Origin of the sequence: Stutzerimonas nosocomialis (assembly GCF_005876855.1) — a bacterium.
GTDB classification, from domain to species: Bacteria; Pseudomonadota; Gammaproteobacteria; order Pseudomonadales; family Pseudomonadaceae; genus Stutzerimonas; species Stutzerimonas nosocomialis.
The window spans coordinates 56631-107156 of sequence record NZ_QLAE01000014.1 but is presented as its reverse complement, the minus strand read 5'-3'; the positions used below and the strand labels follow the sequence as shown (position 1 = coordinate 107156).

Annotated in this window: 44 protein-coding genes (1 of these 44 cut by a window edge); 24 read left to right on the top strand and 20 right to left on the bottom strand. The window is 65.8% G+C overall.

Going from position 1 to position 50526, the window contains the following annotated elements; genetic code table 11:
* Window positions 1-333 precede the first annotated feature (333 nt).
* Genes DN824_RS11120 through DN824_RS11100 form a run of 5 tightly spaced genes read left to right on the top strand, consistent with a single transcriptional unit; the run spans window position 334 to window position 5598 of the window.
* Window positions 334-1623 (top strand): zinc-dependent alcohol dehydrogenase, encoded by a 1290-nt coding sequence (locus DN824_RS11120; protein ID WP_138408464.1) that lies wholly within the window; start codon window positions 334-336, stop codon window positions 1621-1623.
* A 21-nt stretch (window positions 1624-1644) separates the two neighbouring features.
* The gene (locus DN824_RS11115; RefSeq protein ID WP_138408463.1) at window positions 1645-2559 is read left to right on the top strand and encodes a DUF72 domain-containing protein; all 915 of its coding nucleotides are present in this window, start codon (window positions 1645-1647) and stop codon (window positions 2557-2559) included.
* A gap of 47 nt (window positions 2560-2606) precedes the next feature.
* On the top strand, window positions 2607-3359 hold the full coding sequence (locus DN824_RS11110; RefSeq protein ID WP_138408474.1) for an endonuclease/exonuclease/phosphatase family protein: 753 nt from the start codon (window positions 2607-2609) through the stop codon (window positions 3357-3359).
* Window positions 3356-4609 (top strand): cardiolipin synthase ClsB, encoded by a 1254-nt coding sequence (gene clsB, locus DN824_RS11105; RefSeq protein ID WP_138408462.1) that lies wholly within the window; start codon window positions 3356-3358, stop codon window positions 4607-4609. The genes DN824_RS11110 and clsB overlap by 4 nt, the downstream gene beginning before the upstream one ends.
* Complete coding sequence (locus tag DN824_RS11100) at window positions 4606-5598, top strand: lysylphosphatidylglycerol synthase domain-containing protein (protein WP_138408461.1); 993 nt, start codon at window positions 4606-4608, stop codon at window positions 5596-5598. The genes clsB and DN824_RS11100 overlap by 4 nt, the downstream gene beginning before the upstream one ends.
* Before the next feature lie 355 nt (window positions 5599-5953).
* Here the strand turns inward: DN824_RS11100 and glgB are convergent, their stop codons facing one another.
* The 3 genes from glgB to DN824_RS11085 form a co-directional block, all read right to left on the bottom strand.
* On the bottom strand, window positions 5954-8170 hold the full coding sequence (glgB, locus tag DN824_RS11095) for a 1,4-alpha-glucan branching protein GlgB (protein WP_138408460.1): 2217 nt from the start codon (window positions 8168-8170) through the stop codon (window positions 5954-5956).
* Entirely contained in the window at window positions 8167-11499 is a 3333-nt protein-coding gene (gene treS, locus DN824_RS11090) for a maltose alpha-D-glucosyltransferase (protein ID WP_138408459.1), read from the bottom strand. The genes glgB and treS overlap by 4 nt, the downstream gene beginning before the upstream one ends.
* Before the next feature lie 156 nt (window positions 11500-11655).
* Window positions 11656-13668, bottom strand: a complete 2013-nt coding sequence (locus DN824_RS11085; protein WP_174236496.1) for an alpha-1,4-glucan--maltose-1-phosphate maltosyltransferase — start codon at window positions 13666-13668, stop codon at window positions 11656-11658.
* 292 nt (window positions 13669-13960) lie between these two features.
* Here DN824_RS11085 and DN824_RS22555 point away from each other — a divergent pair, with 292 nt between their 5' ends.
* Window positions 13961-14125: a hypothetical protein gene (locus DN824_RS22555; protein ID WP_174236495.1), complete on the top strand. Its 165-nt coding sequence runs from the start codon at window positions 13961-13963 to the stop codon at window positions 14123-14125.
* A gap of 193 nt (window positions 14126-14318) precedes the next feature.
* Here DN824_RS22555 and fdhE read toward each other — a convergent pair whose 3' ends face one another.
* From fdhE to DN824_RS11045, 8 genes are all read right to left on the bottom strand, one after another.
* Window positions 14319-15257, bottom strand: a complete 939-nt coding sequence (fdhE, locus tag DN824_RS11080) for a formate dehydrogenase accessory protein FdhE (RefSeq protein ID WP_241666691.1) — start codon at window positions 15255-15257, stop codon at window positions 14319-14321.
* Window positions 15254-15946: a formate dehydrogenase subunit gamma gene (locus DN824_RS11075; protein WP_138408458.1), complete on the bottom strand. Its 693-nt coding sequence runs from the start codon at window positions 15944-15946 to the stop codon at window positions 15254-15256. Before DN824_RS11075 ends, fdhE begins: the two co-directional genes overlap by 4 nt.
* Complete coding sequence (fdxH, locus tag DN824_RS11070; RefSeq protein ID WP_138408457.1) at window positions 15943-16878, bottom strand: formate dehydrogenase subunit beta; 936 nt, start codon at window positions 16876-16878, stop codon at window positions 15943-15945. Before fdxH ends, DN824_RS11075 begins: the two co-directional genes overlap by 4 nt.
* Entirely contained in the window at window positions 16878-19949 is a 3072-nt protein-coding gene (gene fdnG / locus DN824_RS11065) for a formate dehydrogenase-N subunit alpha (protein ID WP_174236497.1), read from the bottom strand. The genes fdxH and fdnG overlap by 1 nt, the downstream gene beginning before the upstream one ends.
* Before the next feature lie 127 nt (window positions 19950-20076).
* On the bottom strand, window positions 20077-20967 hold the full coding sequence (ligD, locus tag DN824_RS11060; RefSeq protein ID WP_241666692.1) for a non-homologous end-joining DNA ligase: 891 nt from the start codon (window positions 20965-20967) through the stop codon (window positions 20077-20079).
* Window positions 20968-21110: 143 nt separating this feature from the next.
* A complete protein-coding gene (ku, locus tag DN824_RS11055) occupies window positions 21111-22097 on the bottom strand; it encodes a non-homologous end joining protein Ku (RefSeq protein ID WP_138408454.1) in 987 nt (328 codons plus the stop codon).
* 11 nt (window positions 22098-22108) lie between these two features.
* The gene (locus DN824_RS11050; RefSeq protein ID WP_138408453.1) at window positions 22109-22966 is read right to left on the bottom strand and encodes an SDR family oxidoreductase; all 858 of its coding nucleotides are present in this window, start codon (window positions 22964-22966) and stop codon (window positions 22109-22111) included.
* A 104-nt stretch (window positions 22967-23070) separates the two neighbouring features.
* A complete protein-coding gene (locus tag DN824_RS11045) occupies window positions 23071-24087 on the bottom strand; it encodes a zinc-dependent alcohol dehydrogenase family protein (RefSeq protein ID WP_138408452.1) in 1017 nt (338 codons plus the stop codon).
* Window positions 24088-24397: 310 nt separating this feature from the next.
* Here DN824_RS11045 and DN824_RS11040 point away from each other — a divergent pair, with 310 nt between their 5' ends.
* From DN824_RS11040 to DN824_RS11000, 9 genes are all read left to right on the top strand, one after another.
* Window positions 24398-25315 carry a LysR substrate-binding domain-containing protein gene (locus tag DN824_RS11040; protein WP_138408451.1) on the top strand — a complete coding sequence of 306 codons (918 nt, stop codon included), beginning with the start codon at window positions 24398-24400 and terminating at the stop codon, window positions 25313-25315.
* Between the two features lie 209 nt (window positions 25316-25524).
* Complete coding sequence (mexE, locus tag DN824_RS11035; RefSeq protein WP_138408450.1) at window positions 25525-26766, top strand: multidrug efflux RND transporter periplasmic adaptor subunit MexE; 1242 nt, start codon at window positions 25525-25527, stop codon at window positions 26764-26766.
* A gap of 118 nt (window positions 26767-26884) precedes the next feature.
* Entirely contained in the window at window positions 26885-30058 is a 3174-nt protein-coding gene (locus DN824_RS11030) for an efflux RND transporter permease subunit (RefSeq protein WP_138408449.1), read from the top strand.
* Entirely contained in the window at window positions 30055-31443 is a 1389-nt protein-coding gene (locus tag DN824_RS11025) for an efflux transporter outer membrane subunit (RefSeq protein WP_138408448.1), read from the top strand. The genes DN824_RS11030 and DN824_RS11025 overlap by 4 nt, the downstream gene beginning before the upstream one ends.
* Before the next feature lie 155 nt (window positions 31444-31598).
* A complete protein-coding gene (locus DN824_RS11020; protein ID WP_138408447.1) occupies window positions 31599-31799 on the top strand; it encodes a DUF3079 domain-containing protein in 201 nt (66 codons plus the stop codon).
* A 116-nt stretch (window positions 31800-31915) separates the two neighbouring features.
* The gene (locus DN824_RS11015; protein ID WP_174236870.1) at window positions 31916-32446 is read left to right on the top strand and encodes an iron transporter; all 531 of its coding nucleotides are present in this window, start codon (window positions 31916-31918) and stop codon (window positions 32444-32446) included.
* A gap of 13 nt (window positions 32447-32459) precedes the next feature.
* Window positions 32460-32792, top strand: coding sequence for a cupredoxin domain-containing protein (locus DN824_RS11010; protein WP_138408445.1), 333 nt, complete (start codon window positions 32460-32462; stop codon window positions 32790-32792).
* Between the two features lie 49 nt (window positions 32793-32841).
* Window positions 32842-33699 (top strand): FTR1 family iron permease, encoded by an 858-nt coding sequence (locus DN824_RS11005; RefSeq protein ID WP_138408444.1) that lies wholly within the window; start codon window positions 32842-32844, stop codon window positions 33697-33699.
* Window positions 33696-35114 carry a 4Fe-4S binding protein gene (locus DN824_RS11000; protein ID WP_138408443.1) on the top strand — a complete coding sequence of 473 codons (1419 nt, stop codon included), beginning with the start codon at window positions 33696-33698 and terminating at the stop codon, window positions 35112-35114. Before DN824_RS11005 ends, DN824_RS11000 begins: the two co-directional genes overlap by 4 nt.
* 46 nt (window positions 35115-35160) lie before the next feature.
* On the opposite strand, the gene DN824_RS10995 is transcribed toward DN824_RS11000, so the two are convergent.
* From DN824_RS10995 to DN824_RS10985, 3 genes are read right to left on the bottom strand one after another with little or no spacing between them, the layout of a single operon-like run.
* On the bottom strand, window positions 35161-35856 hold the full coding sequence (locus DN824_RS10995; protein WP_138408442.1) for an anaerobic ribonucleoside-triphosphate reductase activating protein: 696 nt from the start codon (window positions 35854-35856) through the stop codon (window positions 35161-35163).
* 2 nt (window positions 35857-35858) lie between these two features.
* A complete protein-coding gene (nrdD, locus tag DN824_RS22815) occupies window positions 35859-36023 on the bottom strand; it encodes an anaerobic ribonucleoside-triphosphate reductase (RefSeq protein WP_138408441.1) in 165 nt (54 codons plus the stop codon).
* A 32-nt stretch (window positions 36024-36055) separates the two neighbouring features.
* Complete coding sequence (locus tag DN824_RS10985; protein WP_138408440.1) at window positions 36056-38062, bottom strand: ribonucleoside triphosphate reductase; 2007 nt, start codon at window positions 38060-38062, stop codon at window positions 36056-36058.
* A gap of 216 nt (window positions 38063-38278) precedes the next feature.
* Between DN824_RS10985 and DN824_RS10980 the strand changes: the two genes are divergently transcribed.
* Window positions 38279-38956: a Crp/Fnr family transcriptional regulator gene (locus tag DN824_RS10980; RefSeq protein ID WP_138408439.1), complete on the top strand. Its 678-nt coding sequence runs from the start codon at window positions 38279-38281 to the stop codon at window positions 38954-38956.
* Between the two features lie 63 nt (window positions 38957-39019).
* Window positions 39020-39418 (top strand): putative zinc-binding protein, encoded by a 399-nt coding sequence (locus tag DN824_RS10975; RefSeq protein WP_138408438.1) that lies wholly within the window; start codon window positions 39020-39022, stop codon window positions 39416-39418.
* A gap of 4 nt (window positions 39419-39422) precedes the next feature.
* Here the strand turns inward: DN824_RS10975 and ubiT are convergent, their stop codons facing one another.
* Genes ubiT through ubiU form a run of 3 tightly spaced genes read right to left on the bottom strand, consistent with a single transcriptional unit; the run spans window position 39423 to window position 41802 of the window.
* The gene (gene ubiT, locus DN824_RS10970) at window positions 39423-39899 is read right to left on the bottom strand and encodes a ubiquinone anaerobic biosynthesis accessory factor UbiT (RefSeq protein ID WP_138408437.1); all 477 of its coding nucleotides are present in this window, start codon (window positions 39897-39899) and stop codon (window positions 39423-39425) included.
* Window positions 39893-40783 (bottom strand): U32 family peptidase, encoded by an 891-nt coding sequence (locus DN824_RS10965; protein ID WP_138408436.1) that lies wholly within the window; start codon window positions 40781-40783, stop codon window positions 39893-39895. The genes ubiT and DN824_RS10965 overlap by 7 nt, the downstream gene beginning before the upstream one ends.
* Before the next feature lie 23 nt (window positions 40784-40806).
* On the bottom strand, window positions 40807-41802 hold the full coding sequence (gene ubiU, locus DN824_RS10960) for a ubiquinone anaerobic biosynthesis protein UbiU (protein ID WP_138408435.1): 996 nt from the start codon (window positions 41800-41802) through the stop codon (window positions 40807-40809).
* Window positions 41803-42107: 305 nt separating this feature from the next.
* Between ubiU and ytfE the strand changes: the two genes are divergently transcribed.
* The 4 genes from ytfE (at window position 42108) to DN824_RS10945 (ending at window position 43896) form a co-directional block, all read left to right on the top strand.
* The gene (gene ytfE / locus DN824_RS10955; RefSeq protein WP_138408471.1) at window positions 42108-42779 is read left to right on the top strand and encodes an iron-sulfur cluster repair protein YtfE; all 672 of its coding nucleotides are present in this window, start codon (window positions 42108-42110) and stop codon (window positions 42777-42779) included.
* Window positions 42780-42810: 31 nt separating this feature from the next.
* Window positions 42811-42942, top strand: coding sequence for a hypothetical protein (locus DN824_RS22810; RefSeq protein WP_282097003.1), 132 nt, complete (start codon window positions 42811-42813; stop codon window positions 42940-42942).
* A gap of 74 nt (window positions 42943-43016) precedes the next feature.
* Window positions 43017-43700, top strand: a complete 684-nt coding sequence (locus DN824_RS10950) for a Crp/Fnr family transcriptional regulator (RefSeq protein ID WP_138408434.1) — start codon at window positions 43017-43019, stop codon at window positions 43698-43700.
* Window positions 43701-43704: 4 nt separating this feature from the next.
* Window positions 43705-43896, top strand: a complete 192-nt coding sequence (locus tag DN824_RS10945; protein WP_138408433.1) for a DnrP protein — start codon at window positions 43705-43707, stop codon at window positions 43894-43896.
* 105 nt (window positions 43897-44001) lie between these two features.
* Here the strand turns inward: DN824_RS10945 and DN824_RS10940 are convergent, their stop codons facing one another.
* The 3 genes from DN824_RS10940 to DN824_RS10930 form a co-directional block, all read right to left on the bottom strand.
* Complete coding sequence (locus tag DN824_RS10940) at window positions 44002-45843, bottom strand: nitric oxide reductase activation protein NorD (RefSeq protein ID WP_138408432.1); 1842 nt, start codon at window positions 45841-45843, stop codon at window positions 44002-44004.
* A gap of 84 nt (window positions 45844-45927) precedes the next feature.
* Window positions 45928-47352, bottom strand: a complete 1425-nt coding sequence (locus tag DN824_RS10935; protein ID WP_138408431.1) for a cbb3-type cytochrome c oxidase subunit I — start codon at window positions 47350-47352, stop codon at window positions 45928-45930.
* 3 nt (window positions 47353-47355) lie between these two features.
* On the bottom strand, window positions 47356-47796 hold the full coding sequence (locus DN824_RS10930) for a c-type cytochrome (protein WP_138408430.1): 441 nt from the start codon (window positions 47794-47796) through the stop codon (window positions 47356-47358).
* A gap of 463 nt (window positions 47797-48259) precedes the next feature.
* Here DN824_RS10930 and DN824_RS10925 point away from each other — a divergent pair, with 463 nt between their 5' ends.
* The 3 genes from DN824_RS10925 to DN824_RS10915 all read left to right on the top strand — a co-directional run.
* Window positions 48260-49969 (top strand): nitrite reductase, encoded by a 1710-nt coding sequence (locus DN824_RS10925; protein WP_138408429.1) that lies wholly within the window; start codon window positions 48260-48262, stop codon window positions 49967-49969.
* Between the two features lie 193 nt (window positions 49970-50162).
* Complete coding sequence (locus tag DN824_RS10920; protein ID WP_138408428.1) at window positions 50163-50504, top strand: c-type cytochrome; 342 nt, start codon at window positions 50163-50165, stop codon at window positions 50502-50504.
* Window positions 50501-50526, top strand: the 5' end (the start) of a protein-coding gene (locus DN824_RS10915; protein WP_138408427.1) for a cytochrome D1 domain-containing protein. The gene runs 1153 nt beyond the window's last position; only the first 26 of its 1179 coding nucleotides appear in the window; it begins with the start codon at window positions 50501-50503; its stop codon lies off the right edge, out of view. The genes DN824_RS10920 and DN824_RS10915 overlap by 4 nt, the downstream gene beginning before the upstream one ends.

The window sequence follows — 50526 nt, the reverse complement described above, 5'->3', positions numbered from 1 at the left end:
TCTTGACCGCGAAGCGATCCGGAAAAGCTCGCCGCTTACCGGCCGGGCGCCAGTGACGTCCAGACAATGAGCTGGTCCAGCGCGATCCGCAACATACCAGGCTCGCCACAGAGCCGGCGCCACCGGCAAAAACTTCGCCCCTGGGTGAACCGCCAAAGCCGCCGTCAGTCGGAAACAGTAGGCATCTTCAGAGAATGCACGGCTCGAAGCAGCAGCCAGGCGCCCCCGTGAGGGCACGCGACCCTTGTCGGCTCGCTGGCACATTCGGCTCGCCGACACGGCGGCCGGACCACCCGAGACGGTGCCCTGTACCGCCAACTGATCGGAGAGACTATGAAAGCAGTTGTATTTCACGACGTAGGCGACATCCGTCTGGACGAGGTGCCGGAGCCGCGTATCGAAGCGCCCACCGACGCCATCGTGCGGATCACCGCATCGGCCATCTGCGGCACCGACCTGCACTTCGTCCGGGGCACCGTCAGCGAGATGAAGCCCGGCACCATCCTCGGCCATGAAGGCGTCGGCATCGTCGAGGAACTGGGCGAGGACGTACGCAACCTGGAGATCGGCGATCGCGTGGTGATCCCCTCCACCATCGCCTGTGGCAACTGTTCCTACTGCCGAGCCGGCTATTACGCCCAGTGCGACACCGCCAACCCCAACGGCAAGGCGGCCGGCACCTCGTTCTTCGGCGGCCCGGCGGCCACCGGCCCGTTCAATGGGCTGCAGGCGGAAAAGGCCCGCATTCCCTTCGCCAATATCGGGCTGGTGAAGCTGCCACCGGAGATAAGCGACGACCAGGCGATCCTGCTGTCGGACATTTTCCCCACCGGCTACTTCGGCGCCGACATGGCCGGCATCAAGGACGGCGACACCGTGGCCGTATTCGGCTGCGGCCCGGTCGGCCTGTTCGCCATCGCCAGCGCACGCCTGATGGGCGCCGGCCGCATCTTCGCGATCGACCAGTTCGACGACCGCCTGCGCATGGCGCGCAAGCAGGGCGCCGAGGTCATCGACTTCAACCGCGAGGACCCGGTCGAAGCGATCAAGCGGCTCACCGACGGCATCGGCGTGGACCGGGCGATCGACGCCGTGGGCGTCGATGCCGAGCATGGCCTGTGCGGGCACCGCAGCGAGGCCAAGCCCGTCAGCGACCAGCCCCAGGGCGCCGATGGCAGCTGGAAGCCCGGCGATGCGCCGGCGCAAGCCCTGGAATGGGCGGTGCAGAGCCTGGCCAAGGCCGGAACGCTGTCGATCATCGGCGTCTATCCGCCCGATGCCATGACCTTTCCGATCGGCATGGCGATGAACCGTAACCTGACCATCACCATGGGCAACTGCCATCACCGCAAGTACATCCCCAAGCTGATCGAGATGGTCATGGCCAAGCGCATCGACCCGGCCCAGATCCTCACCCAGGTCAAGCCGATGAACGACGTGATCGCGGCATTCAAGGCCTTCGACCGACGCGAGAACGGCTGGGTCAAGGTGGAGCTGCTTCCACAGTCGACCCGCTCGGACGATGCCGCGGACAGCGCGCGTGGCGAGGAGCGGCTCGACGACGCCATCGCCGATACCTTCCCGGCCAGCGACCCGACCACGATGCAGAACCCCAAGCGCTGATCGAAGAAGGAGCAGTCGGGCATGGCAGCCGTCCACGTCGGAATTTCAGGCTGGCGCTACACCCCGTGGCGCGGCGATTTCTATCCCAAGGGGCTGGTGCAGAAGAACGAGCTGCACTTCGCCTCCCGTGCGGTCAGCAGCATCGAAATCAACGGTTCGTTCTACTCACTGCAGAAACCGGAGCTCTATGCAAACTGGTATGCCGACACGCCGCAAGGCTTCGTATTCAGCGTCAAGGCGCCGCGTTACGTTACGCATATCCGCCGCCTCCAAGACGTCGAAAAACCCATCGCGAACTTCTTCGCGTCGGGCATTTTCAATCTGCGTGAAAAACTCGGCCCGATCCTCTGGCAGTTTCCGCCCTCCTTCAAATTCAACCCCGAAGTCTTCGAGGCATTCCTCAGGCTGCTGCCGGCCGACACCGAGGCGGCGCTCGAAGCGGCCCGTGGTTGCGACCCGCGGATGGAAGGCCGCAGTTGTCTGGAAATCGACCGCAAGCGACGAATGCGCCACGCCGTGGAAATCCGTCACGAGAGCTTCGTCGATCCGGCCTTCGTTGCCCTCCTGCGCCAATACAAGGTGGCGCTGGTGGTTGCCGACACGGCGGGGAAATGGCCTTACCGGGAGGACCTGACCAGCGACTTCGTCTACATCCGCCTGCATGGCGCCGAGCAGCTCTACACCAGCGGCTACACCCCCGAGGCGCTGGACGAATGGTGCCGTCGCATCAGCCTCTGGCGCGACGGCTCCCAGCCCGAAGACGCCCATCTGATCAGCCAGGTCGCGCCCTCCAGGCGCAAGTCCCGAGACGTGTACTGCTATTTCGACAACGACGTGAAAGTCCGGGCGCCCTATGACGCGCGAGGCCTGCTTCAGCGCCTCGGTCTGGATGCCGACCTGGAAACCACGCCAGGCCAGTTGCAAGGAGACAAGTAGTGACCCACCCCCACGCGCCACTGGACCCCACCCAACTCGACGCGCACATGGCCACCGCGGTCAATTCGATCCGACTGCTCACGGTCAACACCCACAAGGGCTTCACCGCCCTCAACCGCCGCTTCATCCTGCCGGAACTGCGCGAGGCGGTACGCAGCGTCAGCGCCGACGTGGTGTTCCTGCAGGAAGTGCTGGGCACCCACCAGAAGCACGCGGTGCGTTTCCACAACTGGCCGCAGACGCCGCAGTACGAGTTCCTCGCCGACAGCATCTGGACCGACTTCGCCTACGGCCGCAACGCGGTCTACCCGGACGGCGACCACGGCAACGCGGTGCTGTCGAAATTTCCCATCCTGCGCTACGAGAACCTCGACATCTCCATCAGCGGCCCGGAGCGCCGCGGGCTGTTGCACACGGTGCTGCAGGTGCCCGGTCACGAGGAATTCCACGCCATCTGCGTGCACCTGGGCCTTCGCGAAGCGCATCGCCAGCAACAGCTCAGGCTGCTCTGCGATCTGCTCGACGGCCTGCCCGAAGGCGCGCCGGTGGTGGTGGCCGGGGATTTCAACGACTGGCGCCTGCGGGCCGGCCAGGTCCTGGACCACTGCAACGGCCTCTACGAGGTGTTCCAGGTCGCCCATGGCTGCCTGGCCAAGACCTTCCCCGCGCGATGGCCCCTGCTGCGGCTCGACCGCATCTACGTGCGCAACGCCACGAGCCATTCGCCGAAAATTCTCGGCAACAAACCCTGGACTCATCTGTCCGATCATCTGCCCCTGGCGGTGGAGATACATCTATGAAATTTCACTGGAGAGACGGAAATCGTCTTCAGTTGCTGGAGAACGGCGAGGAATTCTTCCCCGCAGTGTTCGAGGCCATCGGACTGGCCCAAAAGGAAGTGTTGCTCGAAACCTTCATCCTCTTCGAAGACAAGATCGGCACCCACCTGCAGCAGGTGCTGATCGATGCGGCCAAGCGCGGCGTCAGCATCGACATCACGGTGGATGGCTACGGCTCGGCCGACCTGAGCGAGCCTTTCATCAAGTCGCTGACCGACGTGGGGATTCGCATCCACATGTTCGATCCGCGCAAGCGCCTGTTCGGCAAGCGGGTCAACGTGTTCCGCCGGCTGCACCGCAAGATCGTGGTGGTCGACGCCGAGGTCGCGTTCATCGGCGGGATCAACTTCTCCGCCGACCATGTCGGCGATTTCGGCCCCGGCGCCAAGCAGGACTACGCGGTGATGGTCGAGGGGCCGGTGGTCAACGACATCCACCGCTTCGCGCTGACCACCGTCGCCCCGCCGGAAGCCGGGCGCTGGTGGAACCGCCGCCGCGCCCCGTACAAGCACGACACCCGCGTCTCGCCATCGCGGGGCGACGCCCGCACGCTGTTCGTCACCCGCGACAACGAGGAACACCGCAACGACATCGAGGAGCACTACCTGCAGGCGATCCGCGATGCGCGCTCGCGGCTGGTGATCGCCAACGCCTACTTCTTCCCCGGCTACCGGGTGCTGCGGGAGATCCGCAACGCCGCGCGCCGGGGCGTGCGGGTGCGGCTGATCCTGCAGGGCGAGCCGGACATGCCGATCGCCAAGTTCGGCGCGCGCATGCTCTACAACTACCTGATGCGCGACGGCGTGGAGATCCACGAATACTGCCGGCGCCCGCTGCACGGCAAAGTGGCGCTGGCCGATTACGAATGGTCCACCGTAGGCTCGAGCAACCTCGACCCGCTGAGCCTGTCGCTGAATCTGGAGGCGAACCTGATCATCCGCGACCACACCTTCAACCGGCAGCTGCATGAAAAGCTCGACGTGCTGCTGCAGAACGACTGCCGCCGCATCCCGCTCGAACGCATCGTGCGCGGGTACTTCTGGCGCGCGCCGCTGGTGTTCATCATCTTCCACTTCCTGCGTCATTTCCCGGCGCTGGTGGGACTGATTCCCGCACACACGCCCAAGGTCGCCGTGTTCGGCGCCCCGCCACCCGAGGAAGGCGCCCTGCGGCCGACCCAGACGTCCCCTCTGCCGCGAGACAGCCAATGACCGCAGGCCATGCGCAGGACATACCCCAGAGCCGCTGGCGCCGCTGGTGGCCGATCATCAAGAAGATCGTCACCTATGTGTTCTTCGCCCTGGTCATCGGCCTGCTGGTGAGCCTGGCGCGCAACATCGACTGGCACGAGGTGTGGACCACCCTGCGCAACTACGATGCGCGCACCCTGCTGTTCGCCGGCGCCGCCGCGCTGGGCAGCTACGCGGTGTATTGCTGCTTCGACGTACTGGGCAAGCGCTACGCCCGGCACGAGCTGCCGGTCAGGCAGATCCTCCCGGTCACCTTCGTCTGCTATGCGTTCAACCTGAACCTCAGCGCCTGGGTCGGCGGCATCGCCCTGCGCTTCCGGCTCTACTCGCGGCTCGGCCTGAAGCCCGCGCAGATCACCCGGGTGTTCACCCTCAGCGTGCTGACCAACTGGCTGGGCTACATGTGGCTGGCCGGCGTCATCTTCGCCTTCGGCTGGATCACCCCGCCGGCGCAGTGGGAAATCGGCGCGACCGCCCTGCGCTTTCTCGGTGCGTCGCTGATCGGTGTCGCGGTGATCTACCTCGCCCTGTGCGGATTTTCCAAGCGGCGCTCCTGGACTCTGCGCGGCCATGAGATACAGCTGCCGTCGCTGCGCCTGGCGGTGGTGCAACTGGTGCTCGGCGCCGCCAACTGGTCGCTGATGGCCCTGGTGGTGTACTTCATGCTGTCGCAGCAGGTCAGCTATCCGCAGGTGCTGGGCATCCTGATGATCAGCAGCATCGCCGGCGTCATCGCTCACATCCCGGCCGGCCTGGGGGTGATCGAAGCCGTGTTCGTCGCCATGCTCGCCGACGAGATGAGCAAGGGCAGCGTCGTCGCGGCGCTGATCGGCTACCGCGTCATCTACTTCCTGATCCCCCTGCTGTTCGCCACCCTGGTGTATGTCGTGCTCGAAGCACGGGCGAAGAAGCTGCGCACCCGGCGTCCGACGGGACAGAAGGAGTCCTGATTCGCCAGGGCGAATACGCGGTGGGGGGCGGAACCGGCATCGCTGCTCTTAGCGATCAAGACCGGGCTGCCCCGACCGCTTCCACAACCGAGGTATGCGTCCAGCCGAGCCCATTCGCGGTCGAGACCGCTCCCACGCCTGCGGTATGTGCCCCGCCGCGGTCAGGTGGCTCCCACGACTGTGCGGACAGGGCACTCGGTCACTGATCAAGCGGACGACACCCACCCGTGGGAGCGGTTGGGGACGCCTAGTTGGGGACGCCCAGTCTTGACCGCGATCTTTAAGGTTTCCTGAAACGACAATGCGCCGAGACCGGCGCATTGTTCCTTCCCGCACAGCTGCCCTGCCCGCGCCGCTACTCCTGCGGACGCAGGATGATCACCGACAGCGGCGGCAGGGTCAGTTTCAGCGAGTATGGCTGGCCGTGGCTGGGCTCATCTTCGGCCACGACGCCCCCGCCGTTGCCGACGTTGGAGCCGCCATAGACCTCGGCGTCGCTGTTGAGCACTTCCAGCCACTTGCTGGCGACCGGCACGCCGATGCGGTACTCGTTGCGCACCACGGGGGTGAAGTTGACCACCACCAGCAACGGATGCCCGGTGGCGCTACGGCGTAGCCAGGCGAAGATGCTGTTCTGTCGATCGTCGCCGATCAGCCACTGGAAGCCCCGCGGCTCGTGGTCCAGCTCGTGCAGCGCGGGTTCCTGGACGTAGAGCCTGTTCAGGTCGCGCATCAGCGACTGCACGCCGCGGTGGTCGGGTTCGTCGAGCAGGAACCAGTCCAGCTCGCGGTCGTGGCTCCACTCGCGCCACTGGCCGAACTCGCTGCCCATGAACAGCAGCTTCTTGCCCGGATGCGCCCACATGAAGCCCAGGTACGCCCTCAGGTTGGCGAACTTCTGCCAGCGGTCGCCGGGCATCTTGTCGATCAGCGAGCCCTTGCCGTGCACCACTTCGTCGTGGGAGATCGGCAGCACGAAGTGCTCCGAATAGGCGTAGACCATGCTGAAGGTCATCTTGTCGTGATGGTACGTGCGGTGGACGGGGTCTTCCTGCACGTACTTGAGGCTGTCGTGCATCCAGCCCATGTTCCACTTGTAGGCGAACCCCAGCCCTCCTTCGGAGGCTGGCTTGGACACGCCCGGAAAGGCTGTCGATTCCTCGGCGATGACCAGCGCGCCCGGCGCCTCGGCGGGCACGACCTCGTTGAGGTGCCGCAGGAAGTCGATCGCTTCGAGGTTCTCGCGGCCACCGAAGCGGTTCGGTATCCACTCGCCTTCCTTGCGCGAATAGTCGCGATAGAGCATCGAGGCCACCGCGTCGACGCGCAGCGCATCGACATGGAAGTCGCGCAGCCAGTGCAGCCCCGAGGCCAGCATGAAGCCATGCACCTCGGTGCGGCCCAGGTTGTAGATGTAGGTATCCCAGTCCTGGTGAAAACCCTCGAAGGGGTGCGCGTACTCGTACAGCGAGGTGCCGTCGAAATGGCCGAGGCCATGGGCGTCGGTGGGGAAATGCGCCGGCACCCAGTCGAGGATCACGCCGATACCGGCGTTGTGGCAGGCGTCGACGAAGGCGGCGAAGTCCTCCGCGCTGCCGTAGCGGGCACTGGGCGCGAACTGGGACAGGAGCTGGTAGCCCCAGGAGCCGCCGAACGGATGCTCCATGATCGGCATCAGTTCGATGTGGGTGAAGCCCATGTCGACCACATAGGGAATCAGCCGCTCGGCCAGCTCGTGCCAGTCGTACAGCCGCCCGTCGTCACCGCCGTCGCGCCGCCAGGAGCCGGCATGCACCTCGTAGATGGCCATCGGTTTGTCGTAACCCTGGCGCACGACGCGCTGCTGCATCCACGCCTCGTCCTGCCACTGGTGCTCGAACGGCTTGGCGACGACCGAGGCTGTGCCCGGCGGGTGTTCGGTGGCCAGCGCCACCGGATCGGCGCGCAGCGGCAACACGCCGTCGGGCCCGAGGATCTCGTACTTGTAGCGCTCGCCCGGCTGCAGCCGCGGGATGAAGATCTCCCACACGCCCGCCGGATAACGCACGCGCATCGGGTGGCGACGACCGTCCCAGCTGTTGAAGTCGCCCACCACCGAGACGCGCCGCGCATTGGGCGCCCAGACCACGAAACGCACGCCCTGCACGCCGTCTATTTCCATCACCTGGGCGCCGAAGCTGTGCGCCAGGTTGCGGTGCTTGCCCTCGGCGAAGAGGTAGATGTCCATCTCCCCCAGCGACGGGCCGAAGCTGTAGGGGTCTTCGGTGATCTGTTGCCCGCCGGCCCAGCGGATGCTCAGCAGGTAGGGCTGCGCGTGGCTGAGCCGGGCGAAGTAGAACCCCGGCACCTGGCCCTGCTCCATGGCCGCCAGGACGTTGTTGCCTGAGCGGTCGAGCAGGTCGACGCCCAGCGCGTGGGGCAGATAGGCCCGTACCACCTGGCCTTCGCCATCGGCATGCGGCCCGAGAATCGAAAACGGATCGCCATGTTCGGCGCGCACCAGCGCGTCGACGTCCGCATCGCTCGGCAACAGGGTCTCGCCTGTCAGGGATATGGCCGGTCGATCACTCATTTGGAATCTCCATCGGAAAACTGTTGCGCCAGCATCGCCAGTCCCTGCAGCGGGACGAACAGCCACGCCGGTCGGTTCTCGGCCTCATAGGCGATCTCGTAAGCGGTTTTTTCCAGGCTGAACAGGGCGAGCGCCGCCTCTGCCCCGCCCTTGTTACGCCAGTCGTGGGCAAGGCTGCGCGCCGCCTCGTAATAGGCTTCAAGGAACACAGAACGCGCGCTCTGCCGATAGTTCGCCGCGATCCGCTGCCGGGCCTGCACGGCCCCCTCGGAGGTGTCGCTGCTCTGGGCGTTGCGCACGGTCATGGCGGCCGCGTATTCGAACGAGCGCAGCACGCCGGAGACGTCCTTGAACGGGCTCAGCTTGGCGCGACGCTCTTCCAGCGGCCGCGCCGGCTCGCCTTCGAAGTCGATGAAATAGGCATCGCCCTGGGCCACCAGCACCTGCCCCAGGTGCAGGTCGCCATGGACGCGGATGCGCAACCCGCCGACCGTGCGGGCAGCCAGCCGCCGGGTCTCTTCGAGCAGCTTGTCGCGCTTGCCCAGCAACTTGTCGACCAGCGCCACGTCGGCCTTCTCGAGCCGGCCGCGCTGTTCGGCGAGGATGTCCAGGGCGCGCTCGAGCTGCGCGCTCACCGCCTCGGCCCAGACATCGCTCATGGCCTCGTCGGTGGTTTCACGGGCGAAGGCCTCGTTGTCGGTGTCGGTCGCCAGGGCCACGTGCAGTTCGCCGAGGCGCTGGCCGAGCAGGCGGTTGAAGGCTTCGAGCTCTTCCATCGCGTCGTACTGGTTCTCGTGCAGCGACACGCCGCCAGCGGTTTCATCGCGCACCGCGCGATCGAGCACGTTGAGCGTCCATTCCCAGGCATCGCCCTGGTTGTCCAGGAAGCGCTGCACCACCATCAGCGCGTGCGGGGTGCCGTCTTTGGAGATGCGGCTGACCTGACCCAGCATCGCCGAGATGTGCGCATAGCCCTGCTCGGTGAGGAAGGCGCCCATTTCCAGTTCCGGATGCACACCGGCCGAAATGCGGCGGATCAGCTTGAGCATCATGCTGGCGCCGACGATGACCGAGCTGTTGGACTGCTCGGCCGAGAGGTAGCGCACCTCGGCGTCGGCCGGCAGCTCGCATTCGGCCAGCTGCGGCATCGGCACGAAGCGGATCTCGTCATCGCCGCACGGCAGCACCAGCTCGTCGCGCAGGGCCTGGATCACGCCCAGGACGAAGGGCTCCAGGGTGAAACCGTCGGTCAGCAGCCCGACCTGCGGGCCGCGACGCACCCGCGCCATGGCCAGTTGCTGCGGCAACGCCATGTCGAAGTCGGCCTCGGCGAGGAAGCCCAGCGGCAGCTGGTAGTAGTCGGTCCGGGCGGCCGTGGTCACGGAGATTTCGCTGAGCAGCACCGGCCGTTGCGGGTTGCCGAACGGCACGGTGTAGCAGATTTTCATCGACTCGATCTTCTCGTCCTTGGCGGCGAACCAGCGGCGCTTGGGCAGGTAGGTCGGCAGGGACTCGGTCTCGAGGATCTTCCTGTTCGCGGCGGTCATGGTGTCGAGGCGCTTGAGCACCAAGGTCTGAAAATCGGGCATGGTTTCCACCGGTTGCTGGTGCCAGCTCGGCATCTGGTGGCTGGAAGCCAGCTGGAACCAGTAGAAGCCGTAAGGTGGCAACGTCAGGAGATAGGACAGTTGGCCGATCGGCGGGAACGCGCTGCCGCCGATCATTTCCACCGGCACCATGCCGGCGTAATGGGAAAGTTCGAGTTCGGCGGCCTGTGCCGAGCGCGACAGGTTGGCGACACAGAGGATCATCTCCTGCTCGCCATTGGGCGCCGTGTATTCGCGCAGGTAGGCCAGGATGCGGCGGTTGGACGGCGCCAGCATCTTCAGGGTGCCGCGGCCGAAGGCCTTGAACTGCTTGCGGATGGCCAGCAGGCGGCGCGTCCAGTTGAGCAGCGAATGGGGGTCGCGCTGTTGCGCCTCGACGTTGATCGTGTAGTAGCCGTAGAGCGGGTCCATGATCGGCGGCAGCACCAGGCTCGCCGGGTCGGCACGCGAGAAGCCGCCGTTGCGGTCGACCGACCATTGCATGGGCGTGCGCACGCCGTCGCGGTCGCCGAGAAAGATGTTGTCGCCCATGCCGATCTCGTCGCCGTAGTACAGGGTCGGCGTGCCCGGCATCGACAGCAGCAGGCAGTTGAGCAGCTCGATGCGCCGGCGATCGCGCTCGAGCAGCGGCGCCAGGCGCCGGCGGATACCCAGGTTGATCCGTGCGCGACGGTCCGAGGCGTAGTAGTTCCAGAGGTAATCGCGCTCCCGGTCGGTCACCATTTCGAGGGTCAGCTCGTCGTGGTTGCGCAGGAAGATCGCCCATTGGCAGTTGGCCGGGATTTCCGGGGTCTGGCGTAGGATGTCGGTGATCGGGAAACGGTCTTCCTGGGCGATGGCCATGTACATGCGCGGCATCAGCGGGAAGTGGAAGGCCATGTGGCATTCGTCCCCCGGCCCGCCCTCCTCGCCGCCGAAATACTGCTGGGTGTCCTCGGGCCACTGGTTGGCCTCGGCGAGCAGCATGCGGTCGGGGTAGTTGGCGTCGATCTCCGCGCGGATCTGCTTGAGCACCGCATGGGTCTCCGGCAGGTTCTCGTTGTTGGTGCCGTCGCGCTCGACCAGGTAGGGAATGGCGTCCAGGCGCAGGCCGTCGATGCCGAGATCGAGCCAGTAGCGCATCACCCCGAGCACCGCCTTCATCACCTGGGGGTTGTCGAAGTTCAGGTCCGGCTGGTGCGAGTAGAAGCGGTGCCAGAAGTACTGCTTGGCCACCGGGTCCCAGGTCCAGTTGGACTTCTCGGTATCGAGAAAGATGATGCGGGTGCCCAGGTACTTCTCGTCGGTGTCGGACCAGACGTAGAAATTGCGCGCCGCCGAGCCCGGCTTGGCCTTGCGCGCGCGCTGGAACCAGGGGTGCTGGTCGGAGGTGTGGTTGATGACCAGTTCGGTGATCACCCGCAGCCCGCGCTTGTGGGCTTCGGCGATGAAGCGCCTGGCGTCGGCCAGGGTGCCGTAGTCGGGATGCACGCCCCGGTATTCGGAGATGTCGTAGCCGTCGTCACGGCGCGGCGAGGGATAGAACGGCAGCAGCCAGATGGTGTTGACGCCCAGGTCGGCGATGTAGTCGAGCTTCTCGATCAGCCCGACGAAGTCGCCGACCCCGTCGTTGTTGGCGTCGAAGAAGGACTTCAGGTGCACCTGATAGATGACCGCGTCCTTGTACCAGAGCGGGTCCTTGATGAAGGCAGCGGGTTTGGCTGGTCTGCGGGGTTTGGCCATGGTGTCTTTCCTTGCCTTGGCTCGTCCGCCTCCCTCTGGAGGCGATGCGACGAGCAGGCCCTGGTCGTTGGTAGCGCCCTGGCTTTCCCGTGCCGTTACCCTTTTATTTCAAAGAGTTGGTGATCCTTCTTCAGAAACGAGCTTCAGTGTGTTCGATCAACCGTTCTGCTCCACCGCCGGTATGGTCCAGCGCCATATGCCGAACGGCAGGTTCCAGGGTTCCAGCCGCGTCCACTGGGTCTTGCCGTACCAGGACCAGCGGTGCCCGTTCATCAGGTCCTCGCCATGGGTGTGTGCGTCGTCTGGCAGGCCCAGCTCCCAGAGCGGCAGCTCGAAGTGCGCTTCCTGGGCGTTGTGCGGGTCCAGGTTCACGGCGATGAGGATGAAGTTCGAGCGATCGGGGGTGCGCTTGCCGAAGAACAGGATGTTGTCGTTCCAGGCGGTATAGGCCTTGAAGCCGAGATGGGTCTGCAGCGCGGGGTTCTGCCGGCGGATGCGGTTGAGCTGCGCGATCTCGGCGATGATGTTGCCCGGCGCGCGGTAGTCGCGCGGACGGATCTGGTACTTCTCCGAGTCCAGGTATTCCTCCTTGCCCGGCAAGGGCGCCGACTCGCACAGCTCGAAGCCCGAATACATGCCCCACAGGCCCGACCCCATGGTCGCCAGCGCCGCGCGGATCAGAAACCCCGGCCGGCCCGAGCTGTGCAGGAAGAAGGGGTTGATGTCCGGCGTGTTGACGAAGAAGTTCGGCCGGTAGCAGTAACGCAGCGGCGGCTCGTTCAGCTCGGTGAAGTACTCGGTGAGCTCGGCCTTGGTGTTGCGCCAGGTGAAGTAGGTGTAGCTCTGGTTGAAGCCCACCTTGCCCAGGCGCGCCATCATCGCCGGCCGGGTGAAGGCCTCGGCGAGGAACATCACGTCGGGGTCGCGCGAACGGATGTCGGCGATCAGCCATTGCCAGAACGGCAGCGGCTTGGTGTGGGGGTTGTCCACGCGGAACACCTTCACGCCCAGGTCGACCCAGCCCTGCACCACGTCGCGCAGCGCGATCCAGAGATCGGGCATGGCGTCCTCGGCGTAGAAGTCGACGTTGACGATGTCCTGGTACTTCTTCGGCGGGTTTTCCGCGTAGCGGATGGTCCCGTCGGGCCGCCAGGAAAACCAGCCCGGATGCTGCTCGAGCCAGGGGTGGTCCTGCGAGCACTGGATCGCGAAGTCGAGGGCAATCTCGAGACCGTGGTCCGCGGCGGCGGATACCAGTGCGCGGAAGTCGTCGACCGTGCCCAGTTCCGGGTGGATGGCCTCGTGCCCGCCGGCTTCGCTGCCGATGGCGTAAGGGCTGCCCGGGTCGTTCGGGCCGGCTTCGAGGCTGTTGTTGGGGCCCTTGCGGTGCTTGCGCCCGATCGGATGGATCGGCGGGAAGTAGAGCACGTCGAAGCCCATGTCGCGGATCGCCGGCAAGCGCTTGATCACGTCGCGCAGGGTGCCGTGGCGTTCGGGGCTGTCGGTTTCGGAACGGGGAAAGAGTTCGTACCAGCTGGCGAACTGGGCCAGCGGCCGCTCCACCTCCAGCGGGAAGACGTGGCTCGCGCTGCAGTGCTCGCGCGCATCGGCATCGGCCATGGCGGCGGCCGTCTCGCCGGCCAGCATCACCGACACGCGCTCGTCGTCCAGGTGCGACGACGCCAGGCGATGCATGATGTCTTCGAGCACCGCACGGGTTTCACCCTGGGCGCGCTGAACCGCTCGCTCCAGATGCAGGCGCCCTTCTTCGAGTTCGAGCTGGACCGGCACGCCGGCGGCGTGCTTTTTCGACAGCTCGTAGCGATAGGTTTCCCAGAGGTCCCACCAGGCCTCGATGCGGAACTCGTGGGGACCGACCTGGGTGGGGGTGAAATGCCCTTGCCAGAGGTCGTTGGTGATCAGCTTCAGGCGCGCGCGCCGCCAGTTCTGTTCGCCCTTCTGCCGCCAGCACACCACCGCCGCGAGCTGGTCGTGGCCGTCGGCGAAGATCTTGCTGCTGACCTCGACCGGCTGACCGATGATCGCCTTGGCCGCGTAGCGACCGTCATCCACTGCCGGTTCGGTCGCCTCGATGGCGATGCGTGGCGCCCGCATCGCCTCTTCGAGGGAAAGGGGGCTCATCGAATCTGGCTGAGGTACGTCGGTCATCGAGCGGACTCCTGCGGCGCGTGAACATGCTGTGGACGAGACGGTTATCCGCCCTGGCATCGACCGGAGCGCCGGGCTGCCTGGCGGGGCCGAAAAGCCGCTCGCGCGGTTTGCCGGCCGTGTTATTTCCGAGCGCGTCGGCCGGGCAAAAGTTCAGTAGGAACGGGGCCTGCGCCGCCTGTCGACAACGGATGAGCGGCTGGAACTAAGGGCCTGCGGCCGCCTCAATTCAGCGTCGGTCCGAGGGGCCGATATTTCCCTGCGAAACCGGCCGTCACGGCAGGAGTTCTCCATGATTCACGCACGCCCCGACATCCCCCAACCGGACCCCATCGTGCACGATCAGCCCGGCGACCTTCCCCAGGTGCCCTGCGCCGACGAACTCGACGAGTTCTGCAAACCAGGGACGCTCTATGGAGGGCAAGTGGTGGCCGATCAGCAGCAACAGCCTCTCTAGGGCCAGTCGCCGCTGAACGGGCTTGCTCTATGAAGGGGCCGGCGCCCAGCGCTTGAGTCGGCATCGTCCACCTTCGCGGTCAAGACCGCTCCCATGGCAACCGGAACGATTCCAGTTTCTCCCACGGGTTAATGCTGGCCGAGCGAGCAGACACCTGTGGGAGCGGTTGGGGACGCCTAGTCTTGACCGCGAATCAGTCGCCGAGAATCAGCAGAGGGTTGTACCCGCTGCGCGCATACGCGCCCTGCTCGGCCAGCAGCAGGTCCAGGCCCAGGCTCGCCAGGTCGTCGGCGATCGGCTCGGCGCGGCCGTGCAGTTCGCGCTGCGCCACTTTCAGGTAGCTGTGGCACTCGTCGCAGGCTTCGGCCTGGATCGGCAGGAAGGGCTTGCCCTTTTCGTCGTCGAGCCCGAGGTAGGTCAGCTTCGCCCCGCTGTTGCAGACGGCGCAGCGCACCCGTTCGAGGTGCCATTCGGTCGCGCACAGGCTGCAATGCAGGTAGCGCACCCCGGCCCGATGCCGTTCGTTGTGCACCACGCTGGCCACCGGCAAGGAGCCGCAGCACGGGCACACGCCACGGCTTTCCTCACCCGGGCGCTTCGGCGGCCGGGGTAGCTGGCGGGCCAGCCTGACCCAGGCCACCTGCAGCGCGGCCGCGACCAGGGGCATGAGCCCGCGGCTTTCCTGGCTACCCGGGCGCACGTCGATGACGTCGTCGGCCAGCGCATCGAGCTGCTCGGACGACAGCTCGCGCAGGGTCCGGATGAGCGGCCGCTGACGCTCGCCCACATGCAGCTCGATGGCGTCGAGCAGCGCCGTCAGGTCGTGCTTCCAGTCCAGGTCGCGGCGCAGCGCGTCCACGCCGAGCGGCGGCATGCCGTGCTCCAGCGCAAGGTCGAAGGCGCCGGGCTCGGGGCGCCATTGGGGATCGCGCTGCAGCACCAGGTCCTGCGCCTGCACCACCCGCGCCATGAAGGAGAGGAACTCGTCGAGCGCCGGAACCGCCACCACCAGCTCCCGCAGCCGCGCCGCGCGACGGCTGAACAGCTGCGCGTCGGGCAGGACCACCGCCGGTGGGTCCATGATGCCGCTCGGTGCGTTGCCGAAGGTGTGTTCCGCAGCTGCTGCGCTCATGTCGATTTCCTTGTGGTTTCACTCGTCGCAGGCAGGCGCGTGTCGTCGCCCTGCTTTTCCCCACGAACGATCTCGTCGTACCAGAGCCGATGATGGTGCTTGGCCCAGGCGCGGCTCACCCGGCCCCGGGTCATGGCGCGGATCGAGCCCTTCACCCAGATCGCCGAATAGACGTGGATCACCAGGGTGATGATGGCGATGAAGGCCACATAGGCGTGGATCATCGCCCCCCAGCGCAGCAGCTCGCGCGGCATCGCCATGGCGAAATACGGCTGCCAGATGATGATCCCGCTCACCAGCAGGACCGGCACGCTGAACAGGAAGACCCAGTACACCAGCTTCTGCCCGGCGTTGTTCTGCCCCACCGGCGGCAAGCGGTCGTCCCGGTTGGAGAGCACGTCGCGGATCTGTCTGGCCCACTGCACGTCGTGCCGGCGGAACAGGTTGGCCTTGAAGAAGCGCACCGCCTGGATCACGAAGAAGAAGCACATGAACACCCCGATGAAGGGGTGGATGATGCGCGTGGCCGTCGGCCCGCCGAACAGGCTGGTCAACCCGAAGAACGCCGGGTAGAACAGCGCCAGCCCGCTCAGCGTGAGCGCCACGAAGCAGATCGCGATCAGCCAGTGGTTGAACCGCGACCACCAGCCGTAGCGCAGGATGCCTTTCTCGACGTTGGAATGACTCATGGCCGCCCCTCCTCGCGGCGATCGAGCTCACGCGCGGCCGCCGCCTGTTCCGGATCCGGATCGTCTTCGGGCTCTTCCTTCGGCCCCTTGATCATGTAGTGGAAGAAGCCCGCCAGTACCGAGATGCCGAGCGCCGCCGACATGAAGGGCTTGGTCACGCCCTTCCACAGGTCCACCAGCGGACTGATGTGCGGGTCCTTCGGCAGGCCGCTGTAGATCTCCGGCTTGTCGGCGTGCTGCAGCACGTACACCACGTGGGTGCCACCGACGCCGGCCGGGTCGTAGATGCCGGCGTTCTGGAAGCCGCGCTCCTTGAGCTTCTCGACCCGGTGCGCGCCGTAGTCGAGCATCTGCTCCTTGGTGCCGAACTGGATCGAACCGGTCGGGCAGCTCTTCACGCAGGCGGGCTCGAGGCCCGCGAACACACGGTCCGAGCAGAGCGTGCACTTGTAGGCCTTGTGGTCCTTCTGCGAGATCCGCGGGATGTTGAACGGACAACCGGCCACGCAATAGCCGCAGCCGATGCAGTGCTCGGAGTTGAAGTCGACGATGCCGTTGGCGTACTGCACGATCGCCCCGGGCGACGGGCAGGCCTTCAGGCAGCCCGGCTCGGCGCAGTGCATGCAGTTGTCCTTGCGGATCAGCCACTCCAGGCCGCCCTCCTCGTTGACGTACTCGGAAAAGCGCATCACCTCGAACGACTGCGGCGTCAGGTCCTGGGGGTTGTTGTAGGTGCCGTCGCACTCGCCCACTTCATCGCGCAGGTCGTTCCACTCCGAGCAGGCGACCTGGCAGGCCTTGCAGCCGATGCACACCGAAACGTCGATGAGCTTGGTCACCGGCTCGACGCCACCGGTGCGCACCTGCGGCGTGGCCGTGGGCGTTGCCGAGCGCTGGATGAAGTTCTGCATGTTGGGTTGTTCGCCACGCATCAGGCACGCCCTCCCACTTTTTCCACGTTCACCAGGAACGACTTGAATTCCGGTGTCTGCGTATTACCGTCGCCGACCACCGGCGTGAGGGTGTTGGTGAGGAATGCCTTCTTCGCCACCCCCAGGAAGCCCCAGTGGATCGGGATGCCGACCTGATGCACGGTCTTGCCGGTGATCTGCAGCGGAATCAGCCGCTTGGTCACCACCGCCACCGCCTCGATGTACCCTCGCTTGGAGGTCACCCGGACCTTTTCGCCCGCCTTGATGCCCAGTTCCTCGGCCAGGGTTTCGCCGATCTCGACGAATTTCTCCGGCTGCGCGATGGCATTGAGCAGCACGTGGTGCGTCCAGTAGTGGAAGTGCTCGGTGAGCCGGTAGGTGGTCGCCGCGTACGGGAACTCCTTGGCCGTGCCGAAGTTGGGTTTGTCTTCCTCGAACACCCGGCCGATGGGGTTGTGGTAGGCCAGCGGGTTGTCGGGGCTGAGCGGGTTGTGGTCGATCGGCGATTCGAACGGCTCGTAGTGCTCGGGGAACGGGCCCTCGTTCAACCACTCGCTGACGAAGAAGTGCCCGCCACCACTCTGGTTGAGAATGAACGGGCCGACGTTCTGCTCCGGTGGCGCCGCGACCGGATAGTCGGGGATGTCGGCGCCCACCCAGCGCTCGCCGTTCCACCAGATCAGCCGGCGGTCCGGGTTCCAGGGCGTGCCGTCCGGGCGTGCCGAGGCGCGGTTGTAGAGAATCCGCCGGTTCATCGGCCAGGCCCAGGCCCAGCCGAGGGTCTGGCCGTTGTCGTATGGATCGGCGTTGTCGCGCCGATCCATCATGTTGCCGGCTTCGGTCCAGGCGCCGGAATAGATCCAGCAGCCGCAGGCGGTGGAACCGTCGGCGCGCAGTTCGCCGAAGTCGTTGAGCAGCTCGCCCTTGCGCCGGATGATGCGTCCCTGATCCTCGATGTCCGCCAGCGCCCGGCCGTTGTACTCGCGGGCCAGCTCGTCGGCCTGCGGGTAGTCGCGCACGGCGTAATCCCAGGCCATGTTCAGGATCGGCTCGGGGAAGGCGCCGCCCTCTTGCTCATAGAGCCGGCGAATGCGCTGGAACAGATCGCCCAGGATGTGGGTGTCGGTGCGCGCCTCGCCAGGCGGCGGCGCGGCACGGTGGTGCCATTGCAGCCAGCGCGAGCTGTTGGTGATGGAGCCGTCGTCCTCGGCGAAGCAGGTGGTCGGCAGGCGGAACACCGTGGTCTGGATCTGGCTCGGGTCGACGTCGTTGAACGCCCCGTAGTTCTGCCAGAACTCGCTGGTCTCGGTCTGCAACGGGTCCATGACGACCAGATATTTGAGGTTCGACAGCGCCCGGGTCATCTTCGCCTTGTCGGGGAACGCGGCCAGGATGTTGAAGCCCTGGCAGAAGGCGCCGGTCATCTTCCTGTTGGCCATGTCGTTGGCGGCATAGAGCACGTCGTAGATCGGCTCGGAGAGCTTGGGCAGCCAGTCGTAGCACCAGTTGTTCTCGGCCGTGGCGGCATCGCCGTAGAAGGCCTTCATGGTGCTGACGAAGAAGCGCTCGTAGTACTTCCAGTAGGACACCTGCTCGGGAAGAAGCGGCTCCTTGATCCGCTTGTCCAGGTACTGCTGGTAACTCTGCAGGTCGACCGAGGCCAGGTTCATGTAGCCCGGCAACAGGTTGGAGAGCAACCCGATGTCCGTCAGGCCCTGGATGTTGGAATGGCCGCGCAGGGCGTTCACCCCGCCGCCGAGCATGCCCATGTTGCCCAGCAGGAGCTGCACCATCGCGGCGGCGCGGATCATCTGCGAGCCGACCGAATGCTGTGTCCAGCCCAGGGCGTAGAGAATGGTCATGGTCTTGTCGGGCGCGGCGGACTGCGCGATCAGGTCCCACAGCTGCAGCACGGTTTCACGCGGCATGCCGCAGGTGGTCTCGACCATCTCCACGGTGTAGCGGCTGTAATGCTGGCGCATCATCTGGAACACGCAGCGCGGGTCCTGCAGCGTCGGGTCGCGGCGGGCGAAGCCCTGCTCGTCGAGCTGGAAATTCCAGGTCTTGCGGTCGTAGCGGTGCCTGGCCTCGTCGTAGCCGGTGAACAGGCCGTCCTCGAAGCCGAAGTCCTGGTTGACCAGCAGGCTGGCGTCCGTATAGGCGCGCACGTATTCGTCGTTGTAGCGGTTGTTCTCGATCAGGTAGCTGATCAGCCCGCCGAGGAAGACGATGTCGGTGCCGGTGCGAATCCAGGCGTGATAGTCGGCCACCGCCGTGGTGCGGTTGTAGCGCGGGTCGATGGAGATCAGGATCGCGTTGCTGCGCTCCTTGGCCTGCATGACCCAGCGGAAGCCCACCGGATGCGCCTCCGCGGAGTTGCCTCCCATGGACAGGATGATGTGTGCGTTGCGGATGTCGACCCAGTGGTTGGTCATGGCACCGCGACCGAATGAAGGGGCAAGACCTGCCACCGTCGGTCCGTGTCAGACGCGCGCCTGGTTATCCAGCTTGAGAATGCCCAGCGCCCGGGTGATCTTCTGGGTGAGATACGCCGTCTCGTTGGTACAGGCCGATGCGGCCACCATCGAGCTGGTCATCCAGCGGTTGACCAGCCTTCCCTGCTCGTCATGGGTCTCGAAGTTGGCGTCGCGGTCGTCCTTCATCCAGCGGGCGATGCGCTCCATGGCCTCGTCCCAGCTGATTCGCTTCCACTCGTTGCTGCCGGGCTCGCGGACCTCGGGGAACTTGGTCCGCGACTTGGCCTTGATGAAGTCGAGCACACCGGAACCGCGCGGGCACAGCGAACCACGGCTCACCGGATGATCCGGATCGCCTTCGACGTGGAAGATCTCTTCATGGGCGTTGATCGCGCCGTCTCCGCGGCTGTAGAGCAACATGCCGCAGCCTACGGAGCAGTAGGTGCAGATGTTGCGGGTCATCTTCGCGCCGGTCAGCTTGAAATGCCGGATCGACGCGTGGGCCTCGTCAGGGGCGAACCCCATCATGGCCATGCTCGACGCGCCCAGGCCTGCGGCGCCGAACTTCAGGAATTGTCGCCGGGATACACGCACGGTCATCGTGTCTCTCCTGTCTTTCTTATGTGCTCATCAGTGGGCAGTCGACTGCGCGCGATTCTCCTTGGTTCCTTATTGCGCTAAATCCCGCCGCGCCATGCGACGGGCGGGCCTGGGGAGTGCTTCACACCGGATCGGACAAGGCCTTGAGGGTCGCCTGGCCGATGGTCTGGGAGAGCGAGCCGCATTCGGTCCAGGGGTCGCTGGAAAGGTCCGCCAGGCGCTCGGCGAGGTTGGTCACGTTCCACTGGGCGGCGCCGTCGATCCGGCCCAGCTCTTCGCGAGTGATGGGCACCGAGACCGGCAGTCCCGGCCGCGCGCGCACCGAATAGGCCGCCACCGTGCTCGCGCCCTTCTGGTTGCGCAGGTAGTCGACGAAGATCTTGCCGACCCGGTTCTGCGGCCCCATCTTGGCGACGATGCGCTCGGGGGCCTCTGCCGCCAGCCGCTCGGCCACGCCGCGGGCGAACTCGCGGGCCAGTGTCCAGTCGTGGCGCCGGGCGAGCGGCACCATCACGTGCATGCCCCGCCCACCGCTGGTCTTGAGAAAACCGCGCAGGCCTAGGCGCTCGAGCAGGTCCAGGGTCATGCAGGTGGCCTCCACCATCGCCGACCAGGGCAGCTCGGGGTCCGGGTCGAGGTCGAAGATCACCCGGTCGGGACGCTCCACCTTGTCGCTGCGCGCGTTCCAGCTGTGGAATTCGATGGTGCCCATCTGCACCGCCTCGATGACGGCGGTGATGCTGTCGGCCTGCATCAGCCGCGCGTGCTCGGGGTCGAGCGATTTGTCCAGTTCGCGCATGTGCGGCATCTTCAGGCGGCCGGCGTGGCGCTGGAAGAACGTCTCGCCCCCTACCCCTTCGGGCGCCCGCACGATGGACAGCGGCCGCCTGGCCAACTGCGGCAGCAGGTGCTCGGCAACGCTCAGGTAATACTCGGCGAGCCCCTTCTTGGTCACCCCGCTGGCGCTATCGATGACGCGCTCCGGGTGGCTGATGCCGACGCCACCGACCAGCGGACGGCTGTCGCTGCTTTTGGACGGTTTGCGCGGGGATGCGGGTTTTCGGCTGGGCGCCTGGGTGGCGGCGCGGGTCTGGGCTTGGGGCACGGCGGACTCCTGGTCGCGAATCGCTCGGCGCCGGCGCGGCGGCGCTCGGCTCAGCTGGCTTTCTTCGACTTGCTGGTACTGGTCTTGGCCGCGCTGGCCTTGCGCGTCGTGCCGCCCGTCGTTTTCGCGGCGGTCTTGGATTTGCTTCCGGCGGCCTTGCTGGCCGCCGTCTTGCGCGCCGGCGCCTTCTGCGGCGTTTCCTCGTCCTCGCCGTCATACTCGTCACTGGCCGCGGCCTTGCCCGAGGGCTTCGCCGCCAGGCTGCGCTTGAGCAGTTCGGTGAGGTCGATGACGTCCGCGCTGCGCCGATCGACGGCCTCTTCCGGCCCACCGACCGCCTCGAGCTTGCCCTCGCGCGCCTTGCGCTCGACCAGTTCCATGATCTGGTCCTGGAAGGTGTCCTTGTACTGGTCCGGCTTCCATTTCTCGGTCATGTCCTCGACCAGCCGCTTGGCCATTTCCAGCTCGCGCGGGTTGAGGTCGGCGTTGAGCGCTTCGTCCTTCATTTCCAGGTATTCCACGCCGCGCACCTCGTCGGCCCAGCGCAGCGTGTTCATCACCAGCGCCTTGCCCAGCGGCATCACCACGGCCAGGTGCTGCTTGTTGCGCAGCACCACGTTGGCGATGCCGACCTTGCCGGTCTGGATCAGCGTCTCGCGCAGCAGCGCATAGACCTTCTCCCCACGGCGGTCCGGCGTGAGGTAGTACGGAGTGTCGATGTAGAGGAAGGAAATGTCCTTGGCGTCGACGAAGGCGACGATGTCCACCGTCTGGGTGGCCTTGGGGTGGGCGGCGCGGATCTCCTCGTCGCTGATGACCACGTAGTGGCCCTTCTCGTACTCGACACCCTTGACGATGTTGTCGCTGTCGATGTCTTCACCGGTGGTCTTGTTGATCCGCTTGTAGCCGACCCGGTCCATGCTGCGCTTGTCGAGCCAGTCGAAGTCGATGCCTTGGCGCGTGGTCGCCGGCACCAGCGCCACCGGGATGTGTACCAGGCCGAAGCTGACGGCCCCTTTCCAGATCGTGCGTGGCATGGCTGTACTCCTCAACCGTTGACGACGGTTCCGCCGTTGACATGGATGACCTGGCCGCTGACGTAGGACGAATCGGAACTGGCGAGGTAGACGTAGGCGGGAGCGACTTCCTCGGGCTGGCCGGGACGCTCCATGGGTGTGTTCGAGCCGAAGTGGGCGACGTGGTCCTCATCGAAGGTCGAGGGAATCAGCGGCGTCCAGATCGGCCCGGGCGCCACCGCATTGACCCGGATGCCACGCGGCGCGAGGTTGATCGACAGGGAACGGGTGAAGCTGGTGATGGCGCCCTTGGTCGAGGAGTAGTCGATCAGGTTCGGGTTGCCCTTGTAGGCGGTCACCGAGGTGGTGTTGATGATCGACGCGCCTTCCCTCATCGCCGGCAAGGCGGCCTTGGTCAGCTGGAACATGCCGAAGATGTTGGTGCGGAAAGTGCGCTCCCACTGCTCCTCGCTGATGTCTTCCAGACGCTTCTGCGGATGCTGCTCACCGGCGTTGTTGACCAGGATGTCGAGCCGGCCGAAGACCCGCCGGGTTTCCTCGATGACCCGCCGGCAGAACCCCGCATCGGCCACGTCGCCGGCGAAGGTCAGGCAGCGGCGGCCGTGCTTTTCGACCTCCCGACGGGTCTCCTCGGCATCGTCCACCTGGTTCAGGTAGAGCACCACCACGTCGGCGCCCTCACGGGCATAGAGCACCGCAACGGAGCGGCCGATGCCGCTGTCGGCGCCGGTGATGATCGCCACCCGGCCTTCGAGCTTGCCCGCCGCGCGGTAGTCCTCGCCCTTGTAAGCGGGGCGCGGGCTCATGCGGCTCTCGTCGCCGGGCTCGGGTTGCTGCTGGGGCGGGAGGGTCTGGCTGGCGTCCGACATACGGCGTCTCCAAAGCGTTACGACTGTCTTTGGAGGACTGGCGGGACGAAACAAAAGTTTCCGTCAGCGGGCTGGGCGCCCGCCGAACGGGAGGCCTGCGGTGGTCAGTCGACGCGCAACGCCACGCGGCCCCGGGCGGCGCCGCTTTCGAGATAGCGGTGCGCCTCCACCACCTCGTCGAAACCATAGACGCGGGCGATGGCCGGCTGCAGCAGGCGGTCGGCGGTGAGCTGGTTGATGTGGGTCAGTGCCCGCTCGACCGCCTCGGCCTTCTGCGGGATGCCCAGTTCCGGCAATCCGGTGAAGTCGCCCAGGCAGTGCAGGAAGAACTTGATGTTCTTCTCGAACGCGGCGCAGGCCGGGAAAGCGGTCTCGTTGCCGCCGTTGAGCCCGTAGAGCACGAGCTTGCCGCAGGGCGCCATGACGTCGCCCAGCAGCGCCATCTGCGAACCGCCGCAAGCGTCGAGGATGACCTCCACGCCCCGGCCCTCGGTGAGCTTCTGGACGCGCCCGACCAGGTCTTCTTCCTCGGTGGCGATCACGGCGCTGGCGCCCAGCTCCAGGAGAAAGTCGCGGTCTTCGCTGGTGTCGGTGGTGGCGATCACCCGCGCGCCCAGCGCGGAGGCGAGCTGCACGGCCGACGGTCCGGTGCAGTGGCTCGCATCGGTCATCAGCACCTGCTGCCCGGCCTGCAGCTGGGCAAGGTCCCTGAGCCCGAAATAGGCGATCAGCAGCGGCGTGTAGTGCACGCACGCCTGCTCGGGGGTCAGCACGTCGGGGTAAATCACCAGCGAGGTCTGCGGCATCAGCACGCGCTCGCCGTAGGCGGGATAGTCGTTGAGGTCGTGCGCCGGGAAGCTCGCCACCGCGTCGCCGACCTTGAAGCGTTCGACGCCTTCGCCGACCGCCAGCACCTCGCCGGCGACCTCGCTGCCGAGTCCGGTGGGCAGGCGCGGATGGCGCGGCGCCAGGTCCTGACGCCAGAGCACATCGTGCCAGTTGACGCCGATCGCCTTGACTGCAATCAGCACTTCGCCAGGCGCAGGCGAGCCGACTTCGACGTTTTCGAATTGCAGTACTTCGGCAGGGCCGAACTGGTGAAACCGGATCATGCGCGACATCGTGCACCTCACTTACTTCTAGGCTGGAGCGACTCTATCTGCACTCCCCGAACAACACCACCCGGCGAGGGGGTATTCCCGTTGATAGTGCTCATGCCCGGTGCTAATGATCTCGACCGCCGAGGCTGCTTCGAAAGCGTTCCAGGGCAGTCGACGGCGATGCGCCGGCGTGCTCTCATGCCGGGGAATCAGGCAAGCCACCGATATGATCGGGCATTCGTCATCCAGGCACGAGACACTACCATTAGCCCTGAGACATCGTTTATCGGGTAACGCTCGATTATCCGGCCACTGACCTAGCGTGGATGGCATGAATCGCAACGACCTTCGTCGCCTCGACCTCAATCTGCTGATCGTATTCGAAACGCTGATGCACGAGCGCAGCGTGACGCGCGCGGCGGAAAAGCTGTTCCTCGGCCAGCCCGCTATCAGCGCCGCGCTCGGGCGTCTGCGCTCGCTGTTCGACGATCCGCTGTTCGTGCGCACCGGCCGCAACATGGAGCCGACCGCGCGCGCCCAGGAGATCTTCGGGCTGCTCTCGCCGGCGCTGGACTCGATCTCCACCGCGGTCAGTCGCGCCAGCCAGTTCGACCCGGCTACCAGCACCATGGTGTTTCGCATCGGCCTGAGCGATGAGGTGGAGTTCGGCCTGCTGCCGCCCCTGCTGCGACGGATTCGCGCCGAGGCGCCGGGTGTGGTGCTGGTGGTGCGCCGTGCCAACTACCTGCTGATGCCGAGCCTGCTGGCCTCGGGCGAGATCTCGGTAGGCGTCAGCTATACCGACGAGCTGCCAGCCAACGCCAAGCGCAAGGTGCTGCGCCGCAGCCGACCCCGGCTGTTGCGCGCCGATTCCAAGCCCGGCACGCTGACCATGGAGGAATACTGCGCGCGGCCCCACGCGATGGTCTCGTTCGCCGGCGACCTCAATGGCTTCATCGACGACGAGCTGGCCCTGCGCGGCTGCAAGCGCAAGGTCGTGCTGGCGGTTCCCCAGTTCAACGGCCTAGCCAGTCTGATCGCCGGCACCGACATCATCGCCACGGTGCCGGACTATGCCGCCGCGGCCCTGGCGGCCAACGGAGGCGTTCGCGCCGAGCCGCTGCCGTTCGAGACCGACACCACCTTCGAGCTTTCGATGGCCTGGCGCGGCGCCCAGGACAACGACCCCGCCGAGCGCTGGCTGCGTTCGCGGATCCAGATGTTCATCGGCGACCCGGACAGCCTCTAGCACCGAGCCTCGTCAACGATCCGACCTTGGGTGGACGGCAAGCCGTGCGCCCCGCCGCAGTGCTGTCCGTCGATCTTCACCTGCATCGATACATACAACTAAATCATCACCGGCAGTGATATTCATCTTCGCGTTGTTCGATTCGTCGTACCACCGCGCGGGACGCACACTCGCCGCACTGTCTATTCCCTGCTTTGCGGAGCCCTTACATGGATCAGTCAATCAAGGCCTTGCGTTTTCCTCTGGCCGCTCTCGCGATGATCGCGCTCGCCGCCTGCGACAAGGCCCCCCAGGCCAGCGCATCGGCCGCGCCCTCGGCCCCGACCGTCAGCGTCGCCCAGGTGATCGAGCAACCCATTACCGAATGGGATGAGCTGACCGGCCGCCTGGAGGCGCCTGAATCGGTACAGATCCGCCCCCGGGTGTCGGGCTACATCGACAAGGTGGCCTTCACCGAGGGCGCCAGGGTGAAGAAAGGCGACCTGCTGTTCCAGATCGATCCACGCCCGTTCCAGGCCGAGGTCAAGCGGCTCGAAGCCCAGCTGCAGCAGGCGCGCGCCCAGCAGCGCCGGACCGCCAGCGAGGCCGAGCGTGGCGAGCGGCTGCGTTCGAGCAACGCCATTTCGGCTGAACTGGCCGATGCGCGCATCAGCGCCGCCGAGGAAGCCAAGGCGGCGGTGGCGGCGATCCAGGCACAGCTCGATTCGGCCCGGCTGGACCTCGGCTTCACCCAGGTCACCGCGCCCATCGACGGCCAGGTCAGCAATGCGGCGGTGACCGCGGGCAACCTGGTCAACGCCGGGGAGACCCTGCTGACGACGCTGGTTTCCACGGACCGCGTCTACGCCTACTTCGAGGCCGACGAGCGCGTCTACCTCAAGCACCGCGAACTGGCCCGCAAGGGCTCGCGCGGCGACGCCACGCCGGTCTACCTCGGGCTGACCAACGAGGACGGCCATCCGCACCTCGGCCACATGGACTTCATCGACAACCGCGTCGACCCACGCACCGGCACCATTCGCGGCCGCGCCGTGTTCGACAACCGCGACGGGCGCTTCACCCCCGGGCTGTACGCTCGCCTGAAGCTGGTGGGCAGCGGCCGCTACGACGCCACCCTGATCCAGGACGGCGCCGTCGGCACGGACCTGGGCAAGAAGTTCGTGCTGGTCATCGATGCCAACAATGACGTGGACTACCGCGCCGTCGAACTCGGCCCGCGCCTCGAAGGCCTGCGCATCGTGCGCAGCGGGCTGGCCAAGGGCGAGCGCATCGTGGTCAACGGCTTGCAACGGGTGCGCCCGGGCATGCACGTCGAACCGCAGGACGTGCCCATGGCGAGCGAAGCCACCCTCGCCGCCCTGGCCAGCCAGCGCGAAGCGATCGAGGCCGCGCAGCAGAACCCGGCCCCGAGCGTCGCCCGCCGCGATGCCAACGGTTCTCCCAGAAGCTGATGCCTGACCTCCCGCGCCGCGGGAGGCGTTCACCCTTTTTTGCAGTGCTGTCTGTGCCCTGCCCGCTTGCCGCGGGCAGCGGCGCCCCCTTGCCGAGCGATACACAGGACATGCTCCGATGAACTTCTCTCAATTCTTCATCCTGCGGCCGATCTTCGCGGCGGTGCTTTCGCTGATCATCCTGATCGGCGGCGCCATCGCGCTGTTCCAGCTGCCCATCAGCGAATACCCGGAAGTGGTTCCGCCGACCGTGGTGGTGCGCGCCAACTTCCCGGGCGCCAACCCCAAGGTCATCGGTGAAACCGTCGCCTCGCCGCTCGAGCAGGCCATCAACGGCGTCGAGGGCATGCTCTACATGTCGTCCCAGGCCACCGCCGACGGCAAGATGACCCTGACCATCACCTTCGCCCTCGGCACGGACCTGGACACCGCCCAGGTGCAGGTACAGAACCGCGTGACCCGGACCATGCCGACCCTGCCGACCGAGGTGCAGCGCCTGGGCGTCACCGTCGACAAGGCCTCGCCCGACCTGACCATGGTGGTGCACCTGACCTCGCCGGACGAGCGCTACGACATGCTCTACCTGTCCAACTACGCCACGCTCAACGTCAAGGACGAGCTGGCGCGGCTGGACGGCATCGGCGACGTGCAGCTGTTCGGTCTTGGCGAATACTCGCTGCGCGTCTGGCTCGACCCGACCAAGGTCGCTTCGCGCAACCTCACCGCCACCGACGTGGTCGCCGCCATTCGCGAACAGAACCGCCAGGTCGCCGCGGGCTCGCTGGGCGCGCCGCCGTCCAATGCCGGCAACAGCTTCCAGCTGTCGATCAACACCCAGGGCCGGCTGGTCACCGAGGAGGAATTCGAGAACATCGTGGTGCGCGCCGGCGAAGACGGCGAGATCACCCGCCTGCGCGAGATCGCGCGGATCGAACTCGGCTCGAACCAGTACGCGCTGCGCTCGCTGCTCAACAACAAGCCCGCCGTGGCCATGCCGATCTTCCAGCGCCCGGGCTCCAACGCCATCGACGTGTCCAACAACGTGCGGGCAAAGATGGCCGAGCTGAAGGAAGCCTTCCCCCAGGGCGTCGATTACGAAATCGTCTACGACCCGACCATCTTCGTGCGCGGCTCCATCGAGGCGGTGGTCCATACGCTGCTCGAGGCGGTGGTGCTGGTGGTGCTGGTGGTGATCCTGTTCCTGCAGACCTGGCGTGCCTCGATCATTCCGCTGGTGGCGGTACCGGTATCGCTGATCGGCACCTTCGCGGTCATGCACATGTTCGGCTTCTCGCTCAACGCCCTCTCGCTGTTCGGCCTGGTGCTGGCGATCGGCATCGTGGTCGACGACGCGATCGTGGTGGTCGAGAACGTCGAGCGCAACATCGGCCTGGGCAAGACGCCTGTCGAGGCGACCAAGCAGGCCATGAAGGAGGTCACCGGCCCCATCGTGGCGACGGCGCTGGTGCTGTGCGCGGTATTCGTGCCGACGGCGTTCATCTCCGGACTCACCGGGCAGTTCTACCAGCAGTTCGCGCTGACCATCGCCATCTCGACGGTGATCTCCGCCTTCAACTCGCTCACGCTGTCGCCCGCGCTGGCTGCCGCCCTGCTGCGTGCCCATGACGCGCCGAAGGACCGCTTCTCGCGCCTGCTCGATGCACTGTTCGGACGCTGGCTGTTCAAGCCGTTCAACCGCATGTTCGACCGCGCCAGCCACGGCTACGTCGGCGCGGTGCGTCGCATCCTGCGCAGCAGCGGCATCGCGATACTGATCTACGCCGGGCTGATGGCCCTGACCTGGATGGGCTTCGCCAACACGCCGACCGGTTTCGTGCCGCAGCAGGACAAGCAGTACCTGGTGGCCTTCGCCCAGCTGCCGGACGCGGCGACCCTCGACCGCAGCGAAGAGGTGATCAAGAAGATGTCCGAACTCGCCCTCAAGCACCCGGGCGTGGAGAACACCGTGGCCTTCCCCGGCCTCTCGATCAACGGCTTCACCAACAGCAGCAACAGCGGCATCGTCTTCGTCACGCTCAAGGACTTCGACCAGCGCAAGGACGCCTCGCTGTCGGCCGGCGCCATCGCCGGCGAGCTCAACGGCCAGTTCGCCGGCATCCAGGACGCCTTCATCGCCATCTTCCCGCCGCCTCCGGTCATGGGCCTGGGCACCATCGGTGGCTTCCGCGTGCAGATCCAGGACCGCGGCAACCTGGGCTATGACGAGCTGTTCCGGCAGACCCAGAACATCATCGCCAAGAGCCAGAGCGTGCCCGAGCTGGCCGGCCTGTTCTCCAGCTATCAGGTCAACGTGCCCCAGGTGGAAGCGGCGATCGACCGGGAAAAGGCCAAGACCCACGGCGTGGCCATCGACGACATCTTCGACACCATGCAGATCTACCTCGGCTCGCTGTACGCCAACGACTTCAACCGGTTCGGCCGGACCTACCAGGTCAACGTGCAGGCCGAGCAGCAGTTCCGGCTCGAAGCCGAGCAGATCGGCCAGTTGAAGGTGCGCAACAACCGGGGCGAGATGGTGCCGCTGTCGACCTTCGTCAAGGTCAGCGACAGCTCAGGCCCCGACCGGGTCATGCACTACAACGGCTTCATCACCGCCGAGATCAACGGCGCGCCGGCGCCCGGCTACAGCACCGGCCAGGCCGAAGCGGCGATGGAGCGCCTGCTGCGCGAGGAGCTGCCCAACGGCATGAGCTTCGAGTGGACCGACCTGACCTACCAGCAGATCCTCGCCGGCAACACCGCAATGTTCGTCTTCCCGCTCTGCGTACTGCTGGCCTTCCTCGTGCTGGCCGCCCAGTACGAAAGCTGGAGCCTGCCGCTGGCGGTCATCCTGATCGTGCCGATGACCCTGCTCTCGGCCATCGCCGGGGTGATCCTCGCCGGCAGCGACAACAACATCTTCACCCAGATCGGCCTGATCGTGCTGGTGGGCCTGGCGTGCAAGAACGCGATCCTCATCGTCGAGTTCGCCAAGGAGAAACAGGAAGAAGGCCTCGACCGGGTGGCCGCTGTGCTCGAAGCCTGCCGCCTGCGTCTGCGGCCGATCCTGATGACCAGCTTCGCCTTCATCATGGGCGTGGTTCCGCTGGTGATCTCCAGCGGCGCGGGTGCCGAGATGCGCCATGCGATGGGTGTCGCGGTGTTCTCCGGGATGCTCGGCGTGACCTTCTTCGGGCTGCTGCTGACCCCCGTGTTCTATGTCCTGCTGCGTGCCTTCGTCGAACGTCGAGAAGCACGCCGGCAGACCCGTCTCAAGGAGATTCATGCATGAAGGCCTTTGCCCCCGCCCTGCTCGCACTGGCGCTGTCCGCCTGTGCGGTAGGCCCGGACTACCGCGCGCCGGAGACCGCGCCGGCCAACCTGATCCACGCCCAGGCGGCATCGCTCGACCGCAGCCGCTTCGAGAGTGCCTGGTGGCGCCAGTTCGAAGACCGCACCCTCGACCAGCTGGTGGAGCAGGCGCTCGAGGAAAACCGCGAACTGCGCATCGCCTTTGCCCGCGTGCGGGCGGCCAGGGCGATCCGTGACGACGTCGGCAACGACGCCTTCCCCGTCGTGAGCAGCCGCGCCAGCGCCGAAATCGGCAAGGCGCAGCAGCCTGGCTTCAGCGAGCGCCGCGGCAACGCCGAGCGCTACGACCTGGGCCTGGACATGGCCTGGGAGCTCGACCTCTTCGGCCGTATCCAGCGCCAGCTCGAAGCCAGCGAAGCCCAGGCGCAGGGCGCCGAGGCCGAGCTCTATCAGCTGCAGATCACCCTGATCGCCGACCTGGTCGACGCCTATGGCGATCTGCGCGGTGCCCAGCTGCGCGAGCGCATCGCCCGCGCCAACCTCGAGAACCAGCAGAACTCGCGCGCCCTGACCGAACAGCTGCGCGAAGCCGGCATCGGCAGCCAGCTGGACGTGATGCGCGCCGATGCCCGCCTGGCCGCCATCGAAGCCACGCTGCCGATGCTGCAGGCCCAGCAGGTACGGGCCCGCAACCGCATCGCCACGCTGATGGGCCAGCGCCCCGATCAGCTGACGGTCGACCTCTCGCCCCGCGAGCTGCCGGCCATCGCCAAGGCGCTGCCGATCGGCGATCCGGCCGAGTTGTTGCGCCGCCGCCCGGACATCAGCGCGGCCGAACGTCAACTGGCGGCCGCCACGGCGAACGTCGGCGTGGCGACGGCTGACCTCTTCCCCCGGGTCAGCCTGGCGGGGTTCCTCGGCTTCACCGCCGGGCGTGGTTCGCAGATAGGCTCGTCGGACGCCCGGGCCTGGGGCGTCGCGCCGACCCTCAGCTGGGCGGCCTTCGACCTCGGCAGCGTACGGGCCCGTCTGCGCGGTGCGCGCGCCGATGCCGATGGCGCCCTGGCGCAGTACGAACAGCAGGTCCTGCTGGCCCTGGAAGAATCGGAAAACGCCTTCAGTGACTACGCCAAGATCCAGCAACGCCTGCTGGCCCTGGTGCGTCAGTCCGATGCCAGCCGCGAAGCGGCCGGCCAGGCGGCGATCCGCTACCGCGAAGGCACGGTGGACTTCCTCGTCCTGCTCGATGCCGAGCGTGAGCGCCTGGCCGCCGAAGATGCCCAGGCGCAGGCGGAGATCGACCTGTATCGCGGCATCGTCTCCATCTACAAGGCGCTCGGCGGCGGCTGGGACATCAGCAGCTGACCCCCTCTCCCGCATCCGCTTCACCTTTGCCCCGCGATTGGCTCCTGGTCGCGGGGCTTTTTTTGCCCGGCACGCCGGCACCCGTCGAGCTTGAGCCAGATCAAGGCGGCCCGGGGGGATCGGCATAGGCTGTCGGGACACCCTGCGGAGCGGACATGGCGAAGAAATTCCCCCTCAACCCCAAGCACCCCGAGCGCATCTGCTGGGGCTGCGACCGCTATTGCCCGGCGAACGACCTGGCCTGCGGCAACGGCGCGGGACGTACCGAGCACCCCAGCGAGAGTTTCGGCGAAGACTGGCACATCGCCTGGGGCTTCGAGCCCGACAAGCCGGCCGAGCCTCCCGAAGACCCCTGACTGTGGCGGTTCGTCCCAGGAGCCTTTTCTCCAAAATTGATGCTAATCATTATCGATTGCATCGCTGACTGCGAAGCTTGGTGTTACCTCATACGGAGATTTACACCATGCGCCAGATGCCTTCTGCCGTTTCGCTCGTCGCCGCCAGCCTTTTCGCTCTCCCCGCCCAGGCTAGGGAATACCCCATCGGTGAACCGCAGCCGTGCGCAGGAATGGAGATCGGGGCCGTGTACCTGCAGCCGGTGGAGATGGAGCCGGCTGGCATGATGCGCGCTACGGCCGAATCCGACATCCACCTGGAAGCCGACATCGCTGCCACGGAAGACAACCGCAACGGCTGGCAGGAAGGCAGTTTCGTTCCCTACCTGAACATTCGCTATGCGTTGAGCAAGCAAGGCTCGGACGAGAAGATCGAAGGCGACTTTCATCCGATGATCGCCAACGATGGCCCGCACTATGGCGACAACGTCAAGCTCATGGGGCCCGGCAAATACCGGCTGACCTACACCATTCTGCCGCCGGGCGGTGAGCACGCCATGTTCGGCCGCCACGTCGACAAGGAAACCGGCGTCGCCCCCTGGTTCGAGCGCTGCGAGCTGAATTACGAGTTCACCTACGCCGGCATCGGCAAGAAAGGCGGTTACTGAGCAGGAGGTCAGCATGGGACGCATCCTGCTTCCGGCACTCGCTCTGTTCGCCGTCAGTTTTGCCGACAGCCTCCAGGCAGCTTTACCGACTTACGAGCTGACCATCCGCGACGGCCATTTCGAGCCGGCGACCATCGAGGTACCGGCTCGCCAACGGTTCAAGATCGTCATCCACAACGCCGGCAGCGGCCCCATCGAGTTCGAAAGCACGCCGTTGCGGGTGGAGAAAGTGCTCTCCCCCGGCGTGACCTCGTTCGTGGTGATCCATCCGCTCAAACCGGGCCGCTACCCCTTCTTCGACGAGTTCCACATGGACCTGCCGGAAGGGGAAATCATCGCCAGGTAGTCCTGCGGCCATTCGAGCAGGCGCACCACGATCACCCAGGAGAAGCGACATGGGCCAATCCCTCTTCATCGTCTGGCGCGAGAGCGTCGAGGCGCTGCTGGTCATCGGCATCCTGCACACCTGGCTCAGCCAGCAGCCGGGCAACCGTCACGCCTTGCGCATGCTCTGGGGCGGCGTGATCGCCGGGCTCGGCCTGGCCTCGCTGCTAGCCTGGGGCATCCTCCGAGCCGGCGACTGGCTGGCCGGGCCGGCCGGCGAATGGTTCCACTGCGCCATGCTGCTGACGGCCAGCTTTCTCATCCTGCACATGGTCGGCTGGATGCATCGCCACGGGCGTGGTCTCGAGCGCGGCCTGGTGGGCCGCGCCGAGGCGCAGCTGAACAGCGGCCGTGGCCTCGGCCTGCTGGTGCTGGCGATGCTGGCGGTGGCGCGCGAGGGCAGCGAGACGGTGGTCTTCCTCTACGGCATCGGCTATCAGCAGCAAGGGGCCAGCCTGGTCGGCTTCGCCGCTGGCGGCGTGCTCGGCTTCGGCCTGGCGCTGCTCACTTATGCGTCGCTGCGGGCCGGCAGCCGGCTGTTCTCCTGGCGATGCTTCTTCCAGATCAGCGAAGCGTTGCTGCTGCTCCTCGGCGCCGCCCTGCTGATGGCGGGCCTGGATCGCCTGAGCGGCCAGCTGATGGGCATGGAGCTGCCCGAGGTCCTGTACGGCGTGTTCGGCGACCCTTTGTGGGACAGCTCCGCTCTGCTCGACGACGGCGGCAGTCTGGGCGCCACCCTTGCCGGCCTGACCGGCTACCGGGCGATGCCGTCGCTGGCGGCCGTGCTGTCGATGGCGGCCTACTGGCTAGCGGTCTGGCTGTGGTTGCGTCCACGAGCGCCGCGACAAACACAGGCCGTGCCGGCATGAACGTCTTCACCGCCCAGGCGCGCCGAGGACAGGCCAGCGGCGCGCCGGAACCTGCCGCGCTGGCACGCATCGGCGACTGGTTGCGCGACCATGCCGGCGCCATCCGCCTCGTCCAGTGGCTGGTGGTGATTTTCTATCTGATTCTGCTGCTGGTCCCCGCCCTGATCGCCCTGCCACCGTCGCAGGCACGCATGCTCGACCACCTGACCCTGCTCGCACAATTCGTCTTCTGGGGCCTGTGGTGGCCTTTCGTGCTGCTGTCGGTGGGGCTGTTCGGCCGCCTCTGGTGCGGCCTGCTGTGCCCGGAAGGCTCGCTCAGCGAATGGATCAGCTGGCGCGGCCTGAACAGGCGCACGCCACGCTGGATTCGCTGGAGCGGCTGGCCGACGGTCGCCTTCATCCTTACCACCGTCTACGGACAGCTGATCAGCGTCTACGACTATGGCCGAGCGGCCGCGCTGATTCTCGGCGGCTCCACCGTCGCGGCCATGCTGGTGGGCTTCTTCTATGGGCGCGGCAAGCGCATCTGGTGTCGGCACCTGTGCCCGGTCGGCGGTGTGTTCGGCTTGCTGGCGCGGCTTGCGCCGCTGCATTACCGGGTCGACGAGGCGCTCTGGCAGGCCAACCAGGGTCCGCGCCTGACGCCACCCAACTGCGCGCCGCTGATCGACATCCGGCGCATGCGCGGCAATCGCGAGTGCCACGCCTGCGGGCGCTGCAGCGGCCAGCGCGGTGCCGTGGCGCTGACCGCACGCTCGCCCAATGCGGAGATACTCATCGTCGGTGATCAAGCACAGCATGGCCGCTGGGATGTGCGCCTGCTTCTGTTCGGCATGATCGGCCTCGCCATGGGCGCCTTCCAGTGGACGGTCAGCCCCTGGTTCATCGGCCTCAAGCAGGCGGCGGCCGGATGGCTGGTCGAACAGGACATTCTCTGGCCGCTGGAGGCCAGTGCGCCCTGGTGGCTGCTGACCCACTATCCCGAGGTCAACGACGCCTTCACCTGGCTCGACGGTGCCACGATCCTGAGCTACCTCGGCGCCAGCACGATGCTGATCGGAGGCGCCCTGTGGCTCGCGCTACGCGTCGCGGCAGCGGTGATGAGGCGCGGCGAGCCGGTGTTCCGGCACCTGGCCCTGACCTTCACCCCGCTGGCCGGCGCGGGTCTCTTTCTCGGCCTGTCGGCCACCACCGTGAAGCTGCTGCGCTACGAAGGCTTCCTTCTGGCCTGGGCGCAGCCGGCTCGCGCCTGGCTCCTGTGCGGCGCGGTCGCCTGGACCCTGTACCTGAGCTGGCAGGTCATCAGCCGGCATGGCGCCAACGGCCTTCGCCGGCCGCTTGCGTTCGGCTGCTGTGTCCTGGGAGGCGCCGTGGTCGGTTACGGCTGGTACCTGCAGTTCTGGGGCTGGGCCTGAGCTTCGCCCGCGTGCCAGCACCTTCCAGGGCACGGTCGGACGGCATCTATCCGCGCAGCACGAATGAAGGAAACAGCTGGTCCAGACGCTCCCAGAGCTTCTGCTGATCGTAGGGCGGGCGGCTGTCGGCCAGCTCCGGATCGAGCATCCGGGCGGTGCGCACGCACTGCACGGCGAAGCGTTGCACACCCAGGGTGCGCAAGCGGCGGGCCATGTTCCAGAGCTCGTCGGGCTCGAACAGTTGCCAGTGCACGGTGGTGCGGCATTCATGGGCCACCCCGCTATCGAGCAGGTAGAGCAGGCTCTGCCAGTTGGCCTCGCCGCTGCCCGGCACGCCGGTGATCGACCGGCTGCGCTCCGGCGTGGCCTTGACGTCGAAGCCCACCCAGTCGACCAGTGGCAGAACCTGGCGGAACAGCTTCGGCTTGATGCCGGCGCTGTGCAGCGCGACCTTGTAGCCCAGCGCGCGGACCTGCTCGATCGCATCCGGCAGCGCATGCTGCAGCGTCGGTTCGCCACCGCTGAAGACGACCGCCTCCAACAGCCCGACTCGCTCGCGGAGAAATCCCAACAGGTCCGCCCAGGCGAGCTCGGACGTACCGCAGGCGGGAATCAGTTGCGGGTTGTGGCAGTAACGGCAGCGCCAGCCGCACCCCTGGCAGAAGAACACGCAGGCGAGGTGGTCGGGGAAATCGAGGGTGGTCAGGGGCACCAGGCCCCCGACCCTCAGGGCGGGGGCCATGCTCAGCGCGCCAGTCCGGCGGCACGCTCGGTGAAGTGCGTCCGCTCTCGGTGCTCGGACTGTTTGCCGGGATTGAAGGCCGCTACCGGGCGGTGATAGCCCATCACGCGGGTCCAGACCTCGCAACGCTGACGCTCGGCCTCGGGCAGTGGATTCGCTGGGTTCATGGTGTCGCTCCTTTGCTTGGGTGGGAGAAGATTCAGGCGCAGCACGTGGCCTGCCGGGCCAGCAGCGCCTCGTCGCACGTGGGACAGAACTCGTGCTCGCCGGCGAGGTAGCCGTGCACGGGGCAGATCGAGAAGGTCGGCGTGACCGTCAGGTACGGCAGCCGGAAACGGCTCAGGGCGTTGCGGACCAGGGTCTTGCAGGCCTGCGCGGAGGAAATCTTCTCCGCCATGTACAGGTGCAGCACGGTGCCGCCGGTGTACTTGCACTGCAGCTCGTCCTGCAGCATCAACGCCTCGAACGGATCGTCGGTATGGCCCACCGGCAGTTGCGAGGAATTGGTGTAGTACGGCGCCTCGGCGGTGCCGGCCTGAAGGATGTCCGGGAAGCGCTTGCGGTCTTCCTTGGCGAAGCGGTAGGTGGTGCCCTCGGCCGGAGTCGCCTCCAGGTTGTACAGGTGGCCGGTCTCTTCCTGGAACCGCACCAGCCGCGCCCGCACGTGATCCAGCAGCGCCACGGCCAGGCGCCGGCCGGGCTCGGTGTGCAAGCCATCGTGATCGTCGGTGAAGTTGCGCACCATCTCGTGCAGGCCGTTCACGCCGATGGTGGAGAAGTGATTGCGCAGCGTACCCAGGTAGCGCCTGGTGTAGGGATACAGGCCGGCGTCCATGTGGTGCTGGATCACCTTGCGCTTGACCTCCAGGCTCTGCCGCGCCAGCTCCAGCAAGGCGTCGAGGTGTTCGAGCAGGCCCGCCCAGTCGCCGGCATGCAGATAGCCCAGGCGCGCGCAGTTGACCGTCACCACACCGAGCGAGCCGGTCTGTTCGGCCGAACCGAACAGACCGCCTCCACGCTTGAGCAGCTCGCGCACGTCCAGCTGCAGGCGGCAGCACATCGAGCGCACCTGGTTGGGCTTCATGTCCGAGTTGAGGAAGTTCTGGAAGTACGGCAGCCCGTAGCGGGCGGTCATCTCGAACAGACGCTCGGCGTTCTCGCTGTCCCAGGGGAAATCGTGGGTGATGTTGTAGGTGGGGATCGGAAAGGTGAACACCCGCCCGCGCCCGTCGCCGGCCTGCATCACGTCGATGTAGGCGCGGTTGATCAGGTCCATCTCGGCCTGCAGCTCGCCATAGGCGAAGGGCATCTCCACGCCGCCGATGTAGGGAATCTGCTCGCGCAGGTCCTCCGGACACACCCAGTCGAAGGTCAGGTTGGTGAACGGCGTCTGGGTGCCCCAGCGCGACGGCACGTTGAGGTTGTAGATGAATTCCTGGATCGCCTGGCGCACCTCGTCGTAGCCGAGGCGGTCCTTGCGCACGAAGGGTGCGAGGTAGGTATCGAAGCTGCTGAAGGCCTGGGCCCCCGCCCACTCGTTCTGCAGGGTGCCGAGGAAGTTGACCATCTGCCCCAGGGCGCTGGAGAGGTGTTTCGGCGGGCCGGCCTCGACTCGCCCGGAGATGCCGTTGAAGCCTTCGTTGAGCAGCGAGCGCAGCGACCAGCCGGCGCAGTAGCCGGCGAGCATGTCCAGATCATGGATGTGCAGGTCGCCCTCGCGGTGGGCGGCGCCGATCTCGGGGCTGTAGACCTCGTCGAGCCAGTAGTTGGCGGTGACCTTGCCGGAGACGTTGAGGATCAGCCCGCCGAGCGAGTAGCCCTGGTTGGCATTGGCACGCACCCGCCAGTCCTCGCGCGACAGGTACTCGTTCATCGAGGCGGCGACATCGACGATGGCCTTGCGGTCCCGACGCAACCGGCCATGGCGCTCGCGATAGACGATGTAGGCACGCGCCGTCGCGTAGTGTCCCGCCTCCATCAGCACGCGCTCGACGGCGTCCTGCACCTGCTCGACCTCGACGACCCGCCTGGCCAGCCGCGCCAGCACCCGGTCGGCGAGCGTCAGTGCCGTGTCGGCGCCGAACTCGCCGGTGGCCTCGCCAGCCGCCTCGATCGCCCGCGCGACCTTGTCCAGCTCGAACGCCAGCAGGCGGCCATCGCGCTTGCGAACCGAGGCCGGCAGGTGGATATCTGGAGTTCCGCCCATCTTTCACCTCAACATCTAGTAGAAAATAAAAATGAAACCACAAGATGTCGTGGAATGTAGTGCGTAAGGCGGTGGAAGGAATTGACCAGCGTCAAGCCGCGGCGGTGACTGCTTTTTCCCCATCGGGCATCGATCTTGTCGTTGGTCAAGGAAACAGGGGCATCCGCGCTCTTAGGATGCGGCCGAGTCGTCCCGAGCCGGGGCCTGGGGAAAAACATGCTTACCGAAACCTCGCTTGTCGCCCAGTTGCGCCGCCATCATCTGTTCAGCCGGCTGCCCGAGCCCGCGCTGCAGGAGGTCTGTGCGTCGGCCAATCTCAGGCGTCTTTGCGCCGGCACCGCGCTGTTCCATCAGGGAGGGAAAGCCGAGCGTTTCTATTTTCTGTTCAGTGGCCAGGTGAAGCTGCACCGCGTGGTATGCGACGGCCAGGAGAAGCTGGTGGAGGTCATCCGCCCCGGCGAATCCTTCGCCGAGGCCTTGCTGTTCACCGGCACGCCCAACTACCCGGTCACCGCCACCGCGCTCAAGGCAAGCCTGGTCGCCAGCCTGCATGGTCCGCATTACCGGCGCATGCTCGAGGAACACCCGAGCATCTGCCTGGATATCCTCGCGACCCTGAGCATCCGCCTGCACCAACGGATGAACGAGATCGACACCCTCACCCTGGCCAACGCCAGCCACCGGGTGGTGCGGTTTCTCTACCAGTCGCAGGACAACGACAACGGCGTGGTGACCCTGGATGTGCCGAAACGGCTGATCGCTTCCAAGCTTGGCATCCAGCCGGAGACCTTCTCGCGCATCCTGCATCGGCTGACCGAGTCGGGAATGATCAACGTGCAGCGTCGGCGCATCGAGATCCTCGACAACCAGGGCTTGGCGGCCTACCAGGACTGACCCCGCGACCCTCCCCTCAACTGACTGACCGGCCGATCGCATCGGCCCCAACCGGAGATGCCCATGTCCAAGTCCACTACCCTGCCCCTGGTGTATTCCTGCTCCGGCTGCTCGAACGTGGCGCAACTGGCCAACACGCTCGCGGTGCGGCTGGATCGAGCCGGGCTCGCGGAGATGTCCTGTATCGCCGGCGTCGGCGGTCGGGTCGGGTCGCTGGTGAACAAGGCCAACTCCGGACGGGCCATCCTGGCCATCGACGGTTGCCGGTTGCACTGCGCGCGGGCTTGCCTGGCGCAGCACGGGGTCACCGCCGAGGTACACATCACCCTCAGCAGCTACGGTCTTCGCAAGCGCTATGGGCAGGACTGCAGCGAGGCCGAGACCAACGCCCTGTTCGAAGACATGCGCGACATCCTGGCCAGCGATCGCATGCAGCCCCGGGAGCGAACGCTCCCGGTCTGACGTATCAGCCCTGCACCTGCGCCACCTGCATGCCGGCACGCTGCAATAGCGTCCATAGCCAGGGAGGCAGCAGGTCGGGGTCGAGGCTGTCGATCAGATTCTTGATCGCCAGGCCCAGCTCCGTATCCCCCTCGATCACCAGCCTGCGTCGGAAGAACAGCGTGTCCGGGTCTTCCTGCCGGCTGGCCAGGAGCAGGAATTCGCGCCAGTTGCCGCGGATGGACACCCGCACCGGCGCCTGTCGGGCGATGCGCAGCGCTCGTCGCTCGCAGGTCAGGCACCAGGCGAGCCCGAGGTCGGCGACCTCCAGACGCATCCAGTTGCCCTCCAGGGCCTCGAAGGCATCGTCGGCCAGCGGCTCGGCGAACAGCCGGTTGAGGCTTCGCTCCAGCACCGTGCGCTGCAGCGCGAAAGGCGTACGGGCCAGCCACGGCAGCAACTGCTCGCCCAGTTTCATCGCATGCTCGCGGGGGTTCAGCACAGGCCGGCCTCCTCTGCGCGGAGCATCCCCGGCCGGCCGTGCCAGTAACCGTTGCACCCCTCGACGGCGAGCGGCGGCTGCGCGCCCTGGCGCACTGCATCGAAGGCCGCGATGACCGCCCCCATGCCTTCGGCACGCGGGCTCAGGCGCAGCAGATCGGCCCCGCATGCCTGCAATGTCGGGTAATCGGCCAACAGGTTGGACGTCGCGGCGGACAGGGTCTGGATACCGTTGAGGGTGAACAGTGCCTCGCCCTCCTGGCTGAGCAGCGGAATGCCTTCGGGGTAGTGCTTGCAGCAGAACTGGCAGTCATCCTTAGGCCGGTTTTCCGCCCGCGCGGTGAAACATCGCGCCGAATAGGCGAGCGGCAGGTGGCCATAAGCGAATATCTCGATTTCCGGCAGGCCGACCTCCAGTTCCGCCAGCTGTTTGCGAGCACCGCGTACCAGGGCGCCCGACATTTCCACCGGTGGTACCCAGCGGCACATGCCACTGCTCACCAGTTCGGCCAGCGCATGGCCGTTGTAGAGATTCAGCGCAGGTCCGCCGACAAAGGACAGGCGCCGCTCCGACAGGTACTGCACGGCCCCCATGTCGTTGGCCTCGACCAGCAGCTCGCCGTTCTCGCACAGGCGGCGCACGCCGGACAGCTCCGAAGCGGCTTCCACCAGGGTCAGGCTGGACAGGACGATCTGCGCCTTGGTTTGCTGCGCCAGCTCCCGGGCGAGGCCGATCCAGTCGTCCAGCCCCATGCTGCGTCGCTTCGAGCAGACGGTTTCACCCAGGTAGATGACGTCCAGCGGCTGGCTCGCCATGTCGGCGTAGAAGTCGTGCAGCTTCTGGCGATCCCAGTAGAACAACACCGGGCCGAGGCTCAGTTTCATGGTTGGCTCCTGCATAGGGGGATTCACTGCCATGCCCGGTGGTAGGCACCCAGGGTGGTTTGCGAGCCCTCGGAAAGGCCGTCGAGAACCGAGCGCCAGGCGGGCTGCACGGCATAGTGCTGGGGCGCCTGCAGATAGGCGTCGAGTGCGGCGCGCCAGACGCGAGTGACCTGTTCGACATAGGCCGGGCTGCGTTGCCGCCCTTCGACCTTCACCGCGCTGACGCCCATGGCGGCCAATTCCGGGATCAGGTCCAGCGTGTTCAGACTGGTCGGCTCCTCCAGCGCGTGGAAGCGCTGGCCATTGACCAGGAACCGCCCCTTGCACAGGGTCGGGTAGCCGGCCGCCTCGCCCTTGCCGTAGCGGTCGATCAGCACGCCGTTCAGGCGCGAGGTCAGTCCCTCCGGCTCCTCGACCCAGCGCACCGCCTTGGCCGGCGAGCAGACGCCGCACAGGTTCGGCGACTCGCCGGTCAGGTAGGACGACAGGTGACAGCGCCCCTCGGCCATGATGCACAGGCTGCCGAAGGCGAACACCTCGACGGGCACCACGCTGCTGGCCGCCACCTGCCTGACCTGTTTGAGCGACAGCACGCGCGGCAGCACCGCGCGGCTGATGCCGTAGCGCTCGTGGTAGAACGCCAGGGCGGCGGCGTTGGTCGCCGAGCCCTGCACCGAGAGGTGCAGCTTGAGCGCCGGATGACGCCGGCTGGCATAGCCGAGCACGCCGGGGTCGGCCGCTATCAGCGCGTCGACGCCCAGGTCGGCCGCCTGGTCCACCGCCCGCTTCCAGCGCACCCAGCCTTCCGGCTGGGCATAGGTGTTGACCGCCACGTAGAGCTGGCGTCCTTTCTCGCGGATCAGCTGCAGCCCCTTGTCCAGCTGACGATCATCGAGATTGAGCCCCGCGAAGTGGCGGGCATTGGTGTCGTCGCGAAATCCGACATAGATGGCATCGGCGCCCTGCTGGACGGCGGCCTTGAGCGCGGGCAGGCTTCCTGCCGGGCAGACCAGGTGCATGACAATTCCTCGTCGATGGGAAGGCCGCTGCGCACGTTCGCGCCGCGCCAGGCGCAGCGGCGGGACGGCCGGCAGTCTAGGCAGCCGTTCGGCAGCGGACATTGATAGGGGTCAAGGTTGCCCGCTCGTCGGGCAGGCGGCCCAGCAAGAAGCCCAGGGTCGGATTCACCCTTCTGGTGATCGATACCGGGCTTTTCGTGGTCATTTCCACCATTGACGGTGCTCGACGCCAGGATTCATGCGCCCTGGCGGCTGGCACAGTGTTTGCGAAGGCCCTGGCAAAACTCTCTGCAGGGAATTCCAACATGACTCTTGCACTGCTTGAACGGACCCTTGGTGACCTGGCCTGCTCCCTTCCCGGGGCGACCCGCGTGCTGCGCCAGCACAAGCTGGACTTCTGTTGCGCCGGCGGCCTGACCCTCGGGGAAGCGGCCATGCGCCAGGCGCTGGATGCAGAGCGCATCGCCGACGAATTGGCTGCACTTGATGCGCAATCGGGCGACCCGGTGGACTGGCGCCAGACCACGCACGGCGCCCTGATCGACCATCTGCTGGCGCGCTATCACGAACGCCACCGCGAACAATTTCCCGAACTCATCCGCCTGGCTGCCCGTGTCGAACAGGTCCATGGTGAACGCTCCGAGTGCCCCAGAGGCCTCGCCGAACATCTGTGGCAGATGCAGCAGGAGCTCGAGAGCCACATGCTCAAGGAGGAAAAAATCCTTTTCCCGCTGCTTCGCCGTGACATTGGTTCGCCTCAGGCCAGCGGCCCGATCTCGGTAATGCGCCTGGAACATGACCAGCACGGCGAAGCTCTGGCTCGACTGGCCGAACTGACGAACAACATCACTCCGCCGGCGCACGCCTGCAACACCTGGCGCGCCCTCTATCGCGGGTTGGACGAGCTGCGCGACGACCTCATGCAGCACATTCACCTTGAAAACAACATCCTCTTCCCATGCGCGGTCCGGGGCTAACCCCCTCCAACGGCCAACCGGGAATACGACCATGAAGACGCTCATCTTCCCTTTCGCCTGGAGCCTGGTGCTGGCCTCGGTCCTTGCTTTCGCCAGCGTCCTGTCCCTGAACATCACGACGTCCGGAGGCAGCACCAACGGCAGCGTACCGCTGGTGCGTTGATCCAGCTCAGGACAGAAAAACCGGCGCAGGTCTATGGTTCACCCGCCGGTTCCACGACAAACAGGATGCCCTGCATGCTGCTTCACCGCGTACACCACCAGATTCTTCGCAGCCATCACCTGTTCGAACCACTCAGCGACGACCAGCTGGAGGAGCTGATGGCCACCAGTCAGTTGCTCAACCTGGACAAGAGTGACCACCTTTTCCAGCAGGGTGAGCCGGCGGATTCGTTCTACTTTCTGATTTCCGGCGCGGCGAAGATCTATCGGCTGACTCCGGACGGCCAGGAAAAGGTCTTCGAAGTGGTCGGCAATCGCCAGACCTTCGCCGAAGCCATGATGCTCATGGACACGCCCAATTACGTGGCGTCGGCCCAGGCGTTATGTCCGACGCAGGCCTACCGTTTCTCCAACGCTTCCTACATGCGGCTTCTGGAAGCCAACCAGCGGCTCACCTTCGCCCTGCTCGGCAAGCTCAGCATGCGGCTGCACCAGCGCATCAACGAGATCGAGACCCTGTCGCTGAAGAACGCCACCCACCGGGTGATCCGATACCTGCTTACCCAATCGGTGCGGGTGCCCGAGTGTGGCAACCGATTCGAGCTGCCAATGGCAAAGCAGCTGGTAGCGGGTCACCTGTCGATCCAGCCGGAGACTTTCTCGCGAATCATGCGCCGCCTCCTTGACGAGGGGATCATCGAGCTGGAGGGCCGGCTGATCACGATCCTCGACCGCCAGCGCCTCGAGCAGTTCGAGTGACCTGATGCCCAGATGCCTGTACTGCCAGCGAGACGCACCGCCCGGCGAAACCGAATGTCACGGTTGCGGCATGCCGCTTCCCGTGCTGGCTGACGCGGCCCCGGCGCGTCGACAGCGCCGCTTCCTGTGGTTCTGCATCGCCCTGGCGCTGTTCTGTGCGGTGATGATCGTCTGGCTGCCGCGCCATCTCTTCTGAGATCCAGAACGACCGAATACCGTCAGTGCAGACCCGCGACCTATGGATTTCATCCCACCACATCTGCGCGGCTGGGCGGGGCAGCGCCGCGCCATCCCGTCACGGCTATGGCTGGGTCAGTTGCCGATAAAGCTGCGGCAGCCGTAGCGGCAGTTGTTTTGGGTCCCTGATCAGGGTGTAACCGTTGGCGCCGAACATGTAAGGCAGGTAGCTTCCAGCCTCGCGGTCGATGGTGATGCAGAACGGCAGCAGCCCCAGGCTACGTGCTTCGAGTACCGCCTGGCGGGTGTCCTCGACACCGTAGCGGCCCTCGTAGAGGTCCAGGTCGTTGGGCTTGCCATCGGTCACCAGCAACAGCAGCTTGCGCCGTTGTTTACAGTTGCCGAGCAACTCGCTGCCTCTACGGATCGCCGCGCCCATGCGCGTGTAGTAACCGGGCTTGAGCGCCTGGATGCGGCCGCGGGTCTCGTCGCCGTAGGGCTGGCCGAAGCCCTTGAGCTCCTGCAGGCGTACCTGATGGCGACGCAGTGAGGAGAATCCGTACAGCGCGAAGGGATCGCCCACCGCCGACAGCGCCTCGCCGAATAGCAGCAGGCTGTCGGTCACCACGTCGATCACCCGGTGATCGTTGTCCAGGTGCGCATCGGTGGACATCGACAGGTCGGCCAGTAGCAGACAGGCCAGGTCGCGGCGGTTCTGCCGCTGTTCCATGAACAGGCCGCGCTCGGCGCACTGGCCGTTCTGCCGCTCGACGTGAAAATCGAGCCAGGCCTGCATGTCCAGTTCGGAACCCTGGGGTTGCTGGCGTAGCCACTGGCGGTCGTTGCGCAGGTGCTCGAACTGCCGGCGCAACCGCCGCGCCAGGGGCGACAGGTGCAGCGGCAACGGCTTGGCCTCGGAGCCACGTGGCAACATCATTTGCAGGTTGACGAAGTCCTTCTGCAGGCATTGCTTGCGATAATCCCACTCGGGCAGCTTGATGCCCTCGCCCAACGGCACATCGTCGAAGTCTGCGGCCGGGAGGTCCAGGTCCAGCTTCAGTCCACCGCCCTGACGCATACGTTGACGCGACAGGGCCAGCTCGTTGAGGTCCTCGGCGACACGGGCCGCGTCCAGATCTTCGGTGTCGTCGCCGCAGCGATCCAACTCGATGTGCTCGGACCAACTGAACAGGTTTTCCAGACGGAACAGCAGCAGGCCGCCCTTGCTCGAGCTTTCCTCGACCCGCCGAGCCCGCTTGCGCTGGCGCGACTCGCCGCCGGGTGGGGTTTCCAGATTGCCGTCGCCTTCCTCGGCGCGCTGCGCGGCCTGGGGTTCACCGAGGTTGTCAGCCGGATACAGCCACAGCGGCAACGGCCAGGGCGCGCGCTCGCTACGTGGGAACTGGCTGACGCTGCCCGGTTCACGCAGCGCCTGGCACAGCGCACTTTCCAGTGCGGCCTCGGCCTTCGGCAGCTGGCTCGGGTCCGGGCGCAACTGCAGATGGGCCTCGACCAGGCGCCGGTAACGCGCACGCATGGCCGGGAGCTGCTCGAGGATGGCTTGGGTCCAGCGCTGGTTGTCCCGCGCCCAATGGCGCATCTGACCCGCCTGCGCGGCGAGCAGCGCCAGCCAGCGATACAGGTCCTGGTTCAGCGAGACTTCCGGGTACACCGCCAGGCTCTGTGGCAGCCGCAGGTTGCTGGCGTCGCACCAGGCCACCGGCAGTTGCTTGCAGGTGCCGGCGACCTGCTGCAGCAGGTTGCGCCGCACGAGCATGTCACGCGCGCTGGCGGCTTCGACACCGACGCCGCTGGCGCCGCCCATGGCGCGGAACAGCAGCGACAGCGGCCGCTGCATGCTCTCCAGCTCCACCCGCGCCTCCGGGAAGTCCGGGCTGGCGCGACGGGTGATGAAGCGGTGCCAGACACTACCGACCCACTCCTCCACTTCGATGGTAAAAGCCATGGCGGGTTACTCCGTGCTGGCAGCTGAAACGCAAAACGGCCCGCCGCTACCCAGCCGGGCCGTCGATGCTCATTGCGAACCGTCTCAGGCCGCGGCGGCTGCCGCTGCTGCGACCGGTACCCGACCGCGCTGGCGGAAGCTGTACAGGTAGCAGACCAGACCGATCAGGAAGAACACGCCGGCGACCAGGCGCAGCCAGAAGAAGATGGCCAGCTGGTCGGCAGTCGCCATGAAGGACATGGCGGCGCCATCGGCAGGGATGCGTTGCAGCCAGACCTGCACCACGCCGGCGGCGGTGAGGAACAGGGTGATGGCGACCATGGACAGGGTCATCAGCCAGAACCCCCAGACCTCGACGCGCTGCGCCCGTGCATCCGGCGCCTCGCCCAAACCACGCAGGCGCGGCATGGCGTAGCTGATCATGGTCATCACGATCATCGCGTAGGCGCCGTAGAAGGCCAGGTGACCGTGAGCGGCAGTGATCTGTGAGCCGTGGGTGTAGTAGTTGACCGGGGCCAGGGTGTGCAGGAAACCCCATACGCCAGCGCCGAGGAAGGCGGTTATCGTGGTGCCGATGGCCCACAGCGAAGCGGCCTTGTTCGGATGTTCGCGACGACGACGGTTAACCATGTTCAGCGCGAACAGCACCATGGCGAAGAACGGTAGCGGTTCCAGGGCCGAGAAAATCGAACCCAGCCATAGCCACACGGTCGGTGCGCCGATCCAGAAGAAGTGGTGGCCGGTGCCGATGATGCCGGTGATCAGCGCCATGGCGATGATGACGTAGAGCCACTTTTCGATGACTTCACGGTCGACGCCCGTGATCTTGATCAGGACGAAGGCCAGCATCGAACCCATGATCAATTCCCACACGCCTTCCACCCACAGGTGCACGACGAACCACCAGTAGTACTTGTCGCGTGCCAGGTTCTCCGGGTTGTAGAAGGAGAACAGGAAGAACACCGCGAGGCCGATCAGACCGGTCATCATCACCGTGCTGACCACGGTCTTGCGACCCTTGAGCAGGGTCATGCCGATGTTGTAGAGGAAGCCCAGCGCCACGATCACGATGCCGATCTTGGTGATGGTCGGCTGTTCGAGGAACTCGCGCCCCATGGTCGGCAGCAATTCGTTCCTGGTCATTTCCGCCAGCCCCGCGTAGGGCACGAAGAGGTAACCGAGGATGGTTAGCACGCCGGCCGCGGCGAAGACCCAGAACAGGATGATCGCCAGTTTCGGGCTATGCAGTTCGCGGTCCGCTTCCTCGGGGATGAGGTAGTAAGCCGCCCCCATGAAGCCGAACAGCAGCCAGACGATCAGCAGGTTGGTGTGAACCATTCTCGCCACGTTGAATGGAATCAACGGGAACAGGAAGTCGCCGACCACGTACTGCAGCCCCATGATCAGACCGAACAGGATCTGCCCGACGAACAGCATCAGCGCAAACACGAAATAAGGCTTGGCGACAGCCTGCGATTGGAATTTGAGATGCGGATTCAAAATGCTCATCGCTCAACCCTCCTTGTTCGGCGGCCAGTTATTGGTATCGATCTTCGAGGTCCACCTTAGAAACTCAGCCATGTCGTCCACTTCCTGCTCGCTCAGGTGGAACTGCGGCATGGCGCGACGACCCGGAATACCTAACGGCTGAGCCTTCATCCATGCCTGCAGGAATGGTTTGAAGGCCGCATCCTCACCGCGGCGAACGAAGACGTTCCCCAGCTCCGGCGCAAAGTAGGCGCCTTCGCCAAGCAGGCTGTGGCAGCCGATACAGTTGTTGTTTTCCCAGATCGCTTTGCCACGAACGACCGCTTCGGAAATCTCCGACTCGTTGGATCGCTCTGGAAAGGTCTGCTCCGTGTGATAGGTCAGGCCCAGGAATACCAGGAGAAAAAACACGCTTCCCCCGAAGTAGATATTCCTGGCCATTCCCTTGGTGAAGGTCTCGGACATGGTCGCCTCCTCATGGCTTGGCGTGGCCAGTTTAAGAAGCGGCCTACCGAAACCTGCTTGATAGCAATCAAGAAAACCCGAACACGGCACTCGGGTTTAGGGGCGTTGACAGGGTGGCGTTTTATCTGGCGCAGACAGCCCGGCTCTCTGGCGAACCGCTGGCTGGGGCAGGCCCTGGGATGTAGTCGTCCGACCAGGAACCCATCGACCGAGGCCACATCTCCCTGCCCTGGCCTAAGCGGGCAAGCAGGACCCTGCCCGGCCCGCAACAACGGCGGTCGTCCACCGCAACCTATCCGCGACACGGCGTCACGCTCAAGGACTACTGGGGCTTCTCTTGATTGTCATCAAGCGTGCTCGCACGAAGCCCGCCATAGCATGCGATCGCACACCGCAAGACTCAGGAACTGCCACACCGTTGCCATTAGCAGGAACCGCTCCAAGCGGTCAGAGGAGAAACAGTATGAGCAAACCATTATTGGCAGGCATTATCGCCAGCTTTTCACTGCTCGGTTTGGCAGTTGCCCAAGCTGCAGTGAATGCGGAAAACGCCGACGCTGCATACAAGGGTCAAGCAAGCACGATCAACCCGGGCAGCGCTCAGGTCGTCCACACCCCCGGAGCTCCGGATCTGAGCTCTGCGGAATTCGAGCACGCCAAGGAGATCTATTTCCAGCGCTGCGCCGGCTGCCACGGCGTGTTGCGTAAGGGCGCCACCGGCAAGCCGCTGACTCCGGACGTCACCCAAGTACGCGGCCAGCAGTTCCTGGAGGCCCTGATCACCTATGGATCGCCCGCAGGCATGCCCAACTGGGGCACCTCCAATGCGCTGACCAAGGACGAAATCACCCTGATGGCGAAGTTCATCCAGCACACCCCGCCGACGCCGCCGGAGTGGGGCATGGCAGAGATGAAGGATTCCTGGCGCGTCCTGGTCAAGCCGGAAGACCGGCCGAAGAAGCAGATGAATTCGCTGGATCTGCCGAACCTGTTTTCCGTCACGCTGCGCGACGACGGCAAGATCGCGCTGATCGACGGCAAGAGTAAAAAGATCATCAAGACCATCGACACCGGCTACGCCGTGCACATCTCGCGAATGTCGGCCTCCGGTCGCTATCTGTTCGTGATCGGCCGCGACGCCAAGATCGACATGATCGATCTATGGGGCAAGGAGCCGAACAAGGTCGCCGAAATCAAGGTCGGCATCGAGGCCCGTTCGGTGGAGACATCCAAGTTCAAGGGCTACGAGGACAAGTACGTGATCGCCGGCGATTATTGGCCGCCGCAGTACACCATCATGGACGGCGAAACCCTCGAGCCGCTGCAGATCGTGTCCACCCGAGGCATGACCGTCGGCACCCAGGAATACCATCCTGAGCCCCGCGTCGCGGCGATCATCGCCTCCCACGAGCACCCGGAGTTCATCGTCAACGTCAAGGAAACCGGCAAGGTCCTGCTGGTCAACTACGAGGACATCGACAATCTCACCACCACCACGATAGGCACTGCACCCTTTCTGCATGACGGTGGCTGGGACGTCAGCCACCGCTACTTCATGACTGCAGCGAACAACTCCAACAAGGTCGCCGTGATCGACTCCAAGGCCCGCAAGATGGCGGCATTGGTGGAAGTGGGCAAGATCCCCCACCCGGGTCGAGGGGCCAACTTCGTTCATCCCACGTTCGGGCCAGTCTGGGCGACCAGCCACCTGGGGGACGAAACCATCTCCCTGATCGGCACCGACCCGGAGGGGCACCCTGATCAGGCCTGGAAAGTCGTCGAAACCCTCAAGGGCCAGGGCGGTGGTTCGCTGTTTATCAAGACCCACCCGAAATCCCCGCACATGTACCTGGACACCACCTTCAACCCGGACGCCAAGATCAGCCAGTCCGTCGCCGTGTTCAACATCAATGATCTGGGCGCGGGCTATACCGTGCTTCCCATCGCCGAGTGGGCCGGAGTGAGCGACGGCGCAAAGCGCGTCGTGCAGCCCGAATACAACCAGGGCGGCGATGAAGTCTGGTTCTCCGTCTGGAGTGGGCAGGACGAGCAATCGGCGATCGTCGTGGTGGATGACAAGACGCTAAAGCTGAAGAAGGTGATCAAGGACAAAAGGTTGGTCACCCCGACCGGTAAATTCAACGTCCATAACACTCAGCACGACGTGTACTGAGTGCCCAGCCGGAGGGGCTTGCCCCTCCATCTGGCCGCGGTCGTCCGGCTCCAGGGTTCGTGAGCGCGAAGGCAATGCCGAGACGTTCGTCACCACATCAGAACGGTACAAGGCCAGCGGCCAGCCCATTCGTTGAAGGAAACGAGAACTCTCGCCTGGCGGGTTCCGGGCCAGACGCACAAAGGAGGACGCCATGGTTCAGCATCTGCATACGCTATTCGGTGCCGGACTCATCCTGGCGTCCCTCCTCCCCTGTTCTGCCGCCTTGGCCGACGTCCCCTCACCCGGCCGTCAGGGCCAACTCGAACATTTGCTGGTGCAGGACTGCGGCTCCTGCCACGGCTTGCGCATGACCGGAGGCTTGGGTCCTGCGCTGACACGTGATGCGATTGCCGATACGCCGCGCGCCAACCTGATCGCCACCGTGACCTACGGACGGCCAGGCACCGCCATGCCCGGCTGGAGTGCCTTGCTCGACGAGCACGACATCGCCTGGCTGGTCGATCTGCTACTGGAAGGATATCCACAGCCATGATTCGCTCATCTCTTCCGCTGGC

Bases quoted from the DNA above. Each gene is read 5' to 3' on its own strand.
- DN824_RS11010 (WP_138408445.1), top strand. From the start codon at position 32,460: ATGGGACGCATCCTGCTTCCGGCACTCGCTCTGTTCGCCGTCAGTTTT.
- DN824_RS11075 (WP_138408458.1), bottom strand. From the start codon at position 15,946: ATGAGTCATTCCAACGTCGAGAAAGGCATCCTGCGCTACGGCTGGTGG.
- DN824_RS10950 (WP_138408434.1), top strand. From the start codon at position 43,017: ATGCTGCTTCACCGCGTACACCACCAGATTCTTCGCAGCCATCACCTG.
- ku (WP_138408454.1), bottom strand. From the start codon at position 22,097: ATGCCACGCACGATCTGGAAAGGGGCCGTCAGCTTCGGCCTGGTACAC.
- DN824_RS22810 (WP_282097003.1), top strand. From the start codon at position 42,811: ATGAAGACGCTCATCTTCCCTTTCGCCTGGAGCCTGGTGCTGGCCTCG.
- treS (WP_138408459.1), bottom strand. From the start codon at position 11,499: ATGGCCAAACCCCGCAGACCAGCCAAACCCGCTGCCTTCATCAAGGAC.
- DN824_RS11000 (WP_138408443.1), top strand. From the start codon at position 33,696: ATGAACGTCTTCACCGCCCAGGCGCGCCGAGGACAGGCCAGCGGCGCG.
- DN824_RS10925 (WP_138408429.1), top strand. From the start codon at position 48,260: ATGAGCAAACCATTATTGGCAGGCATTATCGCCAGCTTTTCACTGCTC.
- mexE (WP_138408450.1), top strand. From the start codon at position 25,525: ATGGATCAGTCAATCAAGGCCTTGCGTTTTCCTCTGGCCGCTCTCGCG.
- DN824_RS10995 (WP_138408442.1), bottom strand. From the start codon at position 35,856: ATGGCCCCCGCCCTGAGGGTCGGGGGCCTGGTGCCCCTGACCACCCTC.
- DN824_RS10945 (WP_138408433.1), top strand. From the start codon at position 43,705: ATGCCCAGATGCCTGTACTGCCAGCGAGACGCACCGCCCGGCGAAACC.
- DN824_RS11040 (WP_138408451.1), top strand. From the start codon at position 24,398: ATGAATCGCAACGACCTTCGTCGCCTCGACCTCAATCTGCTGATCGTA.
- ubiU (WP_138408435.1), bottom strand. From the start codon at position 41,802: ATGCACCTGGTCTGCCCGGCAGGAAGCCTGCCCGCGCTCAAGGCCGCC.
- DN824_RS11100 (WP_138408461.1), top strand. From the start codon at position 4,606: ATGACCGCAGGCCATGCGCAGGACATACCCCAGAGCCGCTGGCGCCGC.
- ytfE (WP_138408471.1), top strand. From the start codon at position 42,108: ATGACTCTTGCACTGCTTGAACGGACCCTTGGTGACCTGGCCTGCTCC.
- DN824_RS11030 (WP_138408449.1), top strand. From the start codon at position 26,885: ATGAACTTCTCTCAATTCTTCATCCTGCGGCCGATCTTCGCGGCGGTG.
- DN824_RS10930 (WP_138408430.1), bottom strand. From the start codon at position 47,796: ATGTCCGAGACCTTCACCAAGGGAATGGCCAGGAATATCTACTTCGGG.
- DN824_RS11015 (WP_174236870.1), top strand. From the start codon at position 31,916: ATGCCTTCTGCCGTTTCGCTCGTCGCCGCCAGCCTTTTCGCTCTCCCC.
- DN824_RS11085 (WP_174236496.1), bottom strand. From the start codon at position 13,668: ATGACCGACGTACCTCAGCCAGATTCGATGAGCCCCCTTTCCCTCGAA.
- glgB (WP_138408460.1), bottom strand. From the start codon at position 8,170: ATGAGTGATCGACCGGCCATATCCCTGACAGGCGAGACCCTGTTGCCG.
- DN824_RS10985 (WP_138408440.1), bottom strand. From the start codon at position 38,062: ATGGGCGGAACTCCAGATATCCACCTGCCGGCCTCGGTTCGCAAGCGC.
- DN824_RS10965 (WP_138408436.1), bottom strand. From the start codon at position 40,783: ATGAAACTGAGCCTCGGCCCGGTGTTGTTCTACTGGGATCGCCAGAAG.
- fdhE (WP_241666691.1), bottom strand. From the start codon at position 15,257: ATGAGCGCAGCAGCTGCGGAACACACCTTCGGCAACGCACCGAGCGGC.
- fdxH (WP_138408457.1), bottom strand. From the start codon at position 16,878: ATGCGTGGCGAACAACCCAACATGCAGAACTTCATCCAGCGCTCGGCA.
- DN824_RS22555 (WP_174236495.1), top strand. From the start codon at position 13,961: ATGATTCACGCACGCCCCGACATCCCCCAACCGGACCCCATCGTGCAC.
- DN824_RS11020 (WP_138408447.1), top strand. From the start codon at position 31,599: ATGGCGAAGAAATTCCCCCTCAACCCCAAGCACCCCGAGCGCATCTGC.
- DN824_RS10940 (WP_138408432.1), bottom strand. From the start codon at position 45,843: ATGGCTTTTACCATCGAAGTGGAGGAGTGGGTCGGTAGTGTCTGGCAC.
- DN824_RS11005 (WP_138408444.1), top strand. From the start codon at position 32,842: ATGGGCCAATCCCTCTTCATCGTCTGGCGCGAGAGCGTCGAGGCGCTG.
- DN824_RS10920 (WP_138408428.1), top strand. From the start codon at position 50,163: ATGGTTCAGCATCTGCATACGCTATTCGGTGCCGGACTCATCCTGGCG.
- DN824_RS11120 (WP_138408464.1), top strand. From the start codon at position 334: ATGAAAGCAGTTGTATTTCACGACGTAGGCGACATCCGTCTGGACGAG.
- DN824_RS11045 (WP_138408452.1), bottom strand. From the start codon at position 24,087: ATGTCGCGCATGATCCGGTTTCACCAGTTCGGCCCTGCCGAAGTACTG.
- DN824_RS11025 (WP_138408448.1), top strand. From the start codon at position 30,055: ATGAAGGCCTTTGCCCCCGCCCTGCTCGCACTGGCGCTGTCCGCCTGT.
- DN824_RS11115 (WP_138408463.1), top strand. From the start codon at position 1,645: ATGGCAGCCGTCCACGTCGGAATTTCAGGCTGGCGCTACACCCCGTGG.
- DN824_RS11050 (WP_138408453.1), bottom strand. From the start codon at position 22,966: ATGTCGGACGCCAGCCAGACCCTCCCGCCCCAGCAGCAACCCGAGCCC.
- DN824_RS10975 (WP_138408438.1), top strand. From the start codon at position 39,020: ATGTCCAAGTCCACTACCCTGCCCCTGGTGTATTCCTGCTCCGGCTGC.
- DN824_RS10935 (WP_138408431.1), bottom strand. From the start codon at position 47,352: ATGAGCATTTTGAATCCGCATCTCAAATTCCAATCGCAGGCTGTCGCC.
- DN824_RS11110 (WP_138408474.1), top strand. From the start codon at position 2,607: ATGGCCACCGCGGTCAATTCGATCCGACTGCTCACGGTCAACACCCAC.
- nrdD (WP_138408441.1), bottom strand. From the start codon at position 36,023: ATGAACCCAGCGAATCCACTGCCCGAGGCCGAGCGTCAGCGTTGCGAG.
- DN824_RS10980 (WP_138408439.1), top strand. From the start codon at position 38,279: ATGCTTACCGAAACCTCGCTTGTCGCCCAGTTGCGCCGCCATCATCTG.
- clsB (WP_138408462.1), top strand. From the start codon at position 3,356: ATGAAATTTCACTGGAGAGACGGAAATCGTCTTCAGTTGCTGGAGAAC.